Raw genomic sequence first — 55404 nt, forward strand, 5'->3', positions numbered from 1 at the left:
GCCGACCGCCACATCGGCTTATATCCTGGCCCGTCAGCTGGGGGGCGACGCGGAGTTGATGGCGGCCGTGATTACCGGCCAGACACTGCTGGCAATGGCGACCTTGCCGCTTCTATTGCACGCAGTCGGCGCGAGTTGATCGGCGCAAATAAAAAGGATTCTCGTTACGCTTGCAATCTCAAATGAGAATGATTACCTTTACATCGTGGCGCCGCCAAACGCCACTGATCATCGCAGCGAATGTCAGGTTCCTGCCCTGATCATCTCCTCATCAAGCTAGTCACGGTCCTTAGTGCCGCCCTGCCCAGGGCGGCTTTTTTATGTTCCTGTTTTAGACTCGTGCTTCAGGCTCGCGTTTTCTGCCCGGGATCGCGCCCGCTCAGAGCGTCGCGCTGCCAGGGTCCGCGACCCCGCAGTCTCTCGCGCAGCAGCTGTGCCAAGGCGTCGACCGCCGGCTGCGATGCGTTGTCGATTGCCTTTGCGAAATGTAGCCTGGCGATGCAACGGCGTAGCGGTGGCATGCCGTCGCTTTCGTCCAGCGCGCGCATCGCCGTGGTCACGCGCTCGCGGTCGAGCACGCCGATCGCCATGCCGGTCTCGATCGCCTTCTCCACGGCGTGAATGCTGGTACTGGTGAAGATCGCCCGCCACGGACGCTGGGCGGCGTCCAATGCCTCGGTCGCCAGATGTCGATAGGGGCACTGCTCGGGGTGCACCGCCAGCGGCACTACCGTTTCTCGATGCAGCGCGCCCTGCACCGGGCCCGCCCATACCGGGGTGGGATGCCACAGCGTTTCTCCGCCTTCCAGCCCCATTGCATGATCGAGCACGATCGCCAGGTCCAGCTGGCGCTTGCCGAGCGCCCTGGCGAGACGGCCGCTGGTATCGGTGGTGACATCCAGCAGAATTCCCGGATAGCGCGCCATGAATTGCGGCAGCGTGTCATCGAGCAGCTCGCGGGCGTAGTCCTCGGGGATTCCCAGGCGTACGCGCCCGCTCAGTCGTTCGCCGTTGAAACGGCTGACCAGGGTGTCGTGAACCCGCAGCAGTTCCCGCGCTTCAGATAGCAGCACGTCGCCGCTCGAGGTCAACGTCACCCCGCGAGATCCGCGATCGAGCAGGCGCACGTCCAGCTCCGTTTCCAGCCGCTTCATCTGCATGCTGATCGCGCTCAGCGTGCGATGGCGTACCTCTGCCGTCGCCGCCAGCGACCCCGTCTGCGCCACGACCTGAAACGTGCGCAGGAGCTCCAGATCCAGCGTGTGGCTGCCTTCAATCATATTGAACCCTGATGGATTTTTATTCGATTCATTGAACTCTGCATAGCGCGCAGACTCAAGCCACTTCGACCGGACGGGAGGGCTTGGCATGCGCAATCTATCGCTGAACATCGCGCTGATGACGGGGTTCATCATCTGCTGGAGCTCGGGGTTCATCGGCAGCCGACTGGCGAGTCAGGCGTCGCTGCCGGCAATGGATCTGTTTGCCTGGCGCTTCGTTATCGCCACGCTGGTCGCCGCGCTATGGTGGTCGCTGAGCCGCCAGCGCGCGGTGACGCTGAGCGGCTGGCTGCGAGAAATGAGCGTCGGCGCACTCACCATGGGCGGCTATCTGCTGTTTGTGATGTTGGCCGTCGGCCAAGGAGTCAGCGCGGGTTCCACGGCACTGGTCACCGCCCAGCAGCCCATCCTGGCAGCGGTGATCGCAACGCTGTGGCTCCGCGAGCAGCTACCCATGGCAGCCTGGCTCGGTCTAGGAATCGCGGCCAGTGGCGTGGCGCTGTGCGTCGCGGGGGATTGGCAAGGAACGGGCAGCGCCAGCGGCTGGGCCTATGCGCTGCCGCTGCTGTCGGTGATCAGCGTGACGCTGGGCAGCGTGCTCGCCACCCGACGCCCGTCCGGGCTTGGCATGCCGGCCACGCTGACGGCGCAGCTCGGCGCGGCGAGCCTGGTCTTTCTGATAGCGGCGCTCAGTGACGGCCAGCTGGAAAGCCCGGGCAGCGAATTGATCACCTGGCAGACGCTGGGCTGGCTGGTGGTGCTGTCAAGCTTCGGTGGCTACGGCTTTTTTACCCTCTGCCTGCGCCGCATGGGTGTCAGCGCCGTGTCCAGCGCCATCTATCTCACCCCGCCGGTCACCTTGCTATGGAGTGCCTGGATGTTCGGCGAAGGCGTCGACACCCTGCAGCTGGGCGGCATGGCGCTGGCGCTGGCGGGTGTCCTGCTGACACTGGCCGCCCAGCACCGGTTCCGACATATCGGCGGCTGGGCGCACTGACTCCGTTCGGCCAGTCGATCAATCGCGGCGGTAGATGAGATCCCAGACGCCGTGGCCCAGGCGCTCGCCGCGCTGCTCGAACTTGGTCAGCGGTCGGAAGCCGGGGCGTTCGACGAAGGGCGCCGTTTCCGCCGGGGCGGTATTGACGAATCCCGGCGCCTCGGCCATCACCTCCGCCATGAATTCGGCGTAGGCCTGCCAGTCGGTCGCCATGTGCAGCTTGCCACCCGGCTGGAGGCGAGATCGCACCAGTTCGACGAACGGCAGCTGCACGATACGCCGCTTGTGATGCTTCTTCTTGGGCCACGGATCGGGAAAGAACAGCTGCAGCGTATCGATGCTCGCTTCCGGCAGGCAGTCCGCCAGCACCGCCAGTGCGTCTTCGCGGTAGACACGCAGGTTGGTCAGCCCGCGCTTGTCCGCTTCGTCCAGGAGCTTACCCACGCCGGGCGCGTGAACCTCGATGCCGATGAAGTCGGTCTCGGGGTGCGTCTCGGCCTGCTCGACCAGCGACTTGCCCATGCCGAAGCCGATCTCCACCACGCAGGGCGCCCGGCGGCCGAAAAGCTGCTCGAGATCCTGGCGACCGTCGGCCAGCGTCAGGCCCCATTTGGGCCACACGTCGTTCAGGCCGCGCTCCTGCGCCGCCGTCATGCGACCGGCCCGCAGTACGTAGCTCTTGATGCCACGACGCACGGGCGTCTCGGGCGTACCTTCGGCGGTGGATTCGGTCTCGGGCGTCGTCTTGTCAGTCATGCGAAGGCGTCAACAGGCAAAGGAAATGGGAGTGGCCGCCGGTCGCTGGCGGCCCTGTTCAAGTCAATCGAAAGTACGTCGATCGAAGTACGTCGATCAAAAGTACGTCAATCACAGTTCAAGTCGTTCAAGGAGACTCAGCCGTTGATGCGCCCGGCAAACGGCGAAGACGGGCTGGCGCTCTGGCGGCGCGGCATGCGCTCGGCGAGAAAGGCCTCGCGTCCGGCTTCGATCGCCTTGCGCATGGCGTTGGCCATCATCACCGGATGCCGGGCGTGGGCGATGGCTGAGTTCATCAGCACGCCGTCGCAGCCCATCTCCATCGCCAGCGCCGCATCCGACGCTGTACCGATACCGGCATCGACCAGCACCGGTACGTCGGCGTGCTCGAGAATGAGCGCCAACGTCGCCGGATTGAGCAGGCCGTTGCCGGAGCCGATCAGCGAGCCCAGCGGCATCACCGCGCAGCAGCCACGCTTTTCCAGCTCCTTGGCCACGATCGGATCGTCGCTGGTGTAGACCATGACGTCGAAGCCGTCGTTGACCAGAGTCTCGGCCGCGGCCAGCGTCTCGACCACGTTGGGGTAGAGCGTTTTTTCATCGCCCAGCACCTCCAGCTTGACCAGGTTGTGACCGTCGAGCAGTTCGCGGGCGAGCTTGCAGGTGCGCACGGCATCCTTGGCGGTGTAGCAGCCGGCGGTGTTGGGCAGCAGCGTATAGCGCGACGGCGGTACCGCATCGAGCAGATTGGGCTCGCCCGGGTTCTGACCCAGATTGGTCCGCCGGACCGCGAACGTCACCACGTCGGCACCGCTGGCTTCGATGGCCGCGGCGGTCTCGTCGAAGTCGCGATACTTGCCGGTGCCGACCAGCAGGCGAGACGCAAAACGGCGGCCTGCCACGATCAACGGAATGTCCTGAATCAGCTGCGACATGGATGACTCCTGGTCATGAACCTGGCGGCGATCAGCCACCGCCGATAGCGTGCACGATCTCCACGCGGTCGCCGTCGTTCAGGCGCGTCTGCGCATGCAGGCTGCGTGGCACGATCTCTTCGTTGACTTCGATGGCGACACGCCGCCCCGTCAGGCCGAGCGAGTCGACCAGCTGGACCAGCGTGGGTTCGCCATCGAGCGGATGGGGCTCACCGTTGAGCTGAATCTGCATCGCGGCCTCCCTGGGGCGAATCGAGCGCTTTCCGCACCGGCGCGGGCGCGCATATCAAGCGGCGCCTGCAAACACGTGCTTTTCGCGCGGGTCCGGGCGCGGTAAACAACATCGCGCGGGTCCGGGCGCGGCTATCAATCGCCGCGAGTGCGGGCGCGGTAAATAACATCGCGCGGTTGCGGGCGCGGCAAGCATCGCGCGGTTTCGGGCGCGTATAAAACGCCGCCGCATTGTAGCGCTTCAAGCCAGATCAGGCACCCGGCTCAGGTGTCGCGGCCGGCAATTCAAGACAGGATGCGGGGCGTCGACGATCAACCGTCGCGCCCCGCCATGCTCATACCGCGCTTATTCGGCGTTCTCTTTCGCCGGCCACACGTCTGCATCGGTCTGCTCGGGCCGCTTGAGCACCTTCTTGGGATCGAATGTCGGCTCGCGGATGCCATCCTTGCGCTGACGCTCGTAATCCTTGAGCACCCGCAGCGCGATCGGACACAGCAGCAGAATCGCGATGAGGTTGGTCGTTGCCATCAGCCCCATGGCGAGATCGGCGAAGTCCCACACGAACTGTAGCTGCGCCACGGACCCGATCATCACCATCGCCAGCACGGCAACGCGCAATACGGAGACCGCGATTTTGGAATGGCGTTTGAACAGATACTCGATATTGATCTGCGAGTAGGAGAAGTTGGCAATGATCGAGGTGAAGGCGAACAGGAAGATGGCGATGGCGATGAAGATCTCGCCGAAGCTGCCGAGGTGGTCGACCATCGCATCCTGCGTCAGCTGAATGCCGACGATATCCTGACCCGGCGAGGTGCTCATCAGACGCTCGTAGACGCCGGAGAGCAGAATCACCACCGCGGTGCAGCTACAGATCACCAGGGTGTCAATGAACACGCCGAAGGACTGGACCAGGCCCTGAGCCGCCGGGTGTTTGACGTCCGCCTGGGCGGCGGCGTTGGGCGCAGAACCCATACCGGCCTCGTTGGAGAACAGGCCACGCTTGATGCCATTCTCCATCGCGATCTTGATGGTATAACCCACCGCACCGCCGACGGCCGGGCCGTAACCGAAGGCACTCTTGATGATCAGCTCCAGCATCGCGGGGACTTCGCTGAAGTTCACGATCAATACGTACAGCGCTACCAGGAAGTAACCGATGGCCATGATCGGCACGATCTTCTCGGCAGTACGCGCGACGGACTTGAGTCCGCCGTAGATCACCAGCGCAGTGATGATCACCAGCGCAACGCCGGTCATCCAGTTGGGAATCGAGAACGCCTGAGACAGGCCCTGAGCGATAGTGTTGGACTGGGCGCCGTTGAAAGCCAGGCCGTAGGCGATCAGCAGGAAGATCGCGAACAGCACGCTCATCCAGCGCTGCCCCAGCGCCCGCTCGATGTAGTAGGCCGGGCCGCCGCGGAACACGCCATCCTCGTTGCGCTTCTTGTAGGTCTGGGCCAGGGTCGATTCGATGAACGAGGTGGCGAAGCCCACCAGCGCCGTCATCCACATCCAGAAGATCGCCCCGGGGCCGCCGACCCACAGCGCAATCGCCACGCCTGCCAGGTTACCGGTGCCGACCCTGGCCGCCAGGGAGGTCGCGAAGGCCTGGAAACCGCTGACGCCATTGCCGGAGCCACGGCTGTTGAAGGTGACGCGGGCCATGTGCCCGAACAGCCGGAACTGCATGAAGCGCGTGAGCACGGTAAACAGAACGCCAGCACCCAGCAGCAGATACAGCAGGATGTAGGTCCAGACGAAATCACTGACCGGAGTCATCACGGCATAAACCGCGTCGTGAAGCGTGTTGATGAATTCCATTTCGGAGATCCTTATGGAGAACGATGACGTCGCAAGCGCTGGCAGACGCGGCTGCCGAGGCGGTTTTTTACGCGCTAGACTAGCAGGCGTCAATTCCGCGACTGACGCTCACTTGAGCATAGTCGCCCTCGAGGAGTCGCAACATGCACCAAAAGTGGGGCTGGATCGCTGCCGCCCTGAGCGGATTCATTATCGTGGCCGCCGGCGCCTTCGGCGCGCACGCGCTGGCCGATACGCTCTCGCCGCGTAATCTCGAGGTATTTCATACCGCCGTACGCTATCAGGCCTGGCACACGCTGGCGGTGATGGCGGTTCTCGCCTGGCAAGGCCAGCGCGCGCTGCGCGGGCAGACGCTGGCCATCGGGCTCTGGTTCGCGGGCATGGTGCTGTTTAGCGGTTCGCTCTACCTGCTGGTGCTCGGCGGGATGCGAGTGCTAGGGATCGTGACGCCCTTTGGCGGCCTGCTGCTGATGGCGGGTTGGCTCGTATTGGCATGGAGCGCCTGGCGTCAGCGACCGGCCGCGGCGTAGATCAGAAGCTCGCTTAGATCACGGCCTCGCTTCAATCACGGCCTCGCTGGCGAAAGCCAACGGCGTGACGGCTTCAATCATCGCGATCCGGCAGCACGTAGGTCGCCGTCACCAGCGCCACGGGCTCGTTGTCGCCGGTGGAGAAGAGCTGGACCTCGCCGACGGCGAGACGCTGGCCGAGCTTGAGAATGCGGGCGTTGGCGATCAGGTCCCGGTCGCCGCGAGCCCGACGCAGGAAGTGGCAGTTGAGACTGCTGGTCACCGCCATCGCTTCCGGCCCGATCTGGGCCAGCACCGCGACGAACAGACAGACGTCTGCCAGATTCACCATCGACGGCCCGGAGACGCAGGCGCCGGGACGCAGGTGCTCGTCCTCGATCGCCAGACTCATGGTCGCCCGCATGTGATCGACGGCCTCGATGGTGCCTTGGCGCTGGGGGAAGACATCGTCGAGGAAATCCTCGATTTCGGCGGCGGTCATCACGGTCATCGGACTCTCCCAGAGCGGCTCGGCGGGCGGCGCATGATTCGACGGGGGGACGGCGTAGCCGTCAAGATAGCGCAAGCGATCACCGAGTCACAGAGGCAAAACGGAAGACGGAAGCCGCGAGCCGCGAGCCGCGAGCCGCGAGCCGCGAAAACCAGAATGTGGTGGTTGCCACGTAAAACGCCAGCGACGGATGTCGCTGGCGCTCTTCGTAGCTCGTAGCTCGTAGCTCGTAGCCCGTAGCCCGTAGCTCGTAGCCTAGTGCTTCGTCTTGTCCACGGCGCGCCAGTGGTGCAGCAACGGTTCGGTGTAGCCGGAAGGTTGCTCGCGACCCTTGAAGATCAGATCCGAGGCGGCCTGAAACGCGGTGGAGTCTTCCAGGTGCGAGGTCATCGGCGTATAGCCCGAATCGCCGGCGTTCTGCTCGTCGACCACCTTGGCCATGCGCGTCAGCGTTTCGCGTACCTGGGCTTCATCGACGATACCGTGATGCAGCCAGTTGGCGATGTGCTGGCTGGAGATTCGCAGCGTGGCACGGTCTTCCATCAGCCCGACATTGTGGATATCCGGCACCTTGGAGCAACCGACCCCGTGCTCGACCCAGCGCACCACGTAGCCGAGGATGCCCTGGCAGTTATTGTCGAGCTCCTGCTGAATCTCGTCGGCGCCCCAATCGGCCTCGGGATCGACCGGCACGGTCAGCAGATCGTCGAGCAGATCGCTTTCGCCCTGATCTTCCAGGTCGCGCTGGATCGCGGCCACGTCGATCTGGTGATAGTGCAGCGCGTGCAATACCGCCGCGGTCGGTGACGGCACCCAGGCCGTATTGGCGCCAGCCTTGGGATGGCCCACCTTCTGGTCGAGCATCGCCGCCATCAGGTCCGGCATCGCCCACATGCCTTTGCCGATCTGGGCGCGCCCGCGCAGCCCGCAGGCCAGCCCGATCTGCACGTTGCTGCGCTCGTAGGCGCCGATCCACTGGCTGCCCTTCATGTCGCCCTTGCGCAACATCGGCCCCGCGTTCATGGCGGTGTGCATCTCGTCGCCGGTGCGGTCGAGAAAGCCGGTATTGATGAAGGCGACGCGCGAGGACGCCGCTTCGATGCAGGCCTTGAGATTGACGGAGGTTCGGCGCTCCTCGTCCATGATCCCCATCTTGAGGGTATCCGCCGGCAGCCCCAGCAGCTGTTCGACGCGCCCGAACAGCTCGTCGGCGAACGCCACTTCCTGCGGGCCATGCATCTTGGGTTTGACGATGTAGAGCGACCCGGCGCGCGAATTGCCCAGCGAGGTTTCCGCATCGCGCTTCAGATCGTGGATACCGATCAGCGAGGTCATCACCGCATCCAGCACGCCCTCGGGGATTTCGTTGCCGTCGCCGTCGAGAATGGCCGGCGTCGTCATCAGATGCCCGACGTTACGCACGAACATCAGCGAGCGGCCCGGCAACGTCAGCGAGCTGCCGTCCGGCAGGGTGTAGTCGCGATCCGGATTGAGCCGCCGGGTCACGGTTTTGCCGCCTTTGTCGAAGCGCTCCTCGAGATCGCCTTTCATCAGCCCGAGCCAGTTGCGATAGACCAGCGTCTTGTCGTCGGCGTCGACCGCGGCGATGGAGTCCTCGCAATCCATGATCGTGGTGATTGCCGCTTCGACCAGCAGATCCTTGACGTGGGCCGGATCGGTCTTGCCGATCGGGTGCCCGGCATCGATCTGGATCTCGAGATGCAGACCGTGGTTGGAGAGCAGAATGGCGTCCGGCGAGGCGGCATCGCCCTGAAAGCCGACGAACTGGCCGGGATTCTTCAGCCCGGTGTCGCGCCCACCTTCCAGCTTCACCGTCAGATGACCTTCACGAATCGCATAGCCGATCGCATCCCGATGCGTACCGGTCGCCAGCGGCGCGGCCATGTCGAGCACGTTGCGAGCGTAGGCGATCACCTTGGCACCGCGTTCGGGGTTGTAGCCGCTGCCCTTTTCGGCGCCGTCCTCTTCCTTGATCACGTCGGTGCCGTAGAGAGCGTCGTAAAGACTGCCCCAGCGGGCGTTGGCGGCATTCAGCGCATAGCGGGCATTGTTGACCGGTACCACCAGCTGAGGGCCGGCCTGACGCGCGATCTCGGCATCCACGTTGGTGGTGGTGGCCTCGACGCTCGCCGGCGCATCGACCAGATAGCCGATCTTCTTGAGGAAGGCGCGATAGGCCGCCATGTCCTCGATCTTGCCCGGATTGGCCTGGTGCCACTCATCGAGCTTGGCCTGGAGACGATCACGCTCGGCCAGCAGCTCCCGATTGCGGGGCGCGAGATCGTGAACCAGCGCATCGAAGCCGGTCCAGAACGCCTCGGCCTCGATACCGGTGCCCGGCAAGGCTTCATCGACGATGAAGCGCTCGAGCACGTTGGCTACCTGCAGACGATGATGCGTGCTACGTTTTGTCTTGTCGGTTGTCATGTCAGTCTCCAGATCGATGAGCGATCAGGTCACGGCAGTGGCATCGGCACCTCGTTCCGGCCGTCATTTCAACGTACCAGCCTTTCGCCGTGCCATCCTGTTCTCGCCGCCGTGTCCGAAATTCATTTATGGAAAATATTTCCATAAAACTGTTCCCCGATAATAATCAGCCTGACGCGAATTGTCTTCCTCGACCTTCGTCACCCCCGCCAGCTTCGTCATCTCCCGCAAGTTCCCGTAACGATCTCCGAGCCTCATCTGCGTCATGTCATGGTCTCGGCCGCGCACGACGAGTAGCATGGTCGAATCAGGAGACACATGCATGCTCGACTTTTCACGACTCAAGGCTATCGGCCCCTTCCGGCACATCGAAACCCCCACCGATTCGCCACTCGCTGGCTATCTCGATCATTACCGGCTGATGCCACTGCTGAGTGCCAACGACAACCTGCAACTTCACGCCGGCTTTCTGCAGGCCGAGGGCGAGCAGGGCCGGACCTTCGACCTGTGGACTCAGGTATGGGCCCCGCCCGCTCCCCGCGGGACGATCTTCGTGGTGCATGGCTATTTCGACCACCTGGGGCTCTACGGCCACCTGCTGGAGCGGCTGCTGGCGCTCGGCTGGCAGGTCGTGATGTGGGACCTGCCCGGCCACGGGCTTTCCAGCGGCGCTCGCGCCACTATCGATGACTTTACCGACTACGTGAAGTGCTTCAACAGCGTCGAGCACCAGATCGCCGAGCGACACCTGGCGCCGGGGCCATGGCTGGCCATCGGCCAGAGCACGGGAGCTTCGATCGTCGCTACCGACGCCCTGGCGCGCGGCGAGCAGGCGCCGTGGCAAGGGCTGGTGTTGCTGGCGCCGCTGGTTCGGCCCTGGGGCTGGAACCAGTCGCGCTGGCTACACCGTATCGCCAGTCCGTTCGTGGATACCATTCCCCGAAAGTATCGCGCCAACACCACCAATCTCGACTTTGCCGACTTTTTGCGCCTTCACGATCCGCTGCAGGACGATCACCTGGCGCTGACCTGGGTCACCGCGATGCGCCGCTGGATGCCGACACTGCTGAAGCGCCCGCCCAGTGAGCTGCCGGTGCTAATTCTGCAGGGAGAACAGGATCTGACCGTGGATTGGAGCTGGAACCTCAAGGCGCTACGACGCAAGTTTCCGCGCGCTCAAGTGGTGCGTCATCCCCAAGCCCGCCACCATCTGGTCAACGAAGCGGAGCCGATTCGCCGCGTCCTGTTCGAGGCGCTCGACGACTTCCTGACCCGCTTCGCCGCCGCGCATCCACCCGATTCCGTGACAGCACCATGAGGTCATGGATCACCCCTTCGGGGCTTGTCCGCCCGATGCTCACCCGACTGGCGCTTGCCGGTCTGGTGCTCATCCTGTTGAGCGGCTGCGCCGGCTTCGGCGAGCCCGCCCCGGGTAATCGGGAGACACGAGCGCTGCGAGGCCTGGCAGACGGCGCGGCCATAGGATTGCTCGAGGCCCCGCCCTGGGATGCCGAGAACGCCTCGGCCGTAACGATTCTGCTGCGTCCAGCGGAGGTCGACGCCACTCTGCCGATCTCCCCCGAGGCGCTCAACGAAGCGTTGGCGCGGGGATTGCTGAGTCAGGAGAAGGCCCCTCACGTACTCGATTGGGCTCCCGCGTCGATGTCGCGGAGCACCAGCGAACAGTGGCTGCTCCAGGCTCGACTGAGCGCCGAAGCACCGCCGCTGCGGCTGAGCGACCGCATTCTGCAGCCCTATCATCTGCAGTTCGATCTGTCCCGCCCGGGGGACGAACAGTCCCACTGGCGGTGGCAGGCCCGCGGCGCGGTGGATCTCGACGCCCTGCCAGCCGGGTCCTGATCGGCACCATATAGACGCCGACGATCGTTCGCTGGCATCAACCGTTATCCTCGACCTTTCTCGATGGCTATCCTTGATCGCCATCTTCAATCGCCATCTTCCGTTACTATCTTCAATTGCTGTCTTCAATTGCTATCTTCCGTCGCAACCGTTATCGCCATGACTGAGATGCCCATGTCCCGCTTTGCCCGCCACCTCGTCAATCAGGACGGCCCCCATAATCCGTTCCCCGGTCTGCAGGCGCTGGAGCGACGCCTGGGCCATTCACTCCCTCATCGCATCGGCTCCAACGAGGGGCTGGACATGCCCCACCGGGCGCTGACCGCACGGTTTGGCAGTGAAGTGGCCGATCTTGCCCGCACCTACGGCGACGCCGAGGCGTGGCAGGTTCGACAGCTGCTGGCCGAAAGTCTGGAGCTGCCAATGGAGGCGCTGCTGGTGGATGCGGGCGCGGACAGCCTGATGGCGCTGACGCTGCGGGCGCTGTGCGAGGCGGGCGACACGGTCATCACCAGCGCCGGCACCTACCCGACCTGGAGCTACTTCGTGCGCGGCCAAGGCTGTCGCCAGGTCGAAGTCGAATACGCCAGCGGCCCGGGATATCTGGCGCCGGATCTCGAGGCGCTGGCGGCCGCGGCGACCCGCGAGCAGGCCCGGGGCGTTTATCTCGCCAATCCGGATAATCCGAGCGGCCATCTTCACAGCGATGCTGACGTCGTGGCGCTGCGGGATCGCTTGCCGGAAGACTGCACCCTGGTCCTCGACGAGGCCTATCACGATTTTCGTGGCGATGCGTGGTCGCCGGCCGCCAACGCCGTCTGGCCCGGGGTGATTCGGCTGCGCACCTTCTCCAAGGCCCACGGACTCGCCGGCCTGCGCGTGGGCTACGCCATTGCAACGCCGGAAACCCACGCCATGTTGATGAAAGTGAGGATTCACTACGCGGTTTCCTCGCTGGCGCTGGCGGCCGCGGAAACCGTGCTGGCCCATCCCGACGAAACCCGCGAACACGTGGCGGCAGTGGTCGATCGACGCGAGGCGCTGAGTCAGTGGTTGCGGAACCACGGGGCCGAGGTACTGCCCAGTACCACCAACTTCGTCACCCTGAGGTTGAAGGACGCCGAGCAGGCCGCTGCGATTCATCGAAACCTGCTGGCGGAAGGCACGCTGATTCACCGCCCGGCGCACCCGGCGCTGGGCCACGCGCTGCGGATCAGTGCGCTCGACGATGCCCTGGTGCCGGGAAGGCTCGAGACGCTGGCTATCAAGTATCGATGATGTCAGCTAAATCAGCGCGCCTTTAGACACTCCGCCATATTCAAGCTTTCTCTCAGAGTTCGACCACAAGACGGATAGCTTCTCCACGATCGAGCCGGTCGAAGCCTTCGTTAATCTCGCTAAGGGAAATGACACCGCTGAGCAACTTGTTCACAGGCAGTTTGCCAGCACGATAAAGAGCCACGTAGCGCGATATATCACGTATCGGAACGCAAGCGCCAATATAGCTGCCCTTCAACGTGCGCTCTTCAGCAACCAGACTGACCACATTCACCGGCAGGTTGACGTGCGGCGCAGGCAGACCTGCGGTTACCGTTATGCCACCGCGGCGCGTCATGCGATAAGCGTCTTCGAGCGCCTTCTCAGAACCCGCAAACTCAAGGGCGATATCTACTCCGCCACGGGTCAGGTCTCGAATCTTTTCAATGGCGTGTTTATCAGTGGCGTTAACGGTCTCCGTCGCGCCCATCTCTCGTGCGACCGCCAACTTCTCATCGGAAATATCTACCGCAATAACTTCTGAGGCCCCGGCACCGATCGCGCCCAGTAACGCTGCCAAGCCGACACCACCCAGACCAATAACAGCCGTTGTTTGGCCGGCTTGGAGCTTCGCCGTGTTGATGACTGCACCGACCCCGGTGAGTACAGCGCAACCAAACAGCGCGGCTTCGATGAAAGGAAGGTCTTCATCGATCTTGACTAGGGAACGTCGCGACACAACCGCGTATTCGGCGAAGGCAGAACACCCTAAATGATGATGAACAGGTGATAGATCTTCGCGCAGCCGGATCCCACCCGAGAGTAGAGTACCAGCGTTGTTCGTCTTGGCCCCCGGTTCGCAAAGCGCCGGTCTGCCCTCGGCGCAAGGCAGACAGTGTCCACAACTGGGGACGAAGGTAAGTATCACATGATCGCCTGAGCTCAGGTCATCGACATTGTCACCTAGTGACACCACCTCGCCAGCCGCTTCGTGGCCTAACGCCATTGGCATTGGGCGCGGTCGATTGCCGTTGATGACGGATAGATCGGAGTGACAGAGTCCGGCGGCGCGGATCCTGATCAGCACTTCCTCAGGACCAGGTGAATCGAGATCGAGGTTCACGACCTCGAGCGGTCGGCTCACGCTGTAGGGTTTAGCGGGCTTCATATCTCGCAGTACGGCGGCGCGAGTTTTCATATGTCAGTCTCCAGTAAGTAACTGATGGTGAGAAACAGGAAGAAGCCCTAACCGACCGGCGAGAAACGTAAGACTCGTGGGTGGTCCCGGTTCCATGTCTCGCCATCGTCGGCGAACTCGAATTCGATCGCTCCACTGCTCGTACGGACACGACCGGCGTGAGGCGCAATGAAGTGGCCCGTCATGAGAAGCGTTGAGGTATCAGTGATCTCGTCGATCAGCCTTCGCCTCGTGGCATTGGCCTGCTCAGGTTCCTCGCAGCCGATGCAGCTCCAGTCAGGGTGACGGATCTGGATGGGATGATGGATCACGTCTCCGGTAAAGACGCAGGAGGCGCCGCGCGAACGCAGCCAGATAGCCACGTGTCCTGGGGTGTGGCCCGGCGCCGGATGAACACTTAGGCAATCGTCGAGCATAAACCCATCATCCACTACCTCAACCTGTCCGGCCTGGATCACCGGCAACACGCTGTCACGATAAGCAGCGAGATGATGGCCGGTACCGTCATCGTCTTTGAGCGCCGCTGCCCAATAGTCGAATTCGGTTCGCCCAATGAGATAGGTGGCATTGGGAAAGGTTGGGCGCCATTCACCATTGACCAGACAAGTATTCCAGCCCACATGATCAGCGTGTAGATGCGTGCAGAAGACGTAGTCGACGCTTTCTGGAGGTACTCCGGCCGCAGTCAAACGATCGAGAAAAGGAGTATTTAGGTTCGTCCAGTGCGTTCTAGTATGGCGTTCCTTATCATTGCCCACACAGGTGTCTACCAGTACACGATGCCAGCCAGTGTCTATCACCCAAGTGTGAATGCTCAACGTGATACAGCGAGTCTCAGGGTCGAGAAACGGCGGTTTGAGCCAGTCACTTTCCGATACCAGACTGGCTTCGTCGGAAGTTGGAAAAAACTGATGAATTTCGAAAGAGCGATCTTCCATCTCGCGCACGGCGCGTAAGCGAATGCCCCCAACATGGAAGTCTTTCATGGCTCAGCCCCTTCATCTTTGACCGCTGCCACAAATTCATCCCCAGCCCTGCTTGGCATGGGTGGCCAACCCGAGTCCGCGCCATCGATGGCAAGCTTGCCAAGCAGCTGTTTAAGTATGCGGACCTCGTTATCATCGATGGGGGCGAGGCACTGTGCTTCGGATGATTTGAGCAGGGCGACGATCTCGATCATCGCACGGCGGCCATCATGCGTGAGCCAGGCTCTTGAACTAGCATCGCCAGGGGTATCGTCCAGTTTGATGAAGCCACGGCTCTTAAGATCCTCGAGCGTGTCGCGCCCTACTTCGTCTCCTCTGGCACGACCAATTCGATAGATATCCTCAAGTGCTCGTCCATCCTGGTGGCCGAGAAGCGTCAGTACAGCGTAGTCGGCACCGCTCCAGCCGCGGCGCTTGCGCTCGGCGACCGCCTCTTCACGGATGCGGTAGAAAACGCGCGAGACTAGGTAGATGAAGTCCTCAGGAGAGAGGCTTTCGGCTCGACGAGCGAATGCCAGTTCATCCTGCTGGTGACTGACTAGCCGACCGTAACGACCACCGTGGAACAATAGCGGGGGTGTTGCCGAGTGCTGGAAACCAATTATCTCACCCACGAAGATAATATGGTCGCCTCCCTCATACTGATAGGTCGTCTTGCACTCGAAGCGTGCCGAGCACTGCTCTATCAAAGGTATACCATCATGCCCCCGCTCTACCGCGACGGTATCGAACGGATTGGCTGACGACGAAGCAAAGGCACCCGACAACGAATCTTGGTCCGCAGAAAGAATATGTACCGCGAAATACGCTGCTTGCTTGAAGGATTCGAATGACGACGACGTTTTCGAAAGACTCCATAGAATCAGCGGCGGGTCGAGTGATACCGAGCTGAAGCTGTTGGCAGTTCGCCCCAGATCGCTGCCGTTGAGAGTTTTAGTGGTGACGATTGTCACCCCAGTGGCGAATGCTCCAAGAGCGTTTCTCAGGACACGTTTTTCATCGTTCATGATACTCCTCCAGTATCTTGTATGCCGCCGGGTGAAACATTAGATTTCGTGGGGATAGATATTCCTTGGTCGTGGATTCGCCCAGACGGATCTTTGATACTGCCATCAGCGGCCTCCAGCGGCTCTCCCGCCGCTTCACGCAACGGAATGATCGAGAACACAGAGAGGCAGGCTGCGGCGATGATATAAAGTGTTAGTGGAACCCAGCTTCCGGTCCACGCCCATAATGTTGCAGCTATGATGGGAGTTGGCCCACTCCAAATCACGGTGGCGAACTGGTAGGCAATGGAAACACCGCTATAGCGCATGGAGGCGTCGTACTGCTCAGCGAACAGACTTGGCTGCGTGGATTGGGTTGTCGCTTGCCCAAAGATGATAGCCACCGTCATTCCGACCGTCACTGCCATCGCGTTTTGCGTGTCGAGCAACAAGAAAAACGGAATAATGAAGAGGCCGTTGAAGACCATACCTCCAGCGAAGACTTTCCGCCGTCCGATCCGGTCGGAGAGTGCGCCAAAGATCGGCTGCGCAATTACACAGAAGACAGCTGCTATCATCAGCGACTCAAGCGCGGTCGATCTCTCCATGCCTACCACAGATGTCAGGTAGGAAAGCGAATAGACAGCCAGTACGTAAAAACTGACGTTCTCTGCGGCCTGGGAAGCCACTAACCGAAACGTCTTACGGCCATGCTGACGAAATACTCGGGCTGCAGGTAATTTCTCGCGTTCACCACTCTCCTGCATCTTGCGAAAACTTGGCGACTCAGAAAGACTTCTGCGTAGTACGATACCCAGCACCAATAGCACACCGCTGAAAAGAAACGGTAGTCGCCAACCCCACGCCATGAACTGATCGTCGGTGAGTAGGGCACTAACCGTAGCCATCACACCAGATGAAAGCAGCAATGCCGACGGAATGCCCATCTGCGGCCAGCTTCCATAAAAGCCTCGCCGACTCTGTGGAGAGTGCTCTACGACCATCAGCGTTGCCCCGCCCCATTCTCCCCCAACCGCGAATCCTTGTAGGAATCGCAGCAGCGTGACCAGGACCGGTGCCCAAATACCGATCGATGCATAGGTAGGTGCCAATCCGATCAGAAAGGTTACGCCGCCCATCATGGTCAAACTAAGGACCAACATAGCCTTACGCCCAATGCGATCGCCGTAATGACCGAAGACGATGCCGCCCAATGGACGCGCGATGAATCCCACAGCGAAGGTTGCAAAGGCAGCAATCGTGCCTGTCAGGGGATCGAAATCTGGAAAGAACAATTGGTTGAAGACCAACGCGGCAGCGGTGCCGAAGATAAAAAAATCGTACCATTCCAAGGTCGAGCCGATATAACTAGCCAACGCGACTTTACGGATATCGGATGTCTTGGTTGTCATTGTCACTCACCTCTTCAGGCCATGACTTTTCCGGCCCGCCGACAATCTTCGGTCGCGGGACTGGAGCAGTAGTCGTTGTATCGCTGGGAGCGGAGTGCCCTCTTCAGGCGCTATCCACTACATCGAGATGGGTATATCGACATCGAGCAACGGAGCATGCTGCTGAGCCCCGTAGACGTCGGTATCGCCTAAATCTCCGGCGGGAATTGCGCGAGGTAGGGTCGCTTTAAACGCCGAAGCCGTATCGTAGGGCGTGAACAGCACGTCCTTCTCTTCGACTCCGTAGAGCCGAGAAAAAAGTGCAGCGCAAAGTACGCCAGTTTCCTTGACTCTGGCGTAGGTCTGCGGGTTCTCGAAAAGTACATCGATGGTGATGTAGAAAGGCCCGGCATTTTTGCTCTTGCAAATCTGTGCGATGTCCTTGATCAAAGCCATGACCGTTAAACCTCTTCGTAGTCGATAGGGAAAATGGAGCAGGGATCATCGAGCTCGACGGTGTGAAAAATACTGAAGCGATAACACTCACCCATCTCGATATCCGAAGGGCTAAATGGGAAGGCCATATTACCCTCCTTACACAATCGCCCATTGAAGTCGGCATGGAGCATCGACGTCCGCGCCATAGCGAGCACGGCGTTGGCTATCTCCTGTGTCTTACCGACGACTTCGACGACAAAGCCGAGTTCATGCGCGTCAAAGGTCTTCTTAGGCTCCCAGTCACCCATCACCCCGTTGCGGCCATAGCAGTGGACGATTAGCGAATAGTCCTCGCGGGAAACCCCGAAGGACTCGGCCTTATTCATAACTTTTTCGCGATGCACCGCCAGGTAGTCATCAATCTGGCTTATCAGCACCGGATCACGGGTTCCGCATAGGGTGATTGTCCGAAAGCCCATGCTCTCGACACCCTCAAGCTTGACGGTATAGCGTTCGGCATCCTGCCAAGCCATGCCATCGATCTTCACAGCGCGGTCGGTGACCGGCTCGAAATGGCAGCCACTGGTGTCGAGCAGGCCACCCGGCTCGGTGTGATGGATAGGGCTTGCATTCTCATGCAACGCGAAGTTGGAGACCGCCAGTGGCGTGGAGCGGCGAATCGGATTGGGCGGCTCACATACCACATGGTCGTCGCGAACCCGTAGGAAGATACAGTCTGGCTCCTTGGGAACCGTGGGTTCGGCACCGCACTCAAGCATCTTGCCGGCGTACCAGGAAGGCGCGGGATTCATGCCCGCGCGCATCGCTGGCGCGGCCCATTGGGCTGGGTCGCTGCTGCGACCGGCCAAAATGACCTGCGCGCCGTCGTCGAGCGCTTTCGCGAACGGCTCCGGGCCCATCATGGCGACAATTCGCTCAGCGCGATCGACGCGCGCGGCATCCAGCGCAGGCATTCGCGCCAAAGATCGCGTCAACCCGGCGTCGACCCAGCTCTTGACAGCCTCCTTAGACTGTTCGGCATGGATCAGCGCCATTTTAAAGGAGAGTTTCTCCTCGCCGGCAATCTCGCGGACCAGTGCGGCCATGTCCTTCAGGTGTGGCTCGCCTCCGGAGCCACCGGCGGTACCCACGATGCAGGGAATACCGGCCTTAATGGCCGCTTTCAGCATCAAGCGCAGGTCGCGCTTGACCGACATCCGTGAACAGAACGACTTGCCAGCGCCGAGATAGTATGGCCCAGGGTCGGTGCTGCCGCCGTCGCAGCCGATGACATGCGGCTCCCACGACATTCCGATTTCGAGCGACTCCTCGGCAAAGCCGTAGCCGAGGATGCCGCTCGTCGACAACATTCGAAACTCTTTCATGTCAGCCTCTCGTAACAAGGAGTGATAGATAACTGCATCGGTTCGTTCGTATCGCTCATGTCGAACGGCCGGGCACTTTCAGGCCAAGGCTGTCACGCAGCGTGGTCCCCGGGTAATCCTTGTGGTAGAGCCCGCGGCGCTGAAGTTCCGGGACAACCATGCGGGTGAAGTCCTCGAACGCCCCAGGCGTATGTGTAGCGGCGAGGACGAAACCATCGCAGGCACGCTGGGTGAACCAATGCTCCATCTGATCGGCCACTTCGGTGGGCGTACCGCAGAAGATCGGAAATTCGCCAATGGTCCCGCGTCCAGAGAAATACACGAAGTCGCGAACGGTCGGGTTGGCTTTGCCACTGAGCTCAACCACTCGCTCGCGGAATCCAGTCCATGAGAGTTTTTCCAGCTCCTCGTCGGTGAACTCGCTGTCCATCGGCTTACTGCTAAAATCGAAATTGAGCGCCTCGGATAACAGCACCAAGGCATCGATCGGCTTGGCTAATTCACGAATGTATTCACGCTTCTGTTCGGCAATCTCACGAGTTTCACCCACACAGACATAGCAGGCGGGACAGATCGTCACGTCGTCCGGGTTACGCCCCGCGGTTTCAACCTCCTGCTTGACCGCTGCGTACTGTTTTTTACCCACTTCGAGATTGGGATAGACGACGAAGATCAGATCACCCCACTTGCCTGCGAACTGACGCCCCCGACCGCTCTGGCCGGCCTGAATCAGGACCGGCTCGCCCTGAGGTGAACGTGGCACAGGTAACGGGCCGCGGGACGAGAAAAATTTCCCCTTGTGAGAGAGACGGTGAACCTTACTGCCGTCGGCGAATTTACCACTCTGCTTATCGACGACAAGCGCATCATCCTCCCAGCTGCGCCATAAGCCCTGCACGACTTCCAGGAATTCGTCGGCACGCTCGTAGCGCAGATCGTGGGACAAATGCTCGGTGCGCCCGAAGTTGGCCGCCTCGGAGTTATTCAGCGAGGTCACCACGTTCCACGCCGCGCGTCCTTTACTCATCAAGTCGAGCGTTGCAAAGAGGCGAGCAACATGAAATGGCTCGTAATAGGTTGTCGAGTAAGTGATGCCGAGCCCGATTCGACTCGTCGCCATGGCAATAGCCGATATGATCGACACGGGATCCATCTTGACGACGCGCACGCCGTTCTCGACAGCCTCACCATGGTCGTCCTGATAGATGTCAGGCATCGCAAGGCGGTCGTCAAAGAAAGCTAGATGAAACTTGCCTTCCTCCAGAACGCGACCGATGCGTTGAAAATATTCCGGCGTCAAAAAATCCGTGGCACTTGCCGGATGACGCCATGAACCTGGTGCAATGGAACAGTTCTGGGCTTGTAGGAAACCCACCATTTTCATCTGACGTTTCGTTTCCACCATGGGACTCGACCTCGCAATTCGAAAATTAACGCATACGTGCGCAAACGTGTGCATAACGAAACTGAGTCTATGGCTGAGCATTTCTCCGTACAAGCGCTTTCCTATTAGCAATAAGGCTAATACATGCGGCTTTAGGTGCCGCGAATTACCAAGGGCATAGGGTCAGCTCATCATTTACGTTAAGCTCGACCTGGTGACTCCACACAAAGTAGACGCTCATGACATCAGCCAACCGTCGCGCAACCATCGTCACACTCTCGCAAATGGCGGGGGTAGCCCCCTCCACAGTGACTCGGGCACTACGCGGCGACACGCGCATCTCCACGAAGACTCGGAAGCGCATTCTCGCGCTGGCGCAAGAGCAAGGGTACACTCCCAATGTTTTGGCTCGGACGCTCTCTTCGGGCAAGAGCGGTCTCTATGGGTTAGTACTTGGACCGTCGACGAATCCGTTTTATACCGAGCTGATGCATGAGGCGACACGGCAAGCCGAGGCATTAGGTTATCGTTTTCTGATTATTCACGCGGGCTCTGGACCGGTTGAACTGCGTACGACTGAAGCATTGTTGCATTACCAAGTCGATGGCTGCCTGGTATCGTCTGCAACACAAAGCTCAAGAGTCGCAGAGGTCTGTGAGAAGAACGCAGTCCCCCTCGTCATGGTTAATCGCGTGGCTCTACAACATGGGTGCGCCGTAACTTGCGACAATGCTTCTGGCGGTCGAGACCTGGCGCGATTGTTAATCGGCAAGGGGCGGAAAAAATTTGCCATTGTAACGACCTCTTCCTACAGTTCGACCGCTCAGGAACGTGAATCCGCTTTCACTGACGAACTAGCTCGCTCTGAACTCAAACTCAAGCATCGATACGATGGAAAGTCCCATTACGAAGGGGGTTACGAGGCCGGGGTGGAACTCGCCAAACTAACCAGCTCCCGTCGTCCGGATGCCGTGTTCGCGCTCAGTGACGTCATGGCCATGGGGCTACTTGACGCACTGCGGTTAAAGGGCGTGCTCGTACCCGATGATATGGCGGTAGTCGGCTTTGACGGCCTATCTACTTCTGCTCGTCCCATTTACGACCTCACGACTATCGAACAGCCATTGCCGATGATGATCGAGCGGGCTTTCGCCATGCTCGCCAGCCGCTTTCAAAACCCGCGACTCCCCGATGAAACGGTTAGTCTCAAAGGGGAGCTCATCATCCGAGGCTCAAGTGGCAATTAACCCGATTACTTCATGGTTCGAGCATGGAGCTCAGCCATAAAATGGAATATAGAGCACTATTTGTGGGAAGAAATAGATAATGAATACAGTCGCCAACATGATCGCCACATAAGGCAGGACCCCCCGCACCACGTCTTTTAATGGCGAGTTTGCCACTGACTGTATGACGAAAAGGTTCATACCGACGGGTGGCGTAATCAGCGCCAACTCGATCATCAAGACAAAGAAAACCCCGAACCAAACCGGATCAATGCCGTGCACGCTCAGCGAAGGCAATAGAATCGGTAGAACGATAAGGATCATCGCGATCCCCTCGAGAAACAGCCCCAGAACCAGCAGCACCATCATCACGATCAGGAAAAACATAAACGGCGTTGCCACGCTGGCGGCGATCCAGCTCGATACTTCATAGGGAATGCGGTAGAGCATAATGCCTTTGCCGAAAACATTGGCGCCGGCAATGATCAGCAACAGCTTCGAAGTCGTCAGACCCGCTTCTCCCACTGCCTCTCGCAACTCGCGCAGGGTGATGGTGCGCTTCAAAACCAGAACGTAAACCAGCGTCAGTACTAGCCCAACGGCTGCCGATTCGGTCGGAGTAAAGGCCCCAGCATAGATTCCGCCGATCATTACCAGCGCAATGGCGATGGTCGGCAGCGCCCGAGCCGAAGCGCGCAGTCGCGCCTCCAGCGACAGGCGCTGGGCTTCGACCATCGGCGCACCGCCTGTAAACGAGCGAAACACGCAGTAGAGCAGAAATAGCGTGATCAGCAACAACCCCGGCCCAATGCCAGCCAGAAACATGCTGGCGGTGGACTGCTCGGCCACTGCCGCGTAAACAATAAGCGGAATCGACGGTGGAATGAGAATACCGAGGGTAGCTCCGGCTGCCAGCGTACCCATGACAAAGCGTCGATCGTAGCCACGGCTGGTCATTTCGGGTATCGCCACTGTACCGATCATCGCCGCTACCGCGACCGACGAGCCCGAAATTGCTGCGAAGATGCCGCAGGAGACGATAGTTGCCACCGCGACCCCACCGCGAACGTGACCGAGCCAGCTCTGTACCGCGTCGAACAAATCCCGCGCCACTCCGGCCTTGAGCAGAATGTTAGAAGTCAGCAGAAATACCGGCACGGCCAGCAGGATGAAGCTATTGGTCGAGCCCAGGAACTCTTGGGGGATGCTCGCTAGCGGTACTCCGAGCGAGAGAATGAGCGCTATCCCCATAAGGGTTAGCGTGATGCCGACGGGAATGCCGATCAGCAGGAGGGCGAGAAGCCCACAGAGGATGACCAGGGTATCCATTTCAGTGTGTATCCCCGCTCATTTGAGGATCGGAGAGGCGTTCGCCGGTCATGCCGATCCATGCCATCTCGAGCAACGCCTGGACCGCAAGCAGTACAAAACCGATGACCAGAGACAAATGAAATATCCAGTAAGGCAACGAGAGTCCGGTTGCCGTGAACCGACCGACTTCAATCGACTGAAGCATCTGTACGAAGGCGAACCAGCCGACCAATGCACCGACACCCAACAACGCCAGTAATTGCAGAAAATCCAGCGCCAGCCCAACGCGACCACTCACACTGTTGCGTAATAGGGTGATCGCGATCATCTGACGCTGGTTGAGACATGGAGCCAGTAGCAAAAAGGTCGCCCAGACCATGCCGACGCGAGACATCTCCTCGACCCAGGCGGTAGGGTTCGAGAAAAAGTAGCGTGACACGACCTCGTAGGCCACGGCGATGCCAATCAAAAAGTAGATCCACGAGGCGGCCTCGCCTAAGCCACGCATGCATCGCCGCCAAGCGAGGAGGATGGTTTCAAAGCGGTTGCGGGACATCATTGTTCTCTCATTGCATTCACAATACGGACGCTCGCGGCCGATCAAGCAAAGCGCGCGAGCGTGCATAGGCGCAGGAGGTCAAGACCTGAATCATTGGATCTTTACAGCTTCTTCGAAGACCTTACGTGAAGCCTCATCACCGTTCTTATAAAAATTATCGGCTACAGATCGCGAAGCTTCCTGCCATTTGGCGCGCTGTTTGTCGTCAAGCTCGATCACGGTCATACGACCAGCAAGGTCCTTCTTGACTTGCTCGGTTTCCTCGACGATTTCCCTAGTGAGATCCGCCTCGAGATCTTGGCCGGCCTTCTTGAAGACCTCGCGCTGCCCGTCACTAAGCCCGTCCCAAACTTGCTGGTTCATCAGCGCGAAGTGGGTCTCGTACATATGGTTGAGCGCGGTGACGTAATCGGTAACTTCATAGAGCCGGCGATCAAGCACCGAGGGCCAGCCGGTCAGGCCGCCGTCGACGATACCGCGCTGCAGAGCTAGGAACTGTTCGCCACCGCTGGTCACTACTGCCGACCCGCCGACCGACTCGATAAAGTCACTGACCGTGGAACCAAAAGTGCGGATCTTCATACCTTTAATATCGTCGGGGACACGCACAGGCTGGTCGCGAGTAGCCAGAACGATCGAGCCATAGGGAATCCAAAAAGGCGCCACAAACCCTTTCTTGTGCATCTCGTTGTCGAGCAGATCACGAATCGGGCTACCCGGCGTTACTGACTTTTCGAGTTTTTCCGGTGTATCGAAGAAAAATGGCACCGCGAAGATGTTAAAAGCAGGAATAGTGCCGGCGAGAATAGACGCCGAGGCAACACCGATATCCACGGTGCCATTATTCACGGCCTGATCCATCTGCTGGTCGGTAACCAGCGACTGGGCCGGATAGACCTGGAACTCGATATCTCCGTGAGTACGCTTCGTTACTTCATCGGCGAAGCGCTGGACGCTCCGGGTCAGGTAGTGCTCGGCAGGAACACTGGTTGCGATCCGGATCGTCTTCTCGGCGGCCATACCGGGCTGTGACAAGGTCAGAAGCGCTGGGGCGAGTAAACCCATAATCAATTTACGCATCATCATTCGCTCTCCATTGTGTTGAGGTGCGCGTGAACAACAGCTGTTGTAATGACCAGAAGTGCGCAAACGGTTGCACGTCCGCCGTTAGTAAAAGTCGTGCGCCGTGATGAGGTCAATAAGCGCTTCGTATAATGCGCATCCTCACAGAGGTAGAAACGCCCGAATGGGAAGTTCAAGATACAATCATCAAGAACCAATCCAGCTGGCCATAACCGATTTTCTCCGCCAGCTGCGAATTGCCGACCCGCTCTCCACCACTCAGATCGGTTAGGAGTAGCGCTACTCGCCGGCACGCGATGATAAGCGTGCGCGGAAGGATTGAGTCGATCTAGGATGACTGGCAACGCTTGCCGCGGTGCCGAGAGCCGAGAGCTGATCGACGTTTTCTGACGTCAGGCGCGCATGGGGTCGCTGGCGTTCAGCATCCGATCGAGCTGGCGATAGCCGATCGCTTCCATCAGCTGCGCCTTGCCGACCCGCGCCTCACCGCTCAGATCGGCCAGAGTCAGCGCCACTCGCAGCACGCGGTGATAGGCGCGCGCCGAGAGATTGAGCCGGTCCAGCACGCTGGCGAACCATTGGCGCTCGTCCGTCGATAACGCACACGCCGCCTCCAGCTCGGGCCCCGGCAGGCGGGCGTTGAGCCAGCCTCGCGCCTGCTGGCGCCGGCGGGCGGCCAGCACCCGTTCCAGCACACTGGCGGATGACTCCCCCGGCGTCTGGTCGGTCAACTGGGTGGCGGGTAGCGCCGGCACCTCGACCTGAAGATCGATGCGATCCAGCAGCGGCCCGGACAGCCGCGACTGATAGCGCTGGATCTGCGCGGCGCTGCAGTGGCAACGCTTGCGCGGGTCGCCGAGGTGCCCGCAGGGGCAGGGGTTCATGGCGGCGACGAGCTGGAAGCGGGCCGGAAAGCGGCGCTGATGATTGGCCCGGGAGACCAGAATCTGCGCCGACTCCATCGGCTCCCTCAGCACCTCCAGCACGTGGCGGTCGAACTCGGGGAGTTCATCCAGAAACAGCACGCCCTGGTGCGCCAGCGATATCTCGCCGGGGCGCGGGCGCGAACCCCCGCCCACCAGCGCCACGCTGCTCGACGTATGATGCGGGTTGCGGAACGGCCGCTGGCCCCAACGCTCCAGAATCGGCAGCCCGCAGACCGAGCGCACGGCCGCGACTTCGAGCGATTCGTCTTGGGTCAGCGGTGGCAGGATACCGGCCAGACGGCTCGCCAGCATGGTCTTGCCGGTGCCAGGCGGCCCCGCCAGCAGCAGGTTGTGACCGCCGGCGGCGGCGACTTCCAGTGCCCGGCGCGCCTGGTGCTGGCCTTTGACATCCGCCATGTCCGGCGGTGCCACGCGCGACTGGTGGGGCGCCTCAAATTGGTGCACCGGGAGTTTTTCCCGACCCAGCAGATGCCCCACCACCTGCAGGATATGCCCCGCCGCGAACACCTCGACGCCATCGGCCAGCGCCGCCTCGTCGGCATTGGCTAGCGGAACGATCAGCCCCCGCCCGGCCCGGCGCGCCGCCAAGGCCGTGGGCAGTACGCCCGTGACCGGGCGCAGCGAGCCATCCAGGGCCAGTTCGCCGACGATTTCGAGGGTCGCTGCAGATTCCACCGGCACCTGGCCGGACGCCATCAGGATGCCCAGGGCGATCGGCAGATCGAAACGCCCGCCGTCCTTGGGAAGATCGGCGGGCGCCAGATTGAGCGTGATGCGACGTGAGGGAAATTCAAAACCCGCGTTGATGAGCGCGCTGCGTACCCGCTCGCGACTCTCCTTGACCGCGGCATCCGGAAGCCCGACCAGCGTCAGCCCCGGTAGACCGTTGCTGAGGTGAACCTCGATCAAGACTTCCGGCGCCTCGAGTCCGAGGCTGGCGCGAGCGCGCACGATGGCAAGGGTCATGTCGTCTCCCAGGTCGGCACCTGGGCGGTCGCCGCAGGCCAAAGAGTCGCCGGGCGGCGCCTCCTCAACCAACACAACTACATATTGTTACGTGTTTTCGCAACCTTTGGTGACCATTGTCGGCCCCGGTAAGCGGTTTCCCGATTGTCCGTCATCCAGCGATGACACATCTTCGTGACCGCGCTCGATCAGGGCTTCTTGCCGTGAGCACTGCCATCCACGTCGTCCGCGGGCGGGGTTACCGGCTCTACCCTGGGCTGCGCCGCCTGCTCGCTCTTCAGAGTATTTTCCAGTGCCGCGACCTGCTCTTCCAGCGCTTCGACACGCTCACGCGTGCGCTGCAGCACCTCCATCATGATATCGAAGTCCTCTCGCGAAACGATCTCCATGCGCTCGATCGCCCCGCGGAGTACGCCCTGCATGTTGCGCTGGATATCTCCCGGCGCCTGGGACGCGCCGTGGAGTTTGTCGCCCAGCTGCTTGGTCAGACGTTCGAATCGATCCTGTGCCGACATGACGTTATCTCCTTGAGGGTCGGATGCCTTGATGGCTTGCCGTTCAGCATACGCAAAGTTGTGCCGTAACGCCTGCGCTCGACCGCCCGGATCCGGCTGCTCACGAAAGGTGCGGCCTCGAAAGAGACGTGCATTATTTTGGTGCAATTCAGAGTTGCACGATCGGTAGCGGTAACACGAAAAGCCATAAAAATAACGATAGATAGCTGATTTATATATCTTAAAACTCAGCTGGCACGCTTCATGCGTATACCCCAAGGGCGCAAGCCGACTCGACTACGGGCCGACTCGACTATGGGAGAGGTAAAGGGATGAAACTCATCACCGCCATTATTAAACCCTTCAAGCTCGACGATGTGCGTGAAGCATTGGCCGATAACGGCGTGCAGGGCATCACCGTCACAGAAGTGAAAGGGTTTGGTCGCCAGAAAGGCCATACCGAGCTTTATCGCGGCGCGGAATACGTCGTCGATTTCCTGCCGAAGGTGAAGGTCGAGGTTGCCGTCGACGACGAGCGCGTCGATGGCGTGCTGGACTCGATTCGCAATGCGGCCAACAGCGGCAAGATCGGCGACGGCAAGCTGTTCGTCACGCCACTCGAAGATGTGATCCGGATTCGAACCGGGGAACGCGGGGCCGACGCCGTTTGACGGCGCGGAACGAGGAGACAAAAGAATGAATGATCAAGTGGTTCAACTTTCCTACGCACTCGACACCTTCTACTTTCTGGTGACGGGCGCTCTGGTGATGTGGATGGCGGCCGGTTTCGCCATGCTCGAGGCGGGGCTGGTCCGTGCCAAGAACACCACCGAGATCCTGACCAAGAACGTGGTTCTCTACGCCATTGCCTGCACCATGTATCTGCTGGTCGGCTATCACATCATGTACTCGAGCGAGAGCGGCGGCTTCTTCCCCAACCTGGGTTTCCTGATCGGTGCGGAACACAGCGTCGACGACGTGATGTCCAGCGGCGGCGATGTCTACTACTCCGCTCGCTCCGACTTCTTCTTCCAGGTCGTGTTCGTTGCTACTGCCATGTCGATTGTCTCCGGCGCCGTTGCCGAGCGCATGAAGCTGTGGGCGTTCATGCTCTTCGCCGTCGTCATGACCGGCTTCATCTATCCGGTTCAGGGCTACTGGAAATGGGGCGGTGGGTTCCTCGACGCAGCCGGTTTCCAGGACTTCGCCGGTTCCGGTGTCGTCCACCTGTGTGGCGCGACAGCCGCCTTCGCCGGGGTTCTGCTGCTGGGCGCACGCAAGGGCAAGTACGGCAAGAACGGCGCCATCTACGCGATCCCGGGCTCCAATCTGCCGCTGGCGACGCTGGGCACGTTCATCCTGTGGCTGGGCTGGTTCGGTTTCAACGGTGGCTCGGAACTGATGGTCTCCAATGTCGGTGAAGCCAATGCCGTCGCCCAGGTCTTCGTCAATACCAATGCGGCCGCTGCCGGTGGCGTCATCGCCGCGATCATCCTGGCCAAGCTGTGGTTCCGCAAGGCCGACCTGACCATGGCGCTGAACGGCGCGCTGGCTGGCCTCGTGGCCATCACTGCCGAGCCGCTGGCTCCCACCGCCCTTGGCGCGACACTGATCGGCGCCGTCGGCGGCCTGCTGGTGGTCGTCGCCATCGTGACGCTGGACAAGGTCAAGGTCGACGATCCGGTCGGCGCGATCTCGGTTCACGGCGTGGTCGGCATCTGGGGCCTGATCGCGGTGCCCTTCTCCAACGGTGATGCGACGTTCGCTGCGCAGCTGCTGGGAATCGTGACCATCTTCGCCTGGACCTTCATTGCCAGCCTGATCGTGTGGGGCATCATCAAGGCAGTGATGGGTATCCGAGTCTCCGAAGAAGAAGAATATGAAGGCGTCGATATCGCGGAATGCGGTATGGAAGCCTATCCTGAATTCAACGTCGGCAAGAAGTGAGCCGACACACCGAGTGAGCTGGCGTGCTCCCCTGGCCCCCTTCGGGGGGCCTTTTTTAATTCCCGCGATCGGCGGTGTATGCTTAAACTAACAGTCGTATGGCATCCGTAAGGCCACTCCAAGACTTGAGCGCACATCATCCGCCTATCGCATGCGAGGAGAACTTCCATGAAACTGGTTACCGCCATCATCAAACCGTTCAAGCTGGACGACGTGCGTGAGTCTCTATCCGAGATCGGCGTGCAGGGCGTCACCGTGACCGAGGTCAAGGGTTTCGGTCGTCAGAAGGGCCACACCGAGCTCTACCGCGGTGCCGAATACGTGGTCGACTTCCTTCCCAAGATCAAGCTCGAGGTCGCCGTCGACGACTCCATGAGCGACCAGGTGATCGACGCGATCACCAAGGTGGCCAACACCGGCAAGATCGGCGACGGCAAGATCTTCGTCTCGCCGCTGGAGCAGGTCATCCGTATTCGTACCGGCGAGACCGGCAAGGACGCCGTTTAAAGCCGCGAGCCGCAAAATGTTGCTCTTGAACGAAAAGATGCCAGCGACGATATCGTCGCTGGCATCTTTCGTTCGGAACTCGAAACCGATTTTTGATTTTGCTCGGAGCCCATAGCTCGGAGCCCGTAGCTCGGAGCCCGTAGCTCGTAGCTCGTAGCTCGTAGCTCGTAGCTCGTAGCTCGTAGCTCGTAGCTCGTAGCTCGTAGCTCGTAGCTCGTAGCTCGTGACTAGGGTTACTTCTCGACCTTACTTTTCAACAAAGGCGCGCTCGATGACGTAGTCACCCGGCTCGCCCATCCGCGGCGAAATGGCGAAGCCCAGCTCGTCGAGCAGGCCGCTGGTCTCCTCGAGCATCGCCGGGCTGCCGCAGATCATCGCCCGATCCTGTTTCGGGTCCAGCGGCGGCAGGCCGGTGTCCTCGAACAGTTTGCCACTGCGAATGTGATCGGTCAGACGCCCCATGGTGTGGAACTCCTCGCGCGTCACCGTCGGGTAGTAGACCAGCTTCTCGCGGATCTCGTCGCCCAGGTACTCGTGCGCCGGCAGCTCCCTGGAGATGAAGTCGGCGTAGGCCAGCTCGCTGACCGAGCGTACGCCGTGAATCAGCACGACCTTCTCGTAGCGCTCGTAGACTTCAGGATCCTGGATCAGACTCATGAAGGGTGCCAGACCCGTGCCGGTGGAGAGCATGTACAGGTTGCGGCCCGGCAGCAGATCGTCACAGACCAGCGTACCCGTCGGCTTGCGGCTGACCATGATCTGGTCGCCGACCTTCAGGTGCTGCAGACGCGATGTCAGCGGGCCGTCCTGCACCTTGATGCTGAAGAACTCGAGATGATCTTCGTAATTGGGGCTGGCGACCGAGTAGGCGCGCACCAGCGGCTTGCTGTCCACTTCCAGGCCGATCATGACGAACTGCCCGTTCTTGAAACGCAGGCTGCGCTCGCGTGTGGTGCGGAAACTGAACAGCGTGTCGTTCCAGTGATGAACGCTCAACACCTCTTCCAACGCAAACTTGCTCATGATCGGGTCCTTGCGATAACGACGAACGATAATAGCGAAAAGGCATAACCGAGATGCCGAGTAGATGGTCGAACTATAAGAAAAACGCGGTATTCTGTTAAGTGGATTATTTGGATAACCTATATCCACAGAACCGATAAAGGATGCCGGCATGCGCTATACCCTGCGTCAGCTCGAGGTGTTCGTGGCCATCGCTCAGCAGCAGAGCGTGTCTCGCGCCGCCGAGACGCTGTCGATGTCGCAGTCGGCAACGAGCACCGCTCTATCGGAGCTCGAAAAGCAGTTCGACTGCCAGCTGCTGGATCGGCTCGGCAAGCGTCTCAAATTGAATGCGCTGGGTTTTCAGCTGCTACCCAAGGCGGTGGCGTTGCTGGATCGGGGCGAAGAGATCGAGGAGCTGCTGCAGGGTCAATCCGGCATCGGCTCACTGGAAGTGGGCGCCACGCTGACCATCGGCAACTATCTGGCGACGCTGCTGATCAGCGACTTCATGCAACGCTACCCCGAAAGCCGGGTCAGGCTTCAGGTCCGCAACACCGCGTCCATCGTCGAGCGTATCGCCTTGCACGAGCTGGATCTGGGGCTGATCGAAGGCGACTGCCAGCATGACGATATCGTCATTCAACCGTGGATCGAAGACGACCTCACCGTGTTCTGCTCGCCACGCCATCCGCTGGCGAGCGAGGGCAGCGCCGATGTCGAACGGCTACTGCGTGAGGCCTGGATCATGCGCGAGGTAGGTTCCGGGACGCGCCGGACGCTGGAGCACGCCATGCGCCACCGGCGGGGCCGCTTCAACATCCTGCTGGAGCTGGAACATACCGAAGGGATCAAACGGGCGGTGGAATCTGGCCTCGGCATCGGCTGCGTCTCGCGGCTGGCACTGAGAGACGCCTTTCGCCGCGGCAGTCTGGTGCCGATCGCCACACCCGAGCTGGATCTGACGCGCCGGTTCGCCTTCATCTGGCACCGCCAGAAATACCTGACCACCGGAATGCGGGAATTTCTACGGCTGTGCCGGGAGATGACTGCCGGCATTCAACGTAGCGATGAGATCGAGCTGCCGACGGTCCCCTGAAAGAAGAACCGCCGGCTAGCGGAATCAATCGAGCTTGGCGGCGATCTCGTCTTCGCTGGCCTTCGAGAGATCCTTGTCGAGCGTCTGGGTCACGCAATCGAGAGTCGGCTTGTCGAGCTTTTCACGCAGCTGACCCAGAAACTGAGGCGCGGCGATCAGCACGAAGTTATCGGCCTTGCCCTGGGTTCGCGCGTCGCGCAGGTAGCTGGCGACTTCCTTGGCGAAGGCCAATGCCTGCTTCTCGGAAGTGGCATTGTCGTTGCCGGTCTGGCGCTGGCTGGCCCCGGAGGTGGCCGAACCCTCGCCCCCCGTCCGCAGGTCTCCCGTATGCAGCTGGGACTCCGGGTGCGTCAGCGTCTCGATCTCCTGCAACGATTTCGCCGCTCGTGCGAAGATTCGGGCACGTGCTGCGTCGGCGACGACGACTAAGGTCTTGTCCATGATCGATTCTCCTGGTCCGTGGATCGTACGCTTCCTAGCGTGGTAGAGATTCGTCCGGCGCTCAACCTTCCCGACGCTCTCTTTCCTCCCTTCTTTCATCCCCCCGTTCCCTTTTCTTCGCTCCCTTTTCTTCGCTCCCTTTCCTCTGTTGCCTTCCCTCAGGTCCGGAAACGACGACGCCCCGCTGAAGAGCGGGGCGTCGTCGAAACGTGGACAGCCGTCTTTCAGGCGGCAGGCGGTATCCAGGCAATCATGTCCACCTCGACATCGGCGCCACCGGCCAGGCCGGTGACACCGATGCAGGTGCGCGTGGGTAACGGGTTCTCGAAGTAGCTGGCGTAGACGCCGTTCACCTCTTCGAAATGCCCCATGTTGGTGATGAAAACCCGGCTCTGGACGACATGCTCGAAGCTGCTGCCGACGGCATCCAGCACGATCGCCAGGTTCTGCATCACCCGATGAGTCTGTTCGGTGAACGTCCCCAGCAGCATCTCGTTGGTTTCCGGCACGGTCGGCATCTGCCCCGTGATGAAGACGAGATCGCCGACCTTGCAGGCGTGGGAGAACGGCGCGATCGGCTGCGGTGCGCCGTTGACGAAGAGTTTCTCGATACCCATATGTCGCTGCCCTCAGTGACTATTTCAATGCCCGAGAATCTGGCTGAGGAACAGCTGGGTGCGTTCCGAGCGCGGATTGTTGAAGAACTCGGTCGGCGGCGCCTCTTCGATGATCTGGCCCTGATCCATGAAGATCACCCGGTCGGCGACGGTCTTGGCAAAGCCCATCTCGTGGGTGACGCAGAGCATGGTCATGCCTTCGTGGGCCAGTTCGATCATGACGTCGAGCACCTCCTTGATCATTTCCGGATCGAGGGCCGACGTCGGCTCGTCGAACAGCATCACCTCGGGGCGCATGCAGAGCGCCCGGGCGATCGCCACCCGCTGCTGCTGGCCGCCCGAGAGCTGGCCGGGATACTTCAGCGCCTGATCGGCGATCTGGACGCGCTCGAGATACTCCATGGCGGTCTTTTCCGCCTCGGCTCTCGGCTTCTTCTGCACCCAGATCTGGGACAGGCAGCAGTTTTCCAGCACGGTCAGATGCGGAAACAGATTGAAGTGCTGAAAGACCATGCCGACGTTGCGGCGGATCTGCTCGATCCGCTTGACGTCGTTGGTCATCGGCACGCCATTGACCACGATCGAGCCCTGCTGGTGCTCTTCCAGATGATTGATGCAGCGAATCATCGTCGATTTACCCGACCCCGAAGGGCCGCAGATGACGATGCGCTCGCCCTTGGCCACGTTCAGGTTGATATCGCGCAGCACATGGAAGCTGCCGTACCACTTGTTGAGATGATCGATCTCGATCATCGGGCCGTCGCTGCCGGGCGCGGTGGTTCGAGACGCTGTTGCTTCGCTCATGGCAATGATTTCCTGATGACAATCTTGTTCTGTGAGGTCATGGGTGCGGAGTCGCTCATCGCACTCACCGTTTATGGCCGGTATTCAGACGGCGCTCGATGTACTGGCTGTAGCGGGACATGCTGAAACAGAAGACCCAGAACACGGCGGCCGCGAACACGTAGCCCTCGGTGGAGAAGCCCAGCCAGTTCGAGTCGGTCAGCCCGGCGCGAATGATCGCCAGCAGGTCGAACAGGCCGATGATCAGCACCAGCGAGGTATCCTTGAACAGCGAGATGAAGGTATTGACGATGCCCGGGATGACCATTTTCAGCGCCTGCGGCAGGATGATCAGGCCGGTTCGATGCCAGTAGCTCAGCCCCAGCGCCTGCCCGGCCTCGTTCTGACCCTTGCCGATCGCCTGCAGGCCGCTGCGGATGACCTCCGCCATGTAGGCGCTCCAGAAGAACATGATGCCGATCAGCGCGCGCAGCAGCTTGTCGAAGTCCAGATTGCCCGGCACGAACAGCGGCAGCATCACCGAGGCCATGAACAGCACCGTGATCAACGGCACGCCGCGCCAGAACTCGATGAAGATCACGCAGATCCCCTTGACGAAGGGCATCTTCGAGCGCCGTCCCAGCGCCAGGATGATCCCCAGTGGCAGCGACCCCACGATACCCACTACCGCGATCGTCAGGGTCAGCATCAATCCGCCCCAGGCCCGGGTCGGCACGTATTCGAGGCCGAAAGAGCCGCCCACCAGCAGGAAGTAGGCAATGATCGGAAAAACGATCAGGGTGAACAGCGCGACCCACTTCTTGCGCGGGGTGCCGGGGATCGCCAGCCAGGCGACCAGAATCGCCAACAGCGCGAAGACGATATCGACCCGCCAGCGCGCCGCTTCGGGATAGAAGCCGTAGATGATGGATTCGAAACGGGCGGAAATGAAGACCCAGCAGGCGCCGTCACCGGTACAGGCGTCGCGCGTGGTGCCGATCCAGTCGGCATCGATCACCGCCCATTCGAGAAAGGGCCAGACCAGGCGGGCGATCAGATAGATCACCACGACCGACACGATGCTGTTGATCGGCCCATTGAACAGATTGGCCCGAAACCAGCCGATCACGCCACGGCTCTGGTTCGGCGCTTCACGCGCTTCGATCATTTCCGTGCGGAAGGTAGAGTCAGTCGTCATGTCAACGCTCCTTCAGCAGCGTGCGCGCGTTATAGAGGTTCATCAGGAACGACACCGTCAGACTGATGACCAGATAGACCGCCATGGTCATGGCGATGATCTCGATCGCCTGCCCCGTCTGATTGAGCGTGGTGCCGGCAAATACGGCGACCAGATCCGGGTAGCCAATGGCGGTGGCGAGCGATGAGTTCTTGATCAGGTTGAGATACTGGCTGGTCATCTGCGGAATGATCACGCGCATCGCCTGCGGAATGACAATCTTGCGCAGAGTGATGGCCTCCGGCAGGCTCAGCGAGCGCGCCGCTTCCGTCTGCCCATGCGAGACCGACAGAATGCCCGAACGTACGATCTCGGCGATGAAAGCCGCCGTGTAGATCGACAGTGCCAGCCACAGCGCCAACAGCTCTGGCAGGATATTGATGCCGCCACGGAAGTTGAAACCGGTCAGTTTCGGCACGACCCATTCGAGCGGCGAGCCCGTGGCGAGGAACACGATCAGCGGCACGCCGATGATGAGAGCCGCGCCGATCCAGTAGACCGGCAGCGCCTGACCGGTGCTGGCCTGACGCCGTTTGGCGAACAGTCCGAACAGGATCGCACCGACGACCGCGAGCGCGAGCGCCCATGGCGTGGCGGCGAAACCGTCCAGCGGCTGCGGATCGGGCATCACCATGCCGCGGACGTTGAAGAAGAAGACATCGAACAGCGACAGGCTCTGTCGCGGCGATGGCAGCGCCCGCAGCACGGCGTAGTACCAGAACAGGATCTGGACCAGCAGCGGGATGTTGCGGAAAGTCTCGACGTAGATCGTCGCCAGGCGAGCCAACAACCAGTTGGGCGACAGCCGAGCGATACCGACCACGAAACCGATGATGGTGGCGGCCACGATGCCCAGCGCCGACACCAGCAGCGTATTGAGCAGTCCGATGACGAACGTCTTGCCGTAGGTGCTGTCGCTGGTGTACTCGACCAGCGTCTGCGGGATCGCAAAACCGGCCCGCCCTTCCAGAAAGCCGAAACCGGTATGGATACCGCGGGCTTCCAGATTGAGCAGCGTGTTGTGAACCAGATAACCGATAAAAACCGCCAGAACCAGAAACAGCACGGCCTGGACGATCAGGGCGCGGATGGCAGGATTTCGCCACAAGGGGCCCCGCCCCCGTCGCGGTAGGGTAGTGGATGGACGCAGCATGAGTTGTCTCTACTCGAGCGTTGAGAGGCACCGCGCCCCGGCGCTCAGACCGAAGGGACGCGGTGTCGAGAGGACGGTTTAACGCTTAGCGAACCGGCGGGGCGTACTGGATGCCGCCATCGGTCCACAGCGCGTTGATACCGCGCTCGAGTTCCATCGGCGAGTCCATGCCGACGGTACGCTCGAAGACTTCACCATAGTTGCCGACCATCTTGACGATGTTGTAGGCCCAGTCGTTGCTGATGCCCATCTGGTCGCCAAAAGCGCCATCCTTGCCCAGCAGGCGTGCCACGTCGGGGTTCGGCGGGTTGTCGCGCATCTCGTCGACATTGTCGCTGGTCACGCCCAGCTCTTCGGCGTCGAGCATGGCGAACAGCGTCCACTTGACGATGTTGAACCACTGATCGTCGCCCTGACGCACGACCGGGCCCAGCGGCTCCTTGGAGATACGCTCCGGCAGGATCTCGACGCCTTTCGGATCGGCCAGCTGCAGGCGCAACGCCGCCAGCTGCGAGGAGTCGGAAGTCAGCACGTCACACCGGCCGCTGTCGAACCCTTGGGCCGACTGATCGGACGTATCGAACGCGACCTGCTGGAACTGCATGTCGTGAGACTTGAAGTAGTCGGCCAGGTTGAGCTCGGTGGTGGTACCGGACTGCACGCAGACCGAGGCACCGCCCAGTTCAGTGGCACTCTTGACGCCCAGATCCTTGCGGACCAGGAAGCCCTGACCGTCATAGAAGTTGACGCCGGCGAAGTTCAGACCCAGCGAGTTGTCGCGAGTGGCGGTCCAGGTGGTGTTGCGCGACAGCACGTCGACTTCGCCGGACTGCAGCGCGGTGAAACGCTCCTTGGCGGTCAACGGGGAGAACACGACCTTTTCCGGATCGCCCAGCACGGCGGCGGCAACGGCACGGCAGACTTCGACGTCGATCCCGGTCCACTTGCCGTTCTCATCGGGTGACGAGAATCCGGTCAGCCCGGTGCTGACGCCGCAGGTGAACTCGCCGCTGCTTTTGACATCATCCAGCGTGGCTGCCTGAACAGAAGTGACGGCGGCCGCGGCTAGCATGGCGGCTGGCAGTACAATCAGGCTTTTATTCTTGTGGCGCATATGGAATCAACTCCCTCGCGTTATCATTTTGAGTGCATGTCGAGACATGCCCAGATGAAATTAGCAAAGTTCGTTCCACTTTCGCGCTCCAGGCAGTAAAACTCTGTTTCAACGCTACTCTAGCGCTGCGGCTGGTTGACTCCGCGGCTTCTAACCGTCTCCCGACTCATCGGATAAAGAACAATTTGTTGCAAAACAGTGCTTAAAAGAAACAAAAGCACCAAAATGGTGCGCGAGATTGATGCCCGGCGTCACAAAGCCGCCGGACAGCAAGAGAACGGTCTCTTCGACTATTGTTGGAGCGTTAACGTCGATTGGATCGCTAAAGCCGGATCGCTAACGCCGCCGATTCATGATTCCGGCCAGTGACAGCCCCAGCAGACCCACGCTCGCGCCGATCGCATTGGCGAGAATATCGCCCCAGTCGCCGCCGTGGCGTCCCGGCGCCCAGAGCTGCAGGGTTTCGATAGCGATACTGAAAGCGATCGCTACGACCCAGGCGACTCGCCAGCGGCTTCCGCTGAGCCGCAGGCCCACTGCCAGGACGGCGTAAGCGATGAAGTGGTTGAACTTGTCCCACGGCAGGTGCTGCGGCAGGTCGGTGGCCGGGCTCAAGCTGCCCCAGGCAATACCCGCCATCCAGATCAGCGTCGCCAGGGCGTATCCTTTCTGCCACCGGCTCATGTCTGCCACCGGCTCATGCGCATCTTCGTCGGCTCCTGGTTGCTGTCTCGGTTGCCATTCCCATTTCTGCCTGGGTCAGCCCTGGTCGCCGATTTCGGGCGGCAGCCCGCAGCGTCGGCAAAAGTCGGGCGTCAGCGATTCGAGCCAGCGCTCGTGACCCTCGAGACGCTCGGCGCCAGCGAATGCCAACCGGTGGCGATGATCGCCAATGAACCGATAAGTCCTTTCGCGCAGCGGCCGCGGCACCTGGCGTAGCGCGCTGACATGCCGCCACGGTCCCGCCATCCGGGTGGCGAGGCGCCAGGCGGCATCGCTGTTGCGGCTGAGCCCGCCCTCGGCGACGTACCAGATGCTGTCGGTGCTCGGGAAATCGATCTGAAAATGCTCGCCGAGTCGACGGGAGACCGCACTTTTCAGCCCGACGATACGCAGCTGTCTGTCACGGCGCTCGCGAGCCAGCAGCCAGCGCACCGAACGCCGGCAGAACGGACAGTCGGCGTCGAACAGTAGTAGGCCGTCGCCGAATCCTTCGCCGACCGGTTCTCTGGCGCCGGGTTCGTTGCCCATAGACTCACCGGTGATAGGCGGGACTGAGCTCATGCAACGCATCCATGAATGCTGTCACGTGATCGGGATCGGTGAACTGGCTGATGCCGTGGCCCAGGTTGAACACGTGGCCTTCGCCCGGCCCGAAGCTCTCGAGGATCCGCGCCACTTCCTCGCGAATCCGCGACGGCGGCGCGAACAGCACGTTGGGATCGAGATTGCCCTGTAGCGCGACACGGTCACCGACGCGACGTCGGGCGTCGCTCAGCTCGGTGGTCCAGTCCAGTCCTACCGCGTCACAGCCGCTGTCGGCGATCGACTCGAGCCACTGCCCGCCGTTCTTGGTGAACAGGATCACCGGTACGCGACGGCCGCCATGTTCGCGGATCAGACCGCTGACGATGCGCTGCATGTAGGCCAGCGAGAACTCACGATAGGCCGGCGTCGACAGCGCACCACCCCAGGTATCGAAGATCTGCACCACCTGAGCGCCGGCGCGAATCTGGGCGTTGAGATAGTCCGTGACCGCGGTCGCCAGAATGCCCAGCAGCGCATGAAGCGTATCGGGATCGCCGTAGAGCATCGCCTTGAGATGGCGGAAGTCCTTGCTCGAGCCGCCTTCGACCATATAGGTCGCCAGCGTCCACGGGCTGCCGGAGAAACCGATCAGCGGCACGCGTCCATTGAGTTCGCGGCGGATCGTGCTGACGGCATTCATCACGTAACCGAGATCGCGCTCGGCGTCGGGAGCGGACAGTGCGGCCACATCGGCGGCGGTGCGCACCGTCTTGCGAAACTTGGGCCCTTCGCCGGTCTCGAAGTAGAGCCCGAGCCCCATGGCATCCGGAATGGTCAGGATGTCCGAGAACAGGATCGCCGCGTCCAGCGGGTAGCGCTCGAGCGGTTGCATCGTCACTTCACAGGCCAGTTCGGCGTTGCGACACAGATCCATGAAGCTGCCGGCATGGGCTCGGGTCTGACGGTACTCCGGCAGATAGCGGCCGGCCTGGCGCATCATCCAGACCGGCGTGCGGTCGACCGGTTGGCGAGCCAGCGCCCGCAGCAGGCGGTCGTTTTGCAGCGCCTGGGGCTGGCGATCGTGATCAGAGGTCATAACGGCCTTCGGATGTCGAGATTTGTCCGCATTGTAACGGATCGACCGGCAGGCCTGTTATAATGCCGGCCCTTTAATTGTCGGCGTTTTCGGTCAAGCATCTGACGTTCGAGCATCCGAATGCCCCTCATATCGCGAGGTCATCGTGACGATCCGCTTCATTGCCGCATCGCAACTACCCACGCCCTGGGCGACGTTCATGCTGCACGGTTTCCAGGAAGAAGCGACCGGCAAGGAACACGTCGTGCTGACGCTTGGCGACGTCACCACGCCGGAGCCGGTTCTCGCCCGCGTGCATTCGGAGTGCCTGACCGGGGACGCGCTGTTCTCGATGCGCTGCGACTGCGGCTATCAACTGCAGGAAGCGCTCAAGCGGATCGCCGACGAAGGCCGCGGCGCCCTGCTGTATCTGCGTCAGGAAGGCCGGGGCATCGGCCTGCTCAACAAGATCCGTGCCTACGCTCTGCAGGACGACGGCGCCGACACGGTCGAAGCCAACGAGCGGCTGGGATTCGGCGCCGATCAGCGCCGCTACGATATCTGCGTGCCGATGCTCGAGCATCTGGGCATCCAGTCGCTGCGCCTGATGACCAACAATCCGCGCAAGGTCGAAGCGCTGGCGGGCGACGGCGTGGAGATCCACGAGCGCCTGCCGATCACCACCGGCCGCAATCCGTTCAACGAGCACTACCTGACCACCAAGGTCGGCAAGCTCAATCACATGATGGATCTGGACGATTTCACCCCCGCCAGCGACGTGGACATCGAACGCGACGCCTGATTTTTCTCGTCTCTCGCACTGCCGGAGCGTTTGCAGACTTCTGTCGACGTCATATCATCGTCATCATGCATCGACAGAGTGAATGCCGAGCGCATCGCCCAGCCCGACAACTTCCGAACCCTGCCGCCCGGGTTGCCGCCGACCGATGCATACCAACCGATGCATACCGATCGATGCATACTCACGTGAGCGCCGAGGGGTTTCGAAACCATGTCACACACCCCATCGAATCAGTCAGCCGTGCCGGAAGCCGCTCGGGCGACCGTGAGCCAGCCGGAAGCCGAGTTCTCGCGGCTCGAAGAATGGCTACACAGTATCAGCCACGGCATCGGCGCGGCGCTGAGTCTCGTTGGCATGATCGTGCTGATCGTACTGGCCAGCATCGCCGCCCATGTCGATCCGTGGAAGATCGTCAGCGTCTCGCTCTACGGCAGTTGCCTGCTGCTGCTCTATACCGCCTCGACGCTCTATCATGGTTTCCGCAGCCCACGCCTGAAGCGCGTGTTCCAGGCCTTCGATCACTGCGCGATCTATCTGCTGATCGCCGGCACCTACACGCCGTTTCTGCTGGTCAACCTGCGCGGCCCGACCGGCTGGGCACTGTTCGCTGTCATCTGGAGCCTGGCGCTCGGCGGCATCGCCCTGCGGCTGGCGTGGCCGCATCGATTCAGCGTACTGCGGGTGTTCATCTATCTGATCATGGGCTGGCTGATCGTGATCGCCTCCGGCGACCTGGCTGATCGTCTCTCCGATCGCGGCATCGCGCTGCTGGTCGCCGGCGGCATCACCTACACCGTCGGCGTGATCTTCTACGCCATCCGCGCGATTCCCTTCCATCACGCGATCTGGCATCTGTTCGTGATCGGCGGCAGCGTCTGTCATTTCCTGGCCATCTACACGGCCGTTCTGCCATTCAAGGCGTGACGAGGATCTCGAGGCCGTAAGTTCGATCCGCGGATTGCCAAAGTTCCCACGAACACTATGATCGATAACGACACTAGGCTCGGTAACGAGCCTCAGGATCGTTACGACTGGCAGCGTCGTTCGATGAACGGGCGCCAGTCCGTCGCTATTACCCTCAAGGATTGCCATGTTTCGCTGGTTCGAAAACCGTCTCGATCCCTTCCCGCCGCAGGAACCGCAGCGCCCGCCGGACACGTTGATCGCCTTCTGCCTGCACTACACCCGCGGCGCCTGGCCATACCTGATGGCGGCGACGGTGCTGATGGCGCTGATCGCCGGTATCGAAGTGTGGATGTTCGGCTTCCTCGGCAACATCGTCGATTGGCTGGCGGGGCAGGATCGCGAGACCTTTCTCGCCGACCAGGGCTGGAAACTGACCGGCATGGCCTTGATCGTGCTGGTCCTGCTGCCCAGCCTTGTCTGGCTGCACTCGCTGTTCAGCCAGCAGACGCTGATGGGCAACTTCCCCATGCGAATTCGCTGGATGGCCCATCGCTACCTGCTGCGGCAATCGATGCACTTCTATCAGGACGAGTTCGCCGGACGCATCGCCACCAAGGTGATGCAGACCTCGCTGGCGGTCCGCGAGTGCGTGATCAAGCTGTTCGACGTGCTCAACTACGTCAGCGTCTATTTCATCGGCACGCTGATTCTGGTGGGCAGTGCCGATTGGCGTCTGGCCGTTCCCCTGGTGGTGTGGCTTGCCGGCTACATCCTGCTGCTGCGCATCTTCGTGCCGATCATGGGGCGTGTCTCCCAGGCCCAGGCCGATGCCCGCTCGCGGATGACCGGCAGCATCGTCGACAGTTACAGCAACATTCAGACCGTCAAGCTGTTCTCCCATGCCCAGCGGGAAGCCGCCTTCGCCAAGGAGAGCATGAGTGGTTTCCTGGTGACCGTGCACCGCCAGATGCGGCTGGTGACGGGGCTGTACGGCCTGCTCTATCTGCTCAACGCGCTGTTGGTGTTCAGCGTCGGCTGGCTCTCGCTCAACCTATGGTTGAGCGAAGCTGTCAGCGTCGGTGCGGTCGCCGTGGCGCTGGGTCTGGTGATGCGGCTGTGGGGCATGTCGCAGTGGATCATGTGGGAGGTCTCGGCGCTGTTCGAGAACATCGGCACGGTGCAGGACGGCATGGCGACGCTGTCACTGCCGCGCCGGATCGAGGACGAACCCGACGCCGAACCACTCGCCATCGGCCGCGGCGAAATCGCCTTCGACCGCATTCGCTTTCACTACGGCAAGGGCGGCGGCGTCATCGACGATCTCTCGCTGACGATCCGACCCGGCGAGAAGATCGGCCTGATCGGGCCATCGGGCGCAGGCAAGTCGACCCTGGTCAATCTGCTGCTGCGATTCTACGACCTGGAAGGTGGGGCGATTCGGATCGACGGGCAGGATATCGCCGAGGTGACGCAGGAGAGCCTGCGCGCGCAGATCGGCATGGTCACCCAGGACACCTCGCTGCTGCACCGCTCGGTGCGCGACAACCTTCGCTACGGTCGTCCCGACGCCACCGACGAGATGGCGTGGCAGGCGGCCGAGCAGGCTCACGTGGCGGATTTCATCGAGTCGCTCCACGACGCCGAGGGCAAGGGGGGCTTCGATGCCCACGTGGGTGAGCGCGGCGTCAAGCTCTCCGGCGGCCAGCGTCAGCGCCTGGCCATCGCCCGCGTGATGTTGAAGGATGCGCCGATCCTGATTCTCGACGAGGCGACATCGGCACTCGACTCCGACGTCGAGGCTGCGATTCAGGAGAATCTGGACCGGCTGATGGAGGGCAAGACGGTGATCGCCATCGCCCATCGCCTCTCCACCATCGCCGCCATGGATCGACTGGTGGTCATGGAGCGCGGCCGCATCGTCGAAGCGGGCAGCCACGCCGAACTGATTCGCCAAAACGGCCTCTACGCGCGGCTATGGCGTCGCCAGTCCGGCGGTTTTCTGGACGCGGAAGATGCACTCCCGTCAGCCCACGAGACGAGCTGACGCTAGTCGCTAGCGCCAGACTGCGCGGCTGCCGATGCCGATGCCGCTTTCGAGCGCGCCGGCAGCCCCGCGACACCGAACAGTGCCGAATCGCTGCTACCGGCCTGAGGAATGACGCTAAAGGTGCCATCGGTCTCCAGCACCACGGCGTGCACGCTCTCGACATCGGCGATGCCGTTCTCCCGAATGGCCGCCATGACCTCGGCTTCGACCACGCGTTCGCGGCGCAGGGTCTCGTGGCGATACTGACCGTCATAGAGCAGCAATGTCGGCTGTGACTTGACCAGATTCTTGACCTCGCGCGAGCGCACCGAGGAGAAGGTGATGGCGAACTGCAGCAGCACGATGACCAGGAACGCCGTGATGCTCTGCGCCAGCGAGACCTGCGTCGAGACCAGTGCCGTCGACAGCGTCGAACCCAGCGCGATGGTGACCACGAAGTCGAAAGCGTTCCACTTCGACAGCGTGCGCTTGCCGGACAGGCGAATGATGGCGATCAGAACCAGATAACTGATGATCCCGACGATGATCGTGTGGACGATCGGATGCATGAAGAAGCTCCTGATCAGGCAGTGGCAAAGAAGCTGTCAGCGTAGGCGCCGCTGGCCGATAGAGCCAGCCATCGCGGCTCGCCGGTGTCGCGCTGGTTAGCTCGCCAGCTTCAACCCCACCACCGCCGCGACGATCATCCCCACGAAAGCGAGCCGTAGCGGCCGTCGCGATTCGCCCCACAGCAGCATGCCCATCAGCGTACTGCCGAGCGTGCCGATGCCGGTGAAGATGGCGTAGGCCACGCCCATGTCGATCGAGCGCATGGCGATGGACAGCAGTCCCAGCGAACTACCGAAGCCGATGACCAGCAGCGCCAGACCCGGCAAGCGCTGCCCCCGATTGAGCCGGTCGAACCCGGCGACGCCGACGATCTCGAAACCGCCGGAAGCGAGCAGTGCCAGCCAGTGAAGTGTCGTGACGTCCATCAGTCGTTCACCTGCTGTAGCCCGATCACGCCGACCAGCAGCAGCACGATGAACGCCAGCACCGGCCAGTGAAAGGCGACGCCAAAGAACAGCCAGTCGGCAATGGCCGTACCCACGGCACCCAGACCGACGAATACCGTATAAACGGTACTGGTCGGCATGGTGCGCACGGCAATCGAAGCCAGCCACAGGCTGACGATCGCCAGCGCCACGGTCATCGCCCAGGTCGGGACCGAGTCGGCATGCTTGAGCCCGCTGGCCCAGCCGACCTCGGCCAGACCGGCGAGCGGGAGAATCATCCATTGGGGTTGAATCATGGCTTGACCGTCTACTGGAAATGAGACTAACTAACGGTCGTTAGTTTACTCATCCCCACAGAACTCGGCAAGCTACGGCTCTCCAGACTCACCGGAAGACGACCTTTGAACACCCGTGACCGCCTCAAACAGATCGGCCTCTCGTTGTTCGCTCGCCATGGCTACGAGGGGACGACGCTCGCCCAGATCGCGACGGCCGCCAGCATCAAGAAGCCGTCGATCTACAACCATTTCGACAGCAAGGCGGCGCTGTTTCTGGAACTGTCCCGCGACGCCGACAACGACATGATCGCACTGATCGATGCCAGTCTCGCGGACATGGCAGAGGCGCCGTTCGAGCAACGGCTGCGCCATCTGCTGCAGCAGTGCGCCACGTTTGCCTACCGCGAGCACCAGGGCGTGTTCTACAAGCGCTTCCTGCTGTTTCCCCCGCTGGACCTCATCGCCGAAACCGAGGCCATCACCGCAAAGGGCGAATCCCGGATCGATCGGCGTCTCGTCGAATTCGTGCAGGAGGGCCACCGAGTCGGCGCACTACGCTCGACGTTGGCCGACGACCACTTCATTGCCGCGTTCTATTGCGTTGTCGATGGCCTGCTCTCGGAGACGTTCATGTACGAAAGACACGAACTGGAGCGCCGATTCGAAGGCATCTGGTCGGTGTTCTGGATGGGGGTCAAGACTGGCTGATCAAACAGACTGATCAGCCACCCTGCGGCTTGCGGTAGGCCTGGTAGCAGTGTCGGTTACGCTCGAGAGCGATCAGGGAGTGGGTCGTCAGGCCGGGGATATCGGCGAGTTCCAACCCGTCGAGCGCGGCGATCGTATCCGGGGGACAGCCGTTGCGTGGAGGAATATCGTTCCAGCCCAACAGGAAAACGCCGCCGGGTTTGAGGCAGGCCGTCGCGCCGGCGAAGGCCGCTTCCACCGCATCGGGCTCGTCGAGCCCCCACCCCAGCACGCCGTTGCAGATCACGGCATCGAGGCTTTCCGCCGCGACGTGATCGGCAATGTCGGCCATGTTGGCGACGAGATGCGGGTCCCCACCGAACGCCGCCTTGGCCGGATCGATCTCCATGGTCGTGACGCGCTTGCGGGGCAGCAGTTGGGGGTAGTGTCGCGTGTACCACGCGCACCCCACGAGTAGAACACTCTCGACCGCAGAATCCTGATCCAGCGCGGGCAGCACGACGTCCTCGAGCAGGCGTCGATCGCCGTAGCGATAGCGCAATACCCAACCACTCTTGTCGATCGTGCCCAGCATGCGGGCGGCGGTACGGTAGAGATCGGCCTTCGCGGGCATCCAGTCACGTCCTTGTCGCGGCAGTCACGGCGTTCGGATCTCTATCTAAGCGTGTTAGCTGCCACGAGACAATAGCGACCGATACCGTCGGGACTCAGCCCGCGCGCTGCTCCCGCGTCTTCTTGATCAGGTCGTAGGCATTGCTGATCTCGCTGGTTCGCTCCTTGGCCATTTCGCGCATGCTTTCGGGAAGCCCCTTGCCGGCCAGCTTGTCGGGGTGATTCTCGCTCATTAGCTTGCGATAGGCGCGCTTGAGCTCGGCGTCCGTTGCCTCCTCGGAGAGCCCCAGCACGCGATAGGCGTCTTCCAGCGACTGGCCGCTGCTCGCGCCGCCGGCGCCCTGATGGGCCCCGCCACGCAGCATCGCCTCGATCTGCTGAATTTCGGCCTCGGAGAAGCCGAGCCCTCGCGCCACCCGCAACAGCATCTCGTGTTCGGCAGGATGCATCTCGCCGTCGGCGGCGATGGCCGCCAGCTGCACCTGCAGGAATACCTGCAGCAGGGCACGCTGGCTCCCGGCAACCTGGCGGATCTTGGCCACCTCGGCATCGAGATCGAATTCGGGCTCCTTGCCGCGATTGAACGCGGCTTTTGCACGCTCGCGCATCTCGCCGCTCAAATTGAGCCGATCGAACAGCATTTCCGCCGTGCGAATTTCATCCTGGGTGATGTGGCCGTCGACCTTGCACACGCAGCCCATCACCGCGAAGGTCGATTCGAGGAACTGATGCTGGATATTGACGACGCGCCCCAGCAGCGAGCTGCGCAGCTTGCGGCTGACCCACCAGCCGATGGCAGCACCGATCAAGAGTCCCGGCAACTTGCCGAAGAGATAGCCGATGACGGCGCCGATCAGAATCGCAATTGACATGAAAATCCTATCAGTCGTTGTTGGTGTTGAGTCGGATGCGAATGGCCGCTTCGATGCCATCGGCATCCAGACCGCAATCGCGCAGTAGTTCGGCCGGTTTGCCATGTTCGACGAAGGCGTCGGGAATTCCCAGGTTGAGTACCTGAACCTGGATTCCCTCGGCCGCCAGCAGCTCGTTGACCGCGCTGCCGGCACCGCCAGCGACCACGTTCTCCTCGAGCGTGACCAGCAGATCGTGGGCTTCAGCCGCCGCCAGAATAGCCTCGCGATCCAGCGGTTTCACCGAACGCATATTGAGATGCGTGGCATCCAGACGTTCGGCAACGTCCTCCGCCGGCGTATTCAGGCTGCCGAAGGCCAATAATGCCACGCGCGGGGCCTGTTCTGCCGTCGCTTCACGACGCCGCTCGGCCTTACCGATGGGCACTCGCGCCTCGAGGTCCCGGGGAATATCGCTTCCCGGGCCGGTACCGCGTGGGTAGCGCACGGCGGCAGGGCCATCGTGATGGTAGGCGGTGGAAAGCATCGCCCGGCATTCGGCTTCGTCCGCCGGGGCCAGGATGATCATGCCCGGCACGCAGCGCAGAAAGGAGAGATCCAGCGCGCCGTGGTGCGTCGGGCCATCCTCTCCCACCAGTCCGGCACGATCGATGGCGAAGGTCACATCGAGATGCTGCACGGCAACGTCATGAATCAACTGATCGTAGCCGCGCTGCAGGAAGGTCGAATAGATCGCCACCACCGGCTTCATCGCCTCGCAGGCCATGCCGGCCGCCAGCGTCACCGCGTGCTGCTCGGCGATCGCCACATCAAAATAGCGCTCGGGATAGATCTGCGAGAAGCGAATCAGATCGGAGCCCTCGCCCATCGCCGGCGTGATTCCGATCAGCCGTGGATCCTCGGCCGCCATGTCGCACAGCCAGTCACCGAACACGTTGCAGTACTTGCGCGGTTTGAAAGCCGGTGCTGGCGTCTTGTCGACTTGGCTCGTGGGCGGAGTAGTCGAATCCATCTCAGGTGGCGCAGGCGGCGTCTTTTCCAGCTTGGTGATCGCGTGAAAGCCGATCGGATCGGCCTCTGCCGGGCGAAAGCCACGCCCCTTGCGGGTCCGAACGTGGAGAAACTGCGGGCCGTCGAGATCGCGCACCGCTTCCAGCGCCTGATTCAGCGCGCCAAGATCATGACCATCGATCGGCCCGAGATAGTTGAACCCCATCTCCTCGAACAGGGTTGCCGGGCTGATCATGCCCTTGACGTGCTCTTCGGTGCGGCGGGCGAATTCCAGCGCCCCGGGCAGATGCGACAGCACTCGCTTGCCGTTCTCGCGCATGGCGGCATACGGCTTGCTGGTCAGAATCCGGGTCAGGTAGCTTGCCATCCCGCCGACGTTCTCCGAGATCGACATCTCGTTGTCGTTGAGCACCACCAGCAGATTGGCGTTGACGTGGCCGGCATGCGCCAGCGCCTCGAACGCCATGCCCGCTGTCAACGCGCCGTCGCCGATCACCGCGCAGACACGGCGCTTTTCGCCCTTGGCTCGAGCACTCAGGGCCATGCCCAGCGCCGCCGAGATCGAGGTGCTCGAATGGCCCACACCGAACGTGTCGAAGGGCGATTCCAAACGCCGCGGAAACGCGGCCAGGCCGCCGTACTGACGAATGCTCGCCAGCGTCTCGCGCCGACCGGTCAGAATCTTGTGCGGATAGGCCTGGTGGCCGACGTCCCAGACCAGGCGGTCGTGGGGCGTTTCCAGCGCGCGATGCAGCGCCACGGTCAATTCGATCACGCCAAGACCGGCGCCGAAATGGCCGCCGCTGCAGCCCACGCTGTAGAGCAGATAGGCGCGCAGCTCGTCGGCGACCTGACGCTGTTGCGCCAGCGACATGCCGCGCAATCCCTCGGGTGACTCGAGCGTATCGAGCAGCGGTGTCAGCGGTCGCTGGGTGGGAATCTCGTCGAACAGCTTCATAGACATGTCATTACCGGTCAGTGATCGCGATCGATCATGAATCGAGCCAGCGCCGCCAATGGCTGGCCGGCCTCGCCCAGCGGCTCGAGCGACGCGAGCGCATCGTCGAGCAGCTCGCGAGCGCGGCTCTGCGCCTGCGCGACGCCGAGCAGGGCGGGATAGGTAGGTTTGTCGCGACGGGCGTCGGCACCGGAAGTCTTGCCCAGCGTCTGGGTGTCGCCGGTGACATCGAGCACGTCGTCGTGAATCTGGAATGCCAGCCCCATGGCCGAGGCGAAACGGTCCAGCGCCGCGACCCGTGGGTCGGATTCTTCCACCGCGACCAACGCACCGAGGCGCACCGAGGCGCGGATCAACGCGCCTGTCTTGTGCTGATGCATCGCCTGCAGCGCCGCGAGATCCATTGGCGCGCCGACGGCGCCCAGGTCGATCGCCTGCCCGGCCGCCATGCCATCGCGGCCGGCCGCTCGGGCGAGCGTGGTCACCATCGCCCCCAGACGCGGGTGCGGCCGGGAAGCCAGCGCTTCGAATGCCAGCGTCTGCAGCGCGTCCCCGGCCAGAATCGCCAGCGGCTCGTCGAACGCGCGGTGCACCGTGGGCCGGCCGCGACGCAGATCGTCGTCGTCCATGGCCGGCAGGTCGTCATGGACCAGCGAATAGGCGTGGATCATCTCGATCGCCGCAGCGGGGGCGTCCAGGGCATCGTCCTCGGCGCCCAACGCCCGCCCGGCAAGATAGACCAGTACCGGACGCAGCCGCTTGCCGGTTCCCAGCACGCTGTAGCCGATGGCATCGTCGAGGGCGGCGCAGGCGCCATCCTGGCGGTTCAGCCAACCGGCCAGCACATGCTCGCTGCGCGAGCGCACGGCGTCGATCGCCCCCTCGGCGCGCGGCGTCTCAACGCTCATCGTTCGGCGCCTGAGCGTCAAACGGCGCGGCCTGCAGCGTTCCGTCACCCTGCTCGAGCAGCGCCTGTACCTTGAGCTCGGCGCTGTCGAGACGCTGCTGGGCATCCCGCGTCAGCCGGATACCGCGCTCGAATGCAGTCAGCGACGCCTCCAGCGTCAACTCGCCGGATTCGAGCCGGGCCACCAACGTCTCGAGTTGATCCAGCGTCGCGGCAAAGTCCTTGGCAACGTCCTGGGAAACGTCCTCGGCAACGTCCGTGGAACCGGTCTGCGTAACGTCCTGTTCGGCCATCTTGTCGGGCATGGGACTCTCATGTCAGCGCTCGGCGGCATCCCTACGGGGCCGGAGCGTTCTTCGAGGCGCGAGCGTCAACCTCGTCGCGCCGGTTCGGAAATAACGTCCAGTATACACCGCCGCCGGGGGGGGTCGTCTGCCCTTGGCGGCAAATCCGGCCGCCGTGTCGCCATGAAAAGCCTCACTGTTGGCAGGCCACTGCAAGCGCTCGGCCCACAAACCGCAGAACTCTTAACATGGATCAACTTGCGCGCTTTTAACGGCATTTTCGCGGCCAATCGATGCAGTTTCAATAGATGGCGACTGGAAAACCTGGTCATGGCTTCTAGCCTTGATCTGTACGACCTTGAATCATCCAGCCTTGAATCACCCGGCCTTGAAACCACTGGTCTTGAGCCATCGCGATCCGCTCACCGGGTCATCAGGGAAGTCTATGTCACCGCAAGGAGCATCATCATGAAAGCACTGGTCTATCATGGCAGCCGCGACGTTCGCGTCGACAACGTACCCGAACCGACGATCGAACAGGACGACGATATCGTCCTGCGCGTCACCGCCACGGCCATCTGTGGTTCCGACCTGCACCTGTATCGGGGCGCGATGCCGGCCACCGAACCCGGCGATATCTTTGGCCACGAATTCATGGGCGTCGTCGAAGAAGCCGGCTCCGCGGTCACCAGCGTCAAGAAAGGCGATCGAGTCGTCGTACCCTTCGTGATTGCCTGCGGCAGCTGCTTCTTCTGCCAGCACGCGCTTTATGCCGCCTGCGAGACCACCAATCCCGATGACGGCGGCGCGCTCAACAAGAAATCGATTCCCGCACCGGCGGCGCTGTTCGGTTTCTCGCACATGTACGGCGGCGTTCCCGGCGGGCAGGCCGAGTACGTGCGCGTGCCGCAGGCCAATACCGGGGCGTTTGCCATTGCCGACGGGCTCGACGACGAACAGGTGCTATTCCTGTCCGACATCCTGCCCACCGGCTATCAGGCGGTGCTGAACGCCGGCGTCACGCGGGGATCGAGCGTCGCCATTTTCGGTGCCGGCCCGGTGGGGCTGCTGTCGGCCGCCTGCGCCAGGATGGAAGGCGCCGAACGCATCATCATGGTCGACAACCAGGGCTACCGGCTCGACTTCGCCAAGCAGGCCTACGGTGTCGAGACGCTCAATTTCGATCAGGTCGACGATGTCGCCGAGGCGATCATCCAGATGACCGACGGCCATCGTGGCGTGGATGCGGTGATCGATGCCGTGGGCTACGAAGCCAAGGGGCATGGCGGCAAACTGCCGGCGATGGGCAACTTCGAAGTCGAGAGCAGTGATATCGCCTTGCATCAGTGTCTGGCGGCCGTGCGCCGTGGCGGCAATATCAGCATCCCCGGCGTCTACGCCGGTGCCGTCGACGGTTTTCTGATCGGCGATTTCTTCGACAAGGGGCTGACCATGAAAGGCGGCCAGACCCACGTCCACCATTACCTGCCCAAACTGCTCGAAGCCATCGAGCAGGGCACGCTCAAACCCGAGACGATCATTAGTCACCGCATGACGCTGGACCAGGCTGCCGACGGCTATCGGATGTTCGATGACAAGCAGGACGACTGCCGCAAGATCGTGATGACGCCCTGAACCGCATCCTGGAAGACGGCTCAACGCCTCCGCTTGCGGGGGCGTTTTCATGTCGTCGTTTTCACGCCAGCATGATGAGCCAAAGCGCTGCCTCGGATGCATTCGCCTCACGTTGAAGCCGCGTCATTTTCATTCTGTCGAGCGACGCTTATGGTACTCTATGCGCCCGCTCGCGACGCCGAGACGGAGGCTTGCTGCCTCGTCCAGGCCCCGCCTGCCGGTCTTTTCCCATGAGCGCGCCGCCACGTTTGCTGCCGCCGCGACAAGCCGATGAAGAAGGTTGATCCACCAATGGCCAAGACGTCTCTGGACAAGAGCAAGATCAAGATCCTCCTGCTCGAGGGCATCCACCAGTCCGCCGTGGATACGTTGTTGAACGCGGGTTACACCAACTTCGAAACGCTCTCCACGTCGCTCACCGAAGAGGATCTGATCGAGAAGATCCGCGACGTGCACTTCATCGGCATTCGTTCCCGAACCCAGCTCACCGAGCGCGTCTTCGCCGCGGCCGAGAAACTGACCGCCGTCGGCTGCTTCTGCATCGGCACCAATCAGGTCGATCTCGATGCGGCGCTCAAGCGTGCGATTCCGGTGTTCAACGCGCCCTACTCCAACACGCGTTCGGTGGCCGAGCTGGTGCTGGCCGAGACGATCATGCTGCTGCGTGGCATTCCCGAGAAGAACGCCCGCGCGCACCAGGGCGGCTGGCTGAAGTCCGCCAAGAATTCCCACGAGACCCGCGGCAAGACGCTGGGGATCGTCGGCTACGGCAGCATTGGCGCCCAGCTCTCGGTACTCGCCGAATCGCTCGGCCTCGACGTGCTCTACTACGACGTGGTGACCAAGCTGGCGATGGGTAACGCGCGTCAGGTGGGAAGCCTCGAGGAGCTGCTGGCGCGGGCCGACGTGGTCAGCCTCCACGTGCCGGACCTGCCCTCCACGCGCTGGATGATCGGCGCCGAGCAGATCGCGCTGATGAAGCAGGGCGGCATCCTGATCAACGCCTCCCGCGGTTCGGTGGTGGATATCGAGGCGCTGGCCGATTCGCTCAAGAGCGGCAAGCTGCTGGGCGCGGCCATCGACGTGTTCCCGGTCGAGCCCAAGGGCGCCGAAGAAGAGTTCACCTCGCCGCTGCGCGGACTCGAGAACGTGATCCTGACTCCGCACATCGGCGGCTCCACGCTGGAAGCGCAGCAGAACATCGGCATCGAAGTCGCCGAGAAGCTCGTAACCTACTCCGACAACGGCACCACCATCACCTCAGTCAACTTCCCCGAAGTGGCGCTGCCGTCACACCCGGACAAGCATCGTCTGCTGCACATTCACGAGAACGTGCCCGGCGTGCTGTTCGAAATCAACCGGGTGCTCTCCGAAGACGGCATCAACATCGCCGGCCAGTTCCTGCAGACCAACGACAAGGTCGGCTACGTCGTCATCGACGTCGATAAGGCCTACGGCAAGCAGGCGCTGGAAGCGCTCAAGCAGGTGGAGCACACCCTGCGTCTGCGCGTGCTCTACTCCGAGAGTGACTATAAGGCCTGACCTGGACTTTTCTGACACACAGGTTGATGACGCAGAAAGCCGCCCACGGGCGGCTTTCTGCTATGGCGGTGTAACGGTATGACGGCGAGCAAACGGTAAGCGTTTACGGCAGTTCGCCGGAGCCATTCTGACCGCGCGAAGCGTCCGCCGGGTTGCTGGTGGGGCCATTTTGAGGCACCCCAGGCTCGACCTCGCGCTGTCCATCGTTGTAGCGATTGAATGTGCAGCCGCCGATCAGAGACAGCAGGATCAGAGCGCCGACAAACGGGATGAAAACACGCATAACGGTTCCTTGAATCATCGTTGTATCAACTCGAGTGTCTCGAGTCACAGTGGACGGCGGCGATACTCGGTCGCCGCTCTCGTGTTGCCAACCTCGACGCGCAAATCTCCGCGTCAGAAGTCGATGCCGATACCAGCATAGACCGTTCGTCCCGGTGCCGGCTCGAAGTAGCGATCGTTATTGGCGTTGATACGCACATTGGCGTAGTGCTCGATATCGAACAGGTTGCGAACACCGCCGTAGAGCTTGAGCACGGTGTCGCCACCCAGGCGCCAGCCGTCGCCGCCGCGCAGGTTGACCAGCCAGTAGTCGCCGACATCCACCTCGTTGGCGTTGTCCGCCACCATGTCGCCGACGTACTGGGTTTCCAGGCTGGCAAAGCGCTGTCCCAGCCCCTGCCACGTCAGGCGATTGACCCAGGTCTGCTCGGGCAGGCCGGGAATGCGATTGCCGCTGTAGTCGTCCGCCTCACCGTCGTAGCTATCGAATTCGTACTTGGCCAGCGTCAAGGCGCTGTCGATTCGCCAGCTCGGATCGAACTGCCAGCCCAGCGCGACTTCGAGCCCGTCCCGGTCGCTATTCCCGGCGTTGTCGTAGAAGGTACGGCCGTCGTCGCCCTCGTAGGGCACCAGCTCGTCGCGGACGCGCACCGAAAACAGCGCTACGTCGTAGTCGAGCCCGTTGTCGAAGTTGCCGCGCAGGCCGATTTCCCGATTCCAGGACTTCTGCGGTTCGATATCCGGATTGAAGCCACCAATGCCCGCCGGATTGGCAAACTCGGAGAAGGTCGGCGTCTCGTAGGCGGTACCGGTATTGACGTAGACCTGATGGTTGCGACGATAGCGGTAGCTCAACCCGGCCGAGCCGCTCCATTCGTGGAATACGCGGTCGCCGCTGTTGTCGCCGTCGCTGAGATAGTCGTCGTCGATATCCAGGTCGACCCGATCGTAACGACCGCCCAGCGACAGCGTCCAGCGCTCGGTAAGATCGAGATCGCCCTGCAGAAAGGTACCCACCGACGTGGCGGTCTGGGTTTCATCGGCGACCTTGCCGGTGACGTCGCCATTGAAGGCGACGTTCTGGCGACCGCGATCGTCTTCCTGGCGCGCCAGATCGACGCCGGCCACATAGCGCAGCGGCATGTCGCCCAGGCTCAACGTCTGATGATATTCGGCACTGCCGCCGTAATAGTCACGGTCGTAGTCGATCAGGCTATCGCCGGGGTACGGCAACTGCTGCTCGAAATCACGCTGGAGGTAGAACCCCTTGAGGTAGAACTCGCCCGGCCCTGCCGACAGATCCTCGTACTGCAATCCCAGCACCTGCTGATCGACGCTCTGGCCGGTGTCGTACTCCTCGGTAAACGCGCCCGCCTGATCGCAATCTTCGTGGACCTGTTCGCGGGTCAGCCCGCCCGGATCTTCCGAACGAGGGTTGTCGAGCAGATTGACGATCGCCGTCAGCGCCCGGTCGCTGCCCAGCTCGCGGCGCAGCTTGGCGTTGAGCAGGTATTTCTCGGTCGAACTGTGATCGCGGTAACCGTCAACGTTGAGTGCGGAGACGCTAACATGATGCGACCACGGACCGTTCACGCCGCCGTTGCTGACAGCATACTTCTGATAGCCGTCACTGCCGCCTTCCATGCGAATGTGGCTGCCCGGATCGTCGCTGCCATCGGCGGTGGTGACGCTGATCACGCCACCGGCGGCGTTGCCGTACTGCACCGCCGCCGGCCCGCGAATCACCTCGATGCGCTCGGCGCTGTCGAGATCGATGGCGTCGAGCTGCGCCTGTCCGTCCGGCAGGGTGTAGGGAATTCCGTCGACGATCACCGTGATGCCGCGCACCCCGAACGGCGCCCGCGCGCCGAAGCCGCGGATGGAGACGCGCTGGCCCTGGGCGAAGTTGTCGCGATTCTGCAGGAACACGCCGGGCACCGTGACCAGCGACTCATCCAGCCGAACCCGCTGTTGGCCCTGCTGGATCTCGTCACGCTCGACGACCGACACGGCGGCCGGCGTGGCGTATAGCTCGCGAGAAAGCCGGGGCGCGGTGACTTCGATCACCGGCTGCGCTTGTGCCTGCGAACTCGTGGAAGACAACGCCGAGGCTGGGGGCGTCGAGGCGGATTGCGCCAGCGCCGCGCCGGGCGTGACGACGCCCAGACATAGCGCCGTCGACAGATAACGGAATTTCATGGCGTTCCCTGCAATGAGAATGTCACCGCTTTTCCAGCGGTTTTGAATCGATGATACCGAGGGCGGAGCCCTATTCTTGCGCCGCGATGCCACCACCGCAAGACAAAGCCCGTTTGCAGCCGGAATTGGCGAGAATCCGCCACCTTGACCATGCTGGAGATTCGAAAATCTCTACCTTCG

General features: G+C 61.7%; 55 protein-coding genes and 1 pseudogene. 17 read left to right on the forward strand and 39 right to left on the reverse strand.

Annotated features, from left to right (window positions below; translation table 11 throughout):
• Positions 1-139, forward strand: a pseudogene (locus BTW08_RS19320) (AEC family transporter); the annotation flags it as partial.
• 205 nt (positions 140-344) lie between these two features.
• On the opposite strand, the gene BTW08_RS02095 reads toward BTW08_RS19320, so the two are convergent.
• Positions 345-1280, reverse strand: a complete 936-nt coding sequence (locus BTW08_RS02095; RefSeq protein ID WP_075560865.1) for a LysR substrate-binding domain-containing protein — start codon at positions 1278-1280, stop codon at positions 345-347.
• An 88-nt stretch (positions 1281-1368) separates the two neighbouring features.
• Here BTW08_RS02095 and BTW08_RS02100 point away from each other — a divergent pair, with 88 nt between their 5' ends.
• Positions 1369-2277: a DMT family transporter gene (locus tag BTW08_RS02100; protein WP_075560866.1), complete on the forward strand. Its 909-nt coding sequence runs from the start codon at positions 1369-1371 to the stop codon at positions 2275-2277.
• Between the two features lie 18 nt (positions 2278-2295).
• On the opposite strand, the gene trmB is transcribed toward BTW08_RS02100, so the two are convergent.
• The 4 genes from trmB to BTW08_RS02120 form a co-directional block, all read right to left on the reverse strand.
• Complete coding sequence (gene trmB, locus BTW08_RS02105) at positions 2296-3033, reverse strand: tRNA (guanosine(46)-N7)-methyltransferase TrmB (RefSeq protein ID WP_075560867.1); 738 nt, start codon at positions 3031-3033, stop codon at positions 2296-2298.
• A gap of 137 nt (positions 3034-3170) precedes the next feature.
• Entirely contained in the window at positions 3171-3968 is a 798-nt protein-coding gene (locus BTW08_RS02110) for a thiazole synthase (protein ID WP_075560868.1), read from the reverse strand.
• 31 nt (positions 3969-3999) lie between these two features.
• Positions 4000-4200: a sulfur carrier protein ThiS gene (thiS, locus tag BTW08_RS02115; protein WP_075560869.1), complete on the reverse strand. Its 201-nt coding sequence runs from the start codon at positions 4198-4200 to the stop codon at positions 4000-4002.
• A 345-nt stretch (positions 4201-4545) separates the two neighbouring features.
• Positions 4546-6024, reverse strand: a complete 1479-nt coding sequence (locus tag BTW08_RS02120) for a sodium:alanine symporter family protein (RefSeq protein WP_075560870.1) — start codon at positions 6022-6024, stop codon at positions 4546-4548.
• Between the two features lie 143 nt (positions 6025-6167).
• Between BTW08_RS02120 and BTW08_RS02125 the strand changes: the two genes are divergently transcribed.
• Positions 6168-6554, forward strand: coding sequence for a DUF423 domain-containing protein (locus tag BTW08_RS02125; RefSeq protein ID WP_075560871.1), 387 nt, complete (start codon positions 6168-6170; stop codon positions 6552-6554).
• Positions 6555-6627: 73 nt separating this feature from the next.
• On the opposite strand, the gene BTW08_RS02130 is transcribed toward BTW08_RS02125, so the two are convergent.
• A complete protein-coding gene (locus BTW08_RS02130) occupies positions 6628-7044 on the reverse strand; it encodes a PaaI family thioesterase (RefSeq protein ID WP_075560872.1) in 417 nt (138 codons plus the stop codon).
• 255 nt (positions 7045-7299) lie between these two features.
• The gene (locus BTW08_RS02135) at positions 7300-9492 is read right to left on the reverse strand and encodes a malate synthase G (RefSeq protein WP_075560873.1); all 2193 of its coding nucleotides are present in this window, start codon (positions 9490-9492) and stop codon (positions 7300-7302) included.
• Between the two features lie 322 nt (positions 9493-9814).
• On the opposite strand from BTW08_RS02135, the gene BTW08_RS02140 reads away from it, so the two are divergent.
• The 3 genes from BTW08_RS02140 (at position 9815) to BTW08_RS02150 (ending at position 12630) form a co-directional block, all read left to right on the forward strand.
• Positions 9815-10810, forward strand: coding sequence for an alpha/beta hydrolase (locus BTW08_RS02140; protein WP_075560874.1), 996 nt, complete (start codon positions 9815-9817; stop codon positions 10808-10810).
• A complete protein-coding gene (locus BTW08_RS02145) occupies positions 10807-11352 on the forward strand; it encodes a hypothetical protein (protein ID WP_075560875.1) in 546 nt (181 codons plus the stop codon). Before BTW08_RS02140 ends, BTW08_RS02145 begins: the two co-directional genes overlap by 4 nt.
• A gap of 174 nt (positions 11353-11526) precedes the next feature.
• The gene (locus BTW08_RS02150; RefSeq protein WP_075560876.1) at positions 11527-12630 is read left to right on the forward strand and encodes an aminotransferase class I/II-fold pyridoxal phosphate-dependent enzyme; all 1104 of its coding nucleotides are present in this window, start codon (positions 11527-11529) and stop codon (positions 12628-12630) included.
• A 52-nt stretch (positions 12631-12682) separates the two neighbouring features.
• On the opposite strand, the gene BTW08_RS02155 is transcribed toward BTW08_RS02150, so the two are convergent.
• The 7 genes from BTW08_RS02155 to BTW08_RS02185 form a co-directional block, all read right to left on the reverse strand.
• Entirely contained in the window at positions 12683-13807 is a 1125-nt protein-coding gene (locus tag BTW08_RS02155; protein ID WP_075560877.1) for a zinc-dependent alcohol dehydrogenase family protein, read from the reverse strand.
• A gap of 47 nt (positions 13808-13854) precedes the next feature.
• Positions 13855-14793, reverse strand: a complete 939-nt coding sequence (locus BTW08_RS02160) for an MBL fold metallo-hydrolase (protein ID WP_075560878.1) — start codon at positions 14791-14793, stop codon at positions 13855-13857.
• Positions 14790-15800, reverse strand: coding sequence for a flavin reductase family protein (locus BTW08_RS02165; RefSeq protein ID WP_075560879.1), 1011 nt, complete (start codon positions 15798-15800; stop codon positions 14790-14792). The genes BTW08_RS02160 and BTW08_RS02165 overlap by 4 nt, the downstream gene beginning before the upstream one ends.
• The gene (locus tag BTW08_RS02170) at positions 15797-17191 is read right to left on the reverse strand and encodes an MFS transporter (RefSeq protein ID WP_075560880.1); all 1395 of its coding nucleotides are present in this window, start codon (positions 17189-17191) and stop codon (positions 15797-15799) included. Before BTW08_RS02170 ends, BTW08_RS02165 begins: the two co-directional genes overlap by 4 nt.
• Before the next feature lie 117 nt (positions 17192-17308).
• Positions 17309-17626 (reverse strand): DUF4387 domain-containing protein, encoded by a 318-nt coding sequence (locus tag BTW08_RS02175; RefSeq protein WP_075560881.1) that lies wholly within the window; start codon positions 17624-17626, stop codon positions 17309-17311.
• A 5-nt stretch (positions 17627-17631) separates the two neighbouring features.
• Positions 17632-18993: an acyclic terpene utilization AtuA family protein gene (locus BTW08_RS02180; RefSeq protein WP_075560882.1), complete on the reverse strand. Its 1362-nt coding sequence runs from the start codon at positions 18991-18993 to the stop codon at positions 17632-17634.
• Positions 18994-19048: 55 nt separating this feature from the next.
• A complete protein-coding gene (locus BTW08_RS02185) occupies positions 19049-20377 on the reverse strand; it encodes an LLM class flavin-dependent oxidoreductase (protein WP_075560883.1) in 1329 nt (442 codons plus the stop codon).
• Between the two features lie 239 nt (positions 20378-20616).
• On the opposite strand from BTW08_RS02185, the gene BTW08_RS02190 reads away from it, so the two are divergent.
• Complete coding sequence (locus BTW08_RS02190) at positions 20617-21624, forward strand: LacI family DNA-binding transcriptional regulator (protein WP_075560884.1); 1008 nt, start codon at positions 20617-20619, stop codon at positions 21622-21624.
• A gap of 30 nt (positions 21625-21654) precedes the next feature.
• Here the strand turns inward: BTW08_RS02190 and BTW08_RS02195 are convergent, their stop codons facing one another.
• From BTW08_RS02195 to BTW08_RS02215, 5 genes are all read right to left on the reverse strand, one after another.
• The gene (locus BTW08_RS02195) at positions 21655-22932 is read right to left on the reverse strand and encodes a TRAP transporter large permease subunit (protein ID WP_075560885.1); all 1278 of its coding nucleotides are present in this window, start codon (positions 22930-22932) and stop codon (positions 21655-21657) included.
• Position 22933: 1 nt separating this feature from the next.
• Positions 22934-23473, reverse strand: a complete 540-nt coding sequence (locus tag BTW08_RS02200; protein WP_075560886.1) for a TRAP transporter small permease — start codon at positions 23471-23473, stop codon at positions 22934-22936.
• A gap of 90 nt (positions 23474-23563) precedes the next feature.
• Positions 23564-24559, reverse strand: a complete 996-nt coding sequence (gene dctP, locus BTW08_RS02205) for a TRAP transporter substrate-binding protein DctP (protein WP_075560887.1) — start codon at positions 24557-24559, stop codon at positions 23564-23566.
• A gap of 389 nt (positions 24560-24948) precedes the next feature.
• The gene (locus tag BTW08_RS02210; protein WP_075560888.1) at positions 24949-26469 is read right to left on the reverse strand and encodes a YifB family Mg chelatase-like AAA ATPase; all 1521 of its coding nucleotides are present in this window, start codon (positions 26467-26469) and stop codon (positions 24949-24951) included.
• A gap of 188 nt (positions 26470-26657) precedes the next feature.
• Positions 26658-26984 (reverse strand): accessory factor UbiK family protein, encoded by a 327-nt coding sequence (locus tag BTW08_RS02215; protein WP_075560889.1) that lies wholly within the window; start codon positions 26982-26984, stop codon positions 26658-26660.
• A gap of 311 nt (positions 26985-27295) precedes the next feature.
• Here BTW08_RS02215 and BTW08_RS02220 point away from each other — a divergent pair, with 311 nt between their 5' ends.
• The 3 genes from BTW08_RS02220 (at position 27296) to glnK (ending at position 29417) form a co-directional block, all read left to right on the forward strand.
• Positions 27296-27634: a P-II family nitrogen regulator gene (locus tag BTW08_RS02220; protein WP_075560890.1), complete on the forward strand. Its 339-nt coding sequence runs from the start codon at positions 27296-27298 to the stop codon at positions 27632-27634.
• A 25-nt stretch (positions 27635-27659) separates the two neighbouring features.
• Positions 27660-28910, forward strand: a complete 1251-nt coding sequence (locus tag BTW08_RS02225; RefSeq protein ID WP_075560891.1) for an ammonium transporter — start codon at positions 27660-27662, stop codon at positions 28908-28910.
• Positions 28911-29078: 168 nt separating this feature from the next.
• Positions 29079-29417 (forward strand): P-II family nitrogen regulator, encoded by a 339-nt coding sequence (gene glnK / locus BTW08_RS02230; protein ID WP_035476361.1) that lies wholly within the window; start codon positions 29079-29081, stop codon positions 29415-29417.
• A 246-nt stretch (positions 29418-29663) separates the two neighbouring features.
• On the opposite strand, the gene BTW08_RS02235 is transcribed toward glnK, so the two are convergent.
• The gene (locus BTW08_RS02235) at positions 29664-30440 is read right to left on the reverse strand and encodes a ferredoxin--NADP reductase (protein WP_075560892.1); all 777 of its coding nucleotides are present in this window, start codon (positions 30438-30440) and stop codon (positions 29664-29666) included.
• A gap of 151 nt (positions 30441-30591) precedes the next feature.
• Here BTW08_RS02235 and BTW08_RS02240 point away from each other — a divergent pair, with 151 nt between their 5' ends.
• A complete protein-coding gene (locus BTW08_RS02240) occupies positions 30592-31518 on the forward strand; it encodes a LysR family transcriptional regulator (protein WP_075560893.1) in 927 nt (308 codons plus the stop codon).
• A gap of 24 nt (positions 31519-31542) precedes the next feature.
• Here the strand turns inward: BTW08_RS02240 and BTW08_RS02245 are convergent, their stop codons facing one another.
• From BTW08_RS02245 to hemE, 9 genes are all read right to left on the reverse strand, one after another.
• Positions 31543-31959 (reverse strand): host attachment protein, encoded by a 417-nt coding sequence (locus BTW08_RS02245; protein ID WP_075560894.1) that lies wholly within the window; start codon positions 31957-31959, stop codon positions 31543-31545.
• Positions 31960-32183: 224 nt separating this feature from the next.
• Entirely contained in the window at positions 32184-32576 is a 393-nt protein-coding gene (locus BTW08_RS02250) for a Rid family detoxifying hydrolase (protein WP_075560895.1), read from the reverse strand.
• A 24-nt stretch (positions 32577-32600) separates the two neighbouring features.
• Positions 32601-33380, reverse strand: coding sequence for an amino acid ABC transporter ATP-binding protein (locus BTW08_RS02255; RefSeq protein WP_280951143.1), 780 nt, complete (start codon positions 33378-33380; stop codon positions 32601-32603).
• A 64-nt stretch (positions 33381-33444) separates the two neighbouring features.
• Positions 33445-34557 (reverse strand): amino acid ABC transporter permease, encoded by a 1113-nt coding sequence (locus BTW08_RS02260; RefSeq protein ID WP_083627635.1) that lies wholly within the window; start codon positions 34555-34557, stop codon positions 33445-33447.
• 1 nt (position 34558) lies between these two features.
• The gene (locus tag BTW08_RS02265) at positions 34559-35749 is read right to left on the reverse strand and encodes an amino acid ABC transporter permease (RefSeq protein WP_075560896.1); all 1191 of its coding nucleotides are present in this window, start codon (positions 35747-35749) and stop codon (positions 34559-34561) included.
• Positions 35750-35834: 85 nt separating this feature from the next.
• Positions 35835-36863 (reverse strand): amino acid ABC transporter substrate-binding protein, encoded by a 1029-nt coding sequence (locus tag BTW08_RS02270; RefSeq protein WP_075560897.1) that lies wholly within the window; start codon positions 36861-36863, stop codon positions 35835-35837.
• Between the two features lie 336 nt (positions 36864-37199).
• Positions 37200-37547, reverse strand: coding sequence for a VanZ family protein (locus BTW08_RS02275; RefSeq protein WP_075560898.1), 348 nt, complete (start codon positions 37545-37547; stop codon positions 37200-37202).
• A gap of 75 nt (positions 37548-37622) precedes the next feature.
• Positions 37623-38147, reverse strand: a complete 525-nt coding sequence (locus BTW08_RS02280) for a DUF393 domain-containing protein (RefSeq protein WP_168170623.1) — start codon at positions 38145-38147, stop codon at positions 37623-37625.
• Positions 38119-39207: a uroporphyrinogen decarboxylase gene (gene hemE, locus BTW08_RS02285; protein WP_075560900.1), complete on the reverse strand. Its 1089-nt coding sequence runs from the start codon at positions 39205-39207 to the stop codon at positions 38119-38121. The genes BTW08_RS02280 and hemE overlap by 29 nt, the downstream gene beginning before the upstream one ends.
• 145 nt (positions 39208-39352) lie before the next feature.
• Between hemE and ribA the strand changes: the two genes are divergently transcribed.
• The 3 genes from ribA to BTW08_RS02300 all read left to right on the forward strand — a co-directional run bounded on the left by ribA (position 39353) and on the right by BTW08_RS02300 (position 42938).
• Positions 39353-39988, forward strand: coding sequence for a GTP cyclohydrolase II (gene ribA / locus BTW08_RS02290; protein WP_075560901.1), 636 nt, complete (start codon positions 39353-39355; stop codon positions 39986-39988).
• Between the two features lie 210 nt (positions 39989-40198).
• Positions 40199-40912, forward strand: coding sequence for a hemolysin III family protein (locus BTW08_RS02295; protein WP_075560902.1), 714 nt, complete (start codon positions 40199-40201; stop codon positions 40910-40912).
• Positions 40913-41078: 166 nt separating this feature from the next.
• Entirely contained in the window at positions 41079-42938 is a 1860-nt protein-coding gene (locus BTW08_RS02300) for an ABC transporter ATP-binding protein (protein ID WP_139313557.1), read from the forward strand.
• A 2-nt stretch (positions 42939-42940) separates the two neighbouring features.
• On the opposite strand, the gene BTW08_RS02305 is transcribed toward BTW08_RS02300, so the two are convergent.
• From BTW08_RS02305 to BTW08_RS02315, 3 genes are all read right to left on the reverse strand, one after another.
• Positions 42941-43489 carry a YetF domain-containing protein gene (locus BTW08_RS02305; protein ID WP_075560904.1) on the reverse strand — a complete coding sequence of 183 codons (549 nt, stop codon included), beginning with the start codon at positions 43487-43489 and terminating at the stop codon, positions 42941-42943.
• Between the two features lie 96 nt (positions 43490-43585).
• The gene (locus BTW08_RS02310) at positions 43586-43915 is read right to left on the reverse strand and encodes a multidrug efflux SMR transporter (protein WP_075560905.1); all 330 of its coding nucleotides are present in this window, start codon (positions 43913-43915) and stop codon (positions 43586-43588) included.
• Positions 43915-44232, reverse strand: coding sequence for an SMR family transporter (locus tag BTW08_RS02315; protein ID WP_075560906.1), 318 nt, complete (start codon positions 44230-44232; stop codon positions 43915-43917). Before BTW08_RS02315 ends, BTW08_RS02310 begins: the two co-directional genes overlap by 1 nt.
• A gap of 105 nt (positions 44233-44337) precedes the next feature.
• Here BTW08_RS02315 and BTW08_RS02320 point away from each other — a divergent pair, with 105 nt between their 5' ends.
• Positions 44338-44922: a TetR/AcrR family transcriptional regulator gene (locus BTW08_RS02320; protein ID WP_075560907.1), complete on the forward strand. Its 585-nt coding sequence runs from the start codon at positions 44338-44340 to the stop codon at positions 44920-44922.
• A gap of 13 nt (positions 44923-44935) precedes the next feature.
• Here BTW08_RS02320 and BTW08_RS02325 read toward each other — a convergent pair whose 3' ends face one another.
• From BTW08_RS02325 to BTW08_RS02345, 5 genes are all read right to left on the reverse strand, one after another.
• Complete coding sequence (locus BTW08_RS02325) at positions 44936-45535, reverse strand: class I SAM-dependent methyltransferase (RefSeq protein ID WP_075560908.1); 600 nt, start codon at positions 45533-45535, stop codon at positions 44936-44938.
• A gap of 94 nt (positions 45536-45629) precedes the next feature.
• Positions 45630-46406 (reverse strand): co-chaperone DjlA, encoded by a 777-nt coding sequence (gene djlA / locus BTW08_RS02330; RefSeq protein WP_075560909.1) that lies wholly within the window; start codon positions 46404-46406, stop codon positions 45630-45632.
• A 10-nt stretch (positions 46407-46416) separates the two neighbouring features.
• Positions 46417-48375: a 1-deoxy-D-xylulose-5-phosphate synthase gene (gene dxs, locus BTW08_RS02335; protein WP_210403179.1), complete on the reverse strand. Its 1959-nt coding sequence runs from the start codon at positions 48373-48375 to the stop codon at positions 46417-46419.
• Between the two features lie 17 nt (positions 48376-48392).
• Positions 48393-49283, reverse strand: a complete 891-nt coding sequence (locus BTW08_RS02340) for a farnesyl diphosphate synthase (protein ID WP_075560911.1) — start codon at positions 49281-49283, stop codon at positions 48393-48395.
• Entirely contained in the window at positions 49273-49587 is a 315-nt protein-coding gene (locus tag BTW08_RS02345) for an exodeoxyribonuclease VII small subunit (protein WP_168170624.1), read from the reverse strand. Before BTW08_RS02345 ends, BTW08_RS02340 begins: the two co-directional genes overlap by 11 nt.
• Before the next feature lie 447 nt (positions 49588-50034).
• Between BTW08_RS02345 and BTW08_RS02350 the strand changes: the two genes are divergently transcribed.
• The gene (locus BTW08_RS02350; protein WP_075560912.1) at positions 50035-51201 is read left to right on the forward strand and encodes a zinc-dependent alcohol dehydrogenase; all 1167 of its coding nucleotides are present in this window, start codon (positions 50035-50037) and stop codon (positions 51199-51201) included.
• A gap of 291 nt (positions 51202-51492) precedes the next feature.
• Entirely contained in the window at positions 51493-52743 is a 1251-nt protein-coding gene (serA, locus tag BTW08_RS02355; protein ID WP_075560913.1) for a phosphoglycerate dehydrogenase, read from the forward strand.
• Positions 52744-52846: 103 nt separating this feature from the next.
• Here serA and BTW08_RS02360 read toward each other — a convergent pair whose 3' ends face one another.
• Entirely contained in the window at positions 52847-53026 is a 180-nt protein-coding gene (locus BTW08_RS02360) for a hypothetical protein (RefSeq protein ID WP_075560914.1), read from the reverse strand.
• Positions 53027-53139: 113 nt separating this feature from the next.
• Positions 53140-55224: a TonB-dependent receptor gene (locus tag BTW08_RS02365; protein ID WP_075560915.1), complete on the reverse strand. Its 2085-nt coding sequence runs from the start codon at positions 55222-55224 to the stop codon at positions 53140-53142.
• Positions 55225-55404 lie beyond the last annotated feature (180 nt).

The sequence above is a fragment of the Salinicola sp. MH3R3-1 genome (genome assembly GCF_001937155.1).
Taxonomy (GTDB): Bacteria; Pseudomonadota; Gammaproteobacteria; order Pseudomonadales; family Halomonadaceae; genus Salinicola; species Salinicola halophyticus.

What these genes read in the sequence shown, in the direction of transcription:
- BTW08_RS02095 (WP_075560865.1), bottom strand. Translation starts at nt 1,280, where the DNA reads ATGATTGAAGGCAGCCACACGCTGGATCTGGAGCTCCTGCGCACGTTT.
- BTW08_RS02100 (WP_075560866.1), top strand. Translation starts at nt 1,369, where the DNA reads ATGCGCAATCTATCGCTGAACATCGCGCTGATGACGGGGTTCATCATC.
- trmB (WP_075560867.1), bottom strand. Translation starts at nt 3,033, where the DNA reads ATGACTGACAAGACGACGCCCGAGACCGAATCCACCGCCGAAGGTACG.
- BTW08_RS02110 (WP_075560868.1), bottom strand. Translation starts at nt 3,968, where the DNA reads ATGTCGCAGCTGATTCAGGACATTCCGTTGATCGTGGCAGGCCGCCGT.
- thiS (WP_075560869.1), bottom strand. Translation starts at nt 4,200, where the DNA reads ATGCAGATTCAGCTCAACGGTGAGCCCCATCCGCTCGATGGCGAACCC.
- BTW08_RS02120 (WP_075560870.1), bottom strand. Translation starts at nt 6,024, where the DNA reads ATGGAATTCATCAACACGCTTCACGACGCGGTTTATGCCGTGATGACT.
- BTW08_RS02125 (WP_075560871.1), top strand. Translation starts at nt 6,168, where the DNA reads ATGCACCAAAAGTGGGGCTGGATCGCTGCCGCCCTGAGCGGATTCATT.
- BTW08_RS02130 (WP_075560872.1), bottom strand. Translation starts at nt 7,044, where the DNA reads ATGACCGTGATGACCGCCGCCGAAATCGAGGATTTCCTCGACGATGTC.
- BTW08_RS02135 (WP_075560873.1), bottom strand. Translation starts at nt 9,492, where the DNA reads ATGACAACCGACAAGACAAAACGTAGCACGCATCATCGTCTGCAGGTA.
- BTW08_RS02140 (WP_075560874.1), top strand. Translation starts at nt 9,815, where the DNA reads ATGCTCGACTTTTCACGACTCAAGGCTATCGGCCCCTTCCGGCACATC.
- BTW08_RS02145 (WP_075560875.1), top strand. Translation starts at nt 10,807, where the DNA reads ATGAGGTCATGGATCACCCCTTCGGGGCTTGTCCGCCCGATGCTCACC.
- BTW08_RS02150 (WP_075560876.1), top strand. Translation starts at nt 11,527, where the DNA reads ATGTCCCGCTTTGCCCGCCACCTCGTCAATCAGGACGGCCCCCATAAT.
- BTW08_RS02155 (WP_075560877.1), bottom strand. Translation starts at nt 13,807, where the DNA reads ATGAAAACTCGCGCCGCCGTACTGCGAGATATGAAGCCCGCTAAACCC.
- BTW08_RS02160 (WP_075560878.1), bottom strand. Translation starts at nt 14,793, where the DNA reads ATGAAAGACTTCCATGTTGGGGGCATTCGCTTACGCGCCGTGCGCGAG.
- BTW08_RS02165 (WP_075560879.1), bottom strand. Translation starts at nt 15,800, where the DNA reads ATGAACGATGAAAAACGTGTCCTGAGAAACGCTCTTGGAGCATTCGCC.
- BTW08_RS02170 (WP_075560880.1), bottom strand. Translation starts at nt 17,191, where the DNA reads ATGACAACCAAGACATCCGATATCCGTAAAGTCGCGTTGGCTAGTTAT.
- BTW08_RS02175 (WP_075560881.1), bottom strand. Translation starts at nt 17,626, where the DNA reads ATGGCTTTGATCAAGGACATCGCACAGATTTGCAAGAGCAAAAATGCC.
- BTW08_RS02180 (WP_075560882.1), bottom strand. Translation starts at nt 18,993, where the DNA reads ATGAAAGAGTTTCGAATGTTGTCGACGAGCGGCATCCTCGGCTACGGC.
- BTW08_RS02185 (WP_075560883.1), bottom strand. Translation starts at nt 20,377, where the DNA reads ATGAAAATGGTGGGTTTCCTACAAGCCCAGAACTGTTCCATTGCACCA.
- BTW08_RS02190 (WP_075560884.1), top strand. Translation starts at nt 20,617, where the DNA reads ATGACATCAGCCAACCGTCGCGCAACCATCGTCACACTCTCGCAAATG.
- BTW08_RS02195 (WP_075560885.1), bottom strand. Translation starts at nt 22,932, where the DNA reads ATGGATACCCTGGTCATCCTCTGTGGGCTTCTCGCCCTCCTGCTGATC.
- BTW08_RS02200 (WP_075560886.1), bottom strand. Translation starts at nt 23,473, where the DNA reads ATGATGTCCCGCAACCGCTTTGAAACCATCCTCCTCGCTTGGCGGCGA.
- dctP (WP_075560887.1), bottom strand. Translation starts at nt 24,559, where the DNA reads ATGATGATGCGTAAATTGATTATGGGTTTACTCGCCCCAGCGCTTCTG.
- BTW08_RS02210 (WP_075560888.1), bottom strand. Translation starts at nt 26,469, where the DNA reads ATGACCCTTGCCATCGTGCGCGCTCGCGCCAGCCTCGGACTCGAGGCG.
- BTW08_RS02215 (WP_075560889.1), bottom strand. Translation starts at nt 26,984, where the DNA reads ATGTCGGCACAGGATCGATTCGAACGTCTGACCAAGCAGCTGGGCGAC.
- BTW08_RS02220 (WP_075560890.1), top strand. Translation starts at nt 27,296, where the DNA reads ATGAAACTCATCACCGCCATTATTAAACCCTTCAAGCTCGACGATGTG.
- BTW08_RS02225 (WP_075560891.1), top strand. Translation starts at nt 27,660, where the DNA reads ATGAATGATCAAGTGGTTCAACTTTCCTACGCACTCGACACCTTCTAC.
- glnK (WP_035476361.1), top strand. Translation starts at nt 29,079, where the DNA reads ATGAAACTGGTTACCGCCATCATCAAACCGTTCAAGCTGGACGACGTG.
- BTW08_RS02235 (WP_075560892.1), bottom strand. Translation starts at nt 30,440, where the DNA reads ATGAGCAAGTTTGCGTTGGAAGAGGTGTTGAGCGTTCATCACTGGAAC.
- BTW08_RS02240 (WP_075560893.1), top strand. Translation starts at nt 30,592, where the DNA reads ATGCGCTATACCCTGCGTCAGCTCGAGGTGTTCGTGGCCATCGCTCAG.
- BTW08_RS02245 (WP_075560894.1), bottom strand. Translation starts at nt 31,959, where the DNA reads ATGGACAAGACCTTAGTCGTCGTCGCCGACGCAGCACGTGCCCGAATC.
- BTW08_RS02250 (WP_075560895.1), bottom strand. Translation starts at nt 32,576, where the DNA reads ATGGGTATCGAGAAACTCTTCGTCAACGGCGCACCGCAGCCGATCGCG.
- BTW08_RS02255 (WP_280951143.1), bottom strand. Translation starts at nt 33,380, where the DNA reads ATGAGCGAAGCAACAGCGTCTCGAACCACCGCGCCCGGCAGCGACGGC.
- BTW08_RS02260 (WP_083627635.1), bottom strand. Translation starts at nt 34,557, where the DNA reads ATGACGACTGACTCTACCTTCCGCACGGAAATGATCGAAGCGCGTGAA.
- BTW08_RS02265 (WP_075560896.1), bottom strand. Translation starts at nt 35,749, where the DNA reads ATGCTGCGTCCATCCACTACCCTACCGCGACGGGGGCGGGGCCCCTTG.
- BTW08_RS02270 (WP_075560897.1), bottom strand. Translation starts at nt 36,863, where the DNA reads ATGCGCCACAAGAATAAAAGCCTGATTGTACTGCCAGCCGCCATGCTA.
- BTW08_RS02275 (WP_075560898.1), bottom strand. Translation starts at nt 37,547, where the DNA reads ATGAGCCGGTGGCAGAAAGGATACGCCCTGGCGACGCTGATCTGGATG.
- BTW08_RS02280 (WP_168170623.1), bottom strand. Translation starts at nt 38,147, where the DNA reads ATGAGCTCAGTCCCGCCTATCACCGGTGAGTCTATGGGCAACGAACCC.
- hemE (WP_075560900.1), bottom strand. Translation starts at nt 39,207, where the DNA reads ATGACCTCTGATCACGATCGCCAGCCCCAGGCGCTGCAAAACGACCGC.
- BTW08_RS02295 (WP_075560902.1), top strand. Translation starts at nt 40,199, where the DNA reads ATGTCACACACCCCATCGAATCAGTCAGCCGTGCCGGAAGCCGCTCGG.
- BTW08_RS02300 (WP_139313557.1), top strand. Translation starts at nt 41,079, where the DNA reads ATGTTTCGCTGGTTCGAAAACCGTCTCGATCCCTTCCCGCCGCAGGAA.
- BTW08_RS02305 (WP_075560904.1), bottom strand. Translation starts at nt 43,489, where the DNA reads ATGCATCCGATCGTCCACACGATCATCGTCGGGATCATCAGTTATCTG.
- BTW08_RS02310 (WP_075560905.1), bottom strand. Translation starts at nt 43,915, where the DNA reads ATGGACGTCACGACACTTCACTGGCTGGCACTGCTCGCTTCCGGCGGT.
- BTW08_RS02315 (WP_075560906.1), bottom strand. Translation starts at nt 44,232, where the DNA reads ATGATTCAACCCCAATGGATGATTCTCCCGCTCGCCGGTCTGGCCGAG.
- BTW08_RS02325 (WP_075560908.1), bottom strand. Translation starts at nt 45,535, where the DNA reads ATGCCCGCGAAGGCCGATCTCTACCGTACCGCCGCCCGCATGCTGGGC.
- djlA (WP_075560909.1), bottom strand. Translation starts at nt 46,406, where the DNA reads ATGTCAATTGCGATTCTGATCGGCGCCGTCATCGGCTATCTCTTCGGC.
- dxs (WP_210403179.1), bottom strand. Translation starts at nt 48,375, where the DNA reads ATGAAGCTGTTCGACGAGATTCCCACCCAGCGACCGCTGACACCGCTG.
- BTW08_RS02340 (WP_075560911.1), bottom strand. Translation starts at nt 49,283, where the DNA reads ATGAGCGTTGAGACGCCGCGCGCCGAGGGGGCGATCGACGCCGTGCGC.
- BTW08_RS02345 (WP_168170624.1), bottom strand. Translation starts at nt 49,587, where the DNA reads ATGCCCGACAAGATGGCCGAACAGGACGTTACGCAGACCGGTTCCACG.
- BTW08_RS02350 (WP_075560912.1), top strand. Translation starts at nt 50,035, where the DNA reads ATGAAAGCACTGGTCTATCATGGCAGCCGCGACGTTCGCGTCGACAAC.
- serA (WP_075560913.1), top strand. Translation starts at nt 51,493, where the DNA reads ATGGCCAAGACGTCTCTGGACAAGAGCAAGATCAAGATCCTCCTGCTC.
- BTW08_RS02360 (WP_075560914.1), bottom strand. Translation starts at nt 53,026, where the DNA reads ATGCGTGTTTTCATCCCGTTTGTCGGCGCTCTGATCCTGCTGTCTCTG.
- BTW08_RS02365 (WP_075560915.1), bottom strand. Translation starts at nt 55,224, where the DNA reads ATGAAATTCCGTTATCTGTCGACGGCGCTATGTCTGGGCGTCGTCACG.